At 43.0% G+C, this 57,671-nt stretch carries 50 protein-coding genes, 2 tRNA genes and 1 pseudogene (1 of these 53 running past the window's edge); 30 read left to right on the top strand and 23 right to left on the bottom strand.

The window, feature by feature from the left end:
• Positions 1-744 carry the 3' portion of a tRNA 5-hydroxyuridine modification protein YegQ gene (yegQ, locus tag GYX26_RS07785; RefSeq protein ID WP_174828785.1) on the top strand. 624 nt of this gene lie to the left of the window's left edge, so only the last 744 of its 1,368 coding nucleotides appear in the window; its start codon lies beyond the left edge, outside the window; the stop codon is at positions 742-744.
• Between the two features lie 73 nt (positions 745-817).
• Here yegQ and hemH read toward each other — a convergent pair whose 3' ends face one another.
• A complete protein-coding gene (hemH, locus tag GYX26_RS07780; protein ID WP_174828784.1) occupies positions 818-1,822 on the bottom strand; it encodes a ferrochelatase in 1,005 nt (334 codons plus the stop codon).
• 211 nt (positions 1,823-2,033) lie between these two features.
• The gene (gene thiE, locus GYX26_RS07775; protein WP_100090628.1) at positions 2,034-2,660 is read right to left on the bottom strand and encodes a thiamine phosphate synthase; all 627 of its coding nucleotides are present in this window, start codon (positions 2,658-2,660) and stop codon (positions 2,034-2,036) included.
• Positions 2,661-2,775: 115 nt separating this feature from the next.
• Between thiE and GYX26_RS07770 the strand changes: the two genes are divergently transcribed.
• The 5 genes from GYX26_RS07770 (at position 2,776) to GYX26_RS07750 (ending at position 10,521) form a co-directional block, all read left to right on the top strand.
• A complete protein-coding gene (locus GYX26_RS07770; protein ID WP_100090627.1) occupies positions 2,776-4,371 on the top strand; it encodes an inorganic phosphate transporter in 1,596 nt (531 codons plus the stop codon).
• A gap of 371 nt (positions 4,372-4,742) precedes the next feature.
• Positions 4,743-6,068 (top strand): DUF6531 domain-containing protein, encoded by a 1,326-nt coding sequence (locus tag GYX26_RS07765; protein WP_174828783.1) that lies wholly within the window; start codon positions 4,743-4,745, stop codon positions 6,066-6,068.
• Between the two features lie 149 nt (positions 6,069-6,217).
• Positions 6,218-7,759: a fused MFS/spermidine synthase gene (locus GYX26_RS07760; RefSeq protein ID WP_174828782.1), complete on the top strand. Its 1,542-nt coding sequence runs from the start codon at positions 6,218-6,220 to the stop codon at positions 7,757-7,759.
• A 35-nt stretch (positions 7,760-7,794) separates the two neighbouring features.
• Positions 7,795-8,427 (top strand): fused MFS/spermidine synthase, encoded by a 633-nt coding sequence (locus GYX26_RS07755; protein WP_174828781.1) that lies wholly within the window; start codon positions 7,795-7,797, stop codon positions 8,425-8,427.
• Between the two features lie 1,113 nt (positions 8,428-9,540).
• A complete protein-coding gene (locus GYX26_RS07750) occupies positions 9,541-10,521 on the top strand; it encodes a bile acid:sodium symporter family protein (RefSeq protein ID WP_174828780.1) in 981 nt (326 codons plus the stop codon).
• A gap of 259 nt (positions 10,522-10,780) precedes the next feature.
• Here the strand turns inward: GYX26_RS07750 and GYX26_RS07745 are convergent.
• Together GYX26_RS07745 and GYX26_RS07740 are read right to left on the bottom strand one after the other, a co-directional pair.
• Positions 10,781-10,856: transfer RNA gene (locus GYX26_RS07745), tRNA-Thr, on the bottom strand.
• A gap of 366 nt (positions 10,857-11,222) precedes the next feature.
• Positions 11,223-12,167, bottom strand: coding sequence for a hypothetical protein (locus GYX26_RS07740; protein WP_174828779.1), 945 nt, complete (start codon positions 12,165-12,167; stop codon positions 11,223-11,225).
• Positions 12,168-12,311: 144 nt separating this feature from the next.
• Here GYX26_RS07740 and GYX26_RS07735 point away from each other — a divergent pair, with 144 nt between their 5' ends.
• On the top strand, positions 12,312-12,563 hold the full coding sequence (locus GYX26_RS07735) for a hypothetical protein (RefSeq protein WP_100113811.1): 252 nt from the start codon (positions 12,312-12,314) through the stop codon (positions 12,561-12,563).
• A gap of 77 nt (positions 12,564-12,640) precedes the next feature.
• On the opposite strand, the gene GYX26_RS07730 is transcribed toward GYX26_RS07735, so the two are convergent.
• A complete protein-coding gene (locus tag GYX26_RS07730; protein WP_174828778.1) occupies positions 12,641-14,296 on the bottom strand; it encodes an electron transfer flavoprotein-ubiquinone oxidoreductase in 1,656 nt (551 codons plus the stop codon).
• Between the two features lie 1,032 nt (positions 14,297-15,328).
• On the opposite strand from GYX26_RS07730, the gene GYX26_RS07725 reads away from it, so the two are divergent.
• A complete protein-coding gene (locus GYX26_RS07725; protein WP_174828777.1) occupies positions 15,329-15,556 on the top strand; it encodes a hypothetical protein in 228 nt (75 codons plus the stop codon).
• A 102-nt stretch (positions 15,557-15,658) separates the two neighbouring features.
• Here the strand turns inward: GYX26_RS07725 and GYX26_RS07720 are convergent, their stop codons facing one another.
• The 8 genes from GYX26_RS07720 to gshA all read right to left on the bottom strand — a co-directional run bounded on the left by GYX26_RS07720 (position 15,659) and on the right by gshA (position 23,625).
• Complete coding sequence (locus GYX26_RS07720; protein ID WP_100089612.1) at positions 15,659-16,213, bottom strand: hypothetical protein; 555 nt, start codon at positions 16,211-16,213, stop codon at positions 15,659-15,661.
• Entirely contained in the window at positions 16,213-16,866 is a 654-nt protein-coding gene (locus GYX26_RS07715) for a DUF484 family protein (RefSeq protein ID WP_174828776.1), read from the bottom strand. Before GYX26_RS07715 ends, GYX26_RS07720 begins: the two co-directional genes overlap by 1 nt.
• A complete protein-coding gene (dapF, locus tag GYX26_RS07710) occupies positions 16,863-17,723 on the bottom strand; it encodes a diaminopimelate epimerase (RefSeq protein WP_174828775.1) in 861 nt (286 codons plus the stop codon). The genes GYX26_RS07715 and dapF overlap by 4 nt, the downstream gene beginning before the upstream one ends.
• An 884-nt stretch (positions 17,724-18,607) precedes the next feature.
• A complete protein-coding gene (locus tag GYX26_RS07705; protein WP_174828774.1) occupies positions 18,608-19,534 on the bottom strand; it encodes an AEC family transporter in 927 nt (308 codons plus the stop codon).
• Between the two features lie 119 nt (positions 19,535-19,653).
• Entirely contained in the window at positions 19,654-20,061 is a 408-nt protein-coding gene (locus GYX26_RS07700) for a diacylglycerol kinase (protein ID WP_174828773.1), read from the bottom strand.
• 51 nt (positions 20,062-20,112) lie between these two features.
• Complete coding sequence (gshB, locus tag GYX26_RS07695; protein ID WP_174828772.1) at positions 20,113-21,084, bottom strand: glutathione synthase; 972 nt, start codon at positions 21,082-21,084, stop codon at positions 20,113-20,115.
• 67 nt (positions 21,085-21,151) lie between these two features.
• A complete protein-coding gene (trpS, locus tag GYX26_RS07690) occupies positions 21,152-22,162 on the bottom strand; it encodes a tryptophan--tRNA ligase (RefSeq protein WP_174828771.1) in 1,011 nt (336 codons plus the stop codon).
• Between the two features lie 101 nt (positions 22,163-22,263).
• On the bottom strand, positions 22,264-23,625 hold the full coding sequence (gshA, locus tag GYX26_RS07685) for a glutamate--cysteine ligase (RefSeq protein ID WP_174828770.1): 1,362 nt from the start codon (positions 23,623-23,625) through the stop codon (positions 22,264-22,266).
• A 282-nt stretch (positions 23,626-23,907) separates the two neighbouring features.
• On the opposite strand from gshA, the gene leuC reads away from it, so the two are divergent.
• The 14 genes and pseudogenes from leuC to GYX26_RS07615 all read left to right on the top strand — a co-directional run bounded on the left by leuC (position 23,908) and on the right by GYX26_RS07615 (position 35,761).
• Positions 23,908-25,314 (top strand): 3-isopropylmalate dehydratase large subunit, encoded by a 1,407-nt coding sequence (leuC, locus tag GYX26_RS07680; protein WP_174828769.1) that lies wholly within the window; start codon positions 23,908-23,910, stop codon positions 25,312-25,314.
• A gap of 95 nt (positions 25,315-25,409) precedes the next feature.
• A complete protein-coding gene (locus tag GYX26_RS07675) occupies positions 25,410-25,535 on the top strand; it encodes an entericidin A/B family lipoprotein (RefSeq protein ID WP_080701765.1) in 126 nt (41 codons plus the stop codon).
• Between the two features lie 18 nt (positions 25,536-25,553).
• Entirely contained in the window at positions 25,554-25,694 is a 141-nt protein-coding gene (locus GYX26_RS07670; RefSeq protein ID WP_100089603.1) for an entericidin A/B family lipoprotein, read from the top strand.
• A gap of 66 nt (positions 25,695-25,760) precedes the next feature.
• Positions 25,761-26,402: a 3-isopropylmalate dehydratase small subunit gene (leuD, locus tag GYX26_RS07665; RefSeq protein ID WP_174828768.1), complete on the top strand. Its 642-nt coding sequence runs from the start codon at positions 25,761-25,763 to the stop codon at positions 26,400-26,402.
• Positions 26,403-26,498: 96 nt separating this feature from the next.
• Entirely contained in the window at positions 26,499-27,569 is a 1,071-nt protein-coding gene (gene leuB, locus GYX26_RS07660; RefSeq protein WP_174828767.1) for a 3-isopropylmalate dehydrogenase, read from the top strand.
• Between the two features lie 109 nt (positions 27,570-27,678).
• Complete coding sequence (locus GYX26_RS07655) at positions 27,679-28,992, top strand: paraquat-inducible protein A (RefSeq protein WP_174828766.1); 1,314 nt, start codon at positions 27,679-27,681, stop codon at positions 28,990-28,992.
• Complete coding sequence (pqiB, locus tag GYX26_RS07650) at positions 28,989-30,626, top strand: intermembrane transport protein PqiB (RefSeq protein ID WP_174828765.1); 1,638 nt, start codon at positions 28,989-28,991, stop codon at positions 30,624-30,626. Before GYX26_RS07655 ends, pqiB begins: the two co-directional genes overlap by 4 nt.
• Complete coding sequence (locus tag GYX26_RS07645) at positions 30,626-31,162, top strand: membrane integrity-associated transporter subunit PqiC (protein WP_174828764.1); 537 nt, start codon at positions 30,626-30,628, stop codon at positions 31,160-31,162. The genes pqiB and GYX26_RS07645 overlap by 1 nt, the downstream gene beginning before the upstream one ends.
• A gap of 213 nt (positions 31,163-31,375) precedes the next feature.
• Positions 31,376-31,843, top strand: coding sequence for a hypothetical protein (locus GYX26_RS07640; protein WP_174828763.1), 468 nt, complete (start codon positions 31,376-31,378; stop codon positions 31,841-31,843).
• Between the two features lie 6 nt (positions 31,844-31,849).
• Entirely contained in the window at positions 31,850-32,254 is a 405-nt protein-coding gene (locus GYX26_RS07635; RefSeq protein WP_174828762.1) for a GNAT family N-acetyltransferase, read from the top strand.
• 492 nt (positions 32,255-32,746) lie between these two features.
• Positions 32,747-32,992: a hypothetical protein gene (locus tag GYX26_RS07630; RefSeq protein ID WP_174828761.1), complete on the top strand. Its 246-nt coding sequence runs from the start codon at positions 32,747-32,749 to the stop codon at positions 32,990-32,992.
• A gap of 301 nt (positions 32,993-33,293) precedes the next feature.
• On the top strand, positions 33,294-34,409 hold the full coding sequence (gene aroC / locus GYX26_RS07625; RefSeq protein WP_100113802.1) for a chorismate synthase: 1,116 nt from the start codon (positions 33,294-33,296) through the stop codon (positions 34,407-34,409).
• 104 nt (positions 34,410-34,513) lie between these two features.
• Positions 34,514-34,853: pseudogene (locus GYX26_RS07620) on the top strand (ProQ/FINO family protein); the annotation flags it as partial.
• A 125-nt stretch (positions 34,854-34,978) separates the two neighbouring features.
• Positions 34,979-35,761, top strand: a complete 783-nt coding sequence (locus GYX26_RS07615) for a TatD family hydrolase (RefSeq protein ID WP_174828759.1) — start codon at positions 34,979-34,981, stop codon at positions 35,759-35,761.
• A 257-nt stretch (positions 35,762-36,018) separates the two neighbouring features.
• Here the strand turns inward: GYX26_RS07615 and GYX26_RS07610 are convergent, their stop codons facing one another.
• Positions 36,019-37,998 carry a ligand-gated channel protein gene (locus tag GYX26_RS07610; protein WP_174828758.1) on the bottom strand — a complete coding sequence of 660 codons (1,980 nt, stop codon included), beginning with the start codon at positions 37,996-37,998 and terminating at the stop codon, positions 36,019-36,021.
• A gap of 318 nt (positions 37,999-38,316) precedes the next feature.
• Positions 38,317-38,409, bottom strand: a tRNA-Ser gene (locus GYX26_RS07605).
• 473 nt (positions 38,410-38,882) lie between these two features.
• Between GYX26_RS07605 and eno the strand changes: the two genes are divergently transcribed.
• From eno to GYX26_RS07590, 3 genes are all read left to right on the top strand, one after another.
• Positions 38,883-40,166, top strand: coding sequence for a phosphopyruvate hydratase (gene eno / locus GYX26_RS07600; protein WP_174828757.1), 1,284 nt, complete (start codon positions 38,883-38,885; stop codon positions 40,164-40,166).
• A 35-nt stretch (positions 40,167-40,201) separates the two neighbouring features.
• The gene (gene ftsB, locus GYX26_RS07595; RefSeq protein ID WP_100090982.1) at positions 40,202-40,522 is read left to right on the top strand and encodes a cell division protein FtsB; all 321 of its coding nucleotides are present in this window, start codon (positions 40,202-40,204) and stop codon (positions 40,520-40,522) included.
• A 291-nt stretch (positions 40,523-40,813) separates the two neighbouring features.
• Positions 40,814-41,194, top strand: coding sequence for an STAS/SEC14 domain-containing protein (locus tag GYX26_RS07590; RefSeq protein WP_100113796.1), 381 nt, complete (start codon positions 40,814-40,816; stop codon positions 41,192-41,194).
• 93 nt (positions 41,195-41,287) lie between these two features.
• Here GYX26_RS07590 and GYX26_RS07585 read toward each other — a convergent pair whose 3' ends face one another.
• A complete protein-coding gene (locus GYX26_RS07585) occupies positions 41,288-41,986 on the bottom strand; it encodes an alpha/beta fold hydrolase (protein ID WP_174828756.1) in 699 nt (232 codons plus the stop codon).
• Between the two features lie 759 nt (positions 41,987-42,745).
• On the opposite strand from GYX26_RS07585, the gene GYX26_RS07580 reads away from it, so the two are divergent.
• Positions 42,746-43,231: a YbhB/YbcL family Raf kinase inhibitor-like protein gene (locus GYX26_RS07580; protein WP_100090985.1), complete on the top strand. Its 486-nt coding sequence runs from the start codon at positions 42,746-42,748 to the stop codon at positions 43,229-43,231.
• Between the two features lie 84 nt (positions 43,232-43,315).
• Here GYX26_RS07580 and rbfA read toward each other — a convergent pair whose 3' ends face one another.
• From rbfA to rimP, 4 genes are all read right to left on the bottom strand, one after another.
• The gene (rbfA, locus tag GYX26_RS07575; RefSeq protein ID WP_100113794.1) at positions 43,316-43,687 is read right to left on the bottom strand and encodes a 30S ribosome-binding factor RbfA; all 372 of its coding nucleotides are present in this window, start codon (positions 43,685-43,687) and stop codon (positions 43,316-43,318) included.
• A gap of 81 nt (positions 43,688-43,768) precedes the next feature.
• Entirely contained in the window at positions 43,769-46,699 is a 2,931-nt protein-coding gene (infB, locus tag GYX26_RS07570; RefSeq protein WP_174828755.1) for a translation initiation factor IF-2, read from the bottom strand.
• 10 nt (positions 46,700-46,709) lie between these two features.
• Positions 46,710-48,197: a transcription termination factor NusA gene (nusA, locus tag GYX26_RS07565; RefSeq protein ID WP_100090988.1), complete on the bottom strand. Its 1,488-nt coding sequence runs from the start codon at positions 48,195-48,197 to the stop codon at positions 46,710-46,712.
• A gap of 47 nt (positions 48,198-48,244) precedes the next feature.
• A complete protein-coding gene (gene rimP / locus GYX26_RS07560) occupies positions 48,245-48,727 on the bottom strand; it encodes a ribosome maturation factor RimP (protein WP_100090989.1) in 483 nt (160 codons plus the stop codon).
• Between the two features lie 463 nt (positions 48,728-49,190).
• Here rimP and GYX26_RS07555 point away from each other — a divergent pair, with 463 nt between their 5' ends.
• The 4 genes from GYX26_RS07555 (at position 49,191) to GYX26_RS07540 (ending at position 54,360) form a co-directional block, all read left to right on the top strand.
• A complete protein-coding gene (locus GYX26_RS07555) occupies positions 49,191-51,062 on the top strand; it encodes a potassium transporter Kup (RefSeq protein WP_238791252.1) in 1,872 nt (623 codons plus the stop codon).
• A gap of 38 nt (positions 51,063-51,100) precedes the next feature.
• Positions 51,101-52,141: an N-acetyl-gamma-glutamyl-phosphate reductase gene (argC, locus tag GYX26_RS07550; protein WP_174828754.1), complete on the top strand. Its 1,041-nt coding sequence runs from the start codon at positions 51,101-51,103 to the stop codon at positions 52,139-52,141.
• A 55-nt stretch (positions 52,142-52,196) separates the two neighbouring features.
• Entirely contained in the window at positions 52,197-52,544 is a 348-nt protein-coding gene (erpA, locus tag GYX26_RS07545) for an iron-sulfur cluster insertion protein ErpA (RefSeq protein ID WP_100090991.1), read from the top strand.
• 295 nt (positions 52,545-52,839) lie between these two features.
• Positions 52,840-54,360 (top strand): catalase, encoded by a 1,521-nt coding sequence (locus GYX26_RS07540; RefSeq protein ID WP_174828753.1) that lies wholly within the window; start codon positions 52,840-52,842, stop codon positions 54,358-54,360.
• 105 nt (positions 54,361-54,465) lie between these two features.
• On the opposite strand, the gene GYX26_RS11595 is transcribed toward GYX26_RS07540, so the two are convergent.
• The 3 genes from GYX26_RS11595 to GYX26_RS07525 all read right to left on the bottom strand — a co-directional run.
• Positions 54,466-56,823, bottom strand: a complete 2,358-nt coding sequence (locus GYX26_RS11595) for a calcium-binding protein (protein WP_174828752.1) — start codon at positions 56,821-56,823, stop codon at positions 54,466-54,468.
• Positions 56,824-56,947: 124 nt separating this feature from the next.
• Positions 56,948-57,190: a hypothetical protein gene (locus GYX26_RS07530; RefSeq protein WP_174828751.1), complete on the bottom strand. Its 243-nt coding sequence runs from the start codon at positions 57,188-57,190 to the stop codon at positions 56,948-56,950.
• Between the two features lie 137 nt (positions 57,191-57,327).
• Positions 57,328-57,671, bottom strand: a 344-nt coding sequence (locus tag GYX26_RS07525; protein WP_174828750.1) for an integrase core domain-containing protein, incomplete at its 5' end; no start/stop codon positions are given.

Here is a 57,671-nt window from a genome sequence, read left to right as displayed (position 1 = left end):
GATAGTGACAGTGGTGATGCACAATTATTGCGCGATTTCGATTTTAAACAGGCGCAAAGTCTGGCTGAGGATACCTTGCTCGGCCTGAATGAGCAGCAACGGCATCCGCTGGCAAATAAAGTGTATTTAATTGAGGAAGCAAACCGCCCTGGTGACATGATGCCCATTATGGAAGATGAGCACGGGACCTATATCATGAATTCCAAAGATTTACGTGCGGTAGAACAGGTAGCGAAACTGGCGGAAATCGGTGTGGATTCACTGAAAGTGGAAGGTCGCACCAAGTCGGTATACTACGTTGCCCGTGCAGCACAGGTATACCGGCATGCTATTGATGATGCGGTTGCAGGTAAACCTTTTGATTATGCGCTGCTGGCTGAACTTGAAGGTTTGGCCAATCGTGGTTACACCACTGGTTTTCTGGAACGTCATCAGACTCAGGAATACCAGAATTATCTGTCTGGCCATTCTTTATCGAAACAAAGCCAGTATGTTGGCAAGGTTACCGCTATAAATGCTGATGGCTGGGCAACAATTGAGGTAAAAAATAAATTCAGTGTTGGTGACCAGCTGGAAATTATTCACCCCAGCGGTAATCAGATTATTCAGCTTGAAGCAATGACACGTAAGGGCTATCCGGTGGAGGTGGCTGCCGGTAACGGAATAGAAGTACAGATTCCACAGATGCATGGTAAAGACAATGCTTTGATTGCTCGCATTATCAGTCAGACTGAGGCGGCTTAAACTGCTAACTTAAACACGCCATAGATACAATACTATGGCGTGTTTATTATCTAATACAGATATCGATATGTAATTATAGCCAACCCTGTAAATGCTGCCTGACTAATGGTGCCAATATTTCCACCCATTCCTGTTCACTATTCATACATGGAATATACTGAAATTGCTTTCCGCCATGCGCCAGAAAATCTGCTTTGCCACGAATATTAATTTCTTCCAGTGTTTCCAGACAATCGGTAACAAAGCCCGGGCAAACTATATCAAGGCTGCTTATTCCAGTCTGAGGTAACTGGATAAGTAAATCCTGTGTACTTGGGCCTACCCATGGCGCGTAACCAAAACGGCTCTGAAATGCCAATCGATATTCACTTTCTTGCAGTCCAAGCTCAGCCACCAGCAAACGGGTTGTAGTGGTGCAATGCTCAACATACTCGTCTCCGGCCTGATGCTGCGCCTGTGGAATCCCATGGTAACTCAGTAATAAACACTGCCCTCGCCCATGTTGCTGCCAGTATGCCTGAATATGTCTGGCCAGTGTTTTTATATAATTGCTGTCAGCATAAAAGCTGGTGATACTGCGCACCGCCATTTGCACACGCTGCTTAAGCATCACCCGCCATACCTGATCAAGTGCAGCACCACTACTGGAGCCTGCATATTGCGGATATAACGGTAATACCAGCAAACGTTGCACACCCTGCTGTTTCATTTCCTGCAAAACATTAACCACGCTAGGCTGCCCATAAGTCATGGCAAAACGGGTAATAACGTTGGGCATGATTTTGGCTAACGCTGTGGTAAGAGACTGGGTACCGGTCAATAACGGCGAGCCGCTATCCTGCCAGATAGTGCTGTAAGCATGGGCACTTTTACGTCCACGAACAGGCAGAACAATCCCGCGCAAAATTAGCTGCCATAGACAACGCGGCAATTCAACGACGCGCTGATCAGATAAAAATTCACGTAAATAGGGGCGCACTGCCTGAGGTGTAGGCGCTGTGGGCGTGCCCAGATTGAGTAGTAAAACACCTATAGCTGTTTTCGATGTTTCTGGTTCGGAAAGAAATAATTTTGACATAACAATTGGCAGCAGCAGATTATCAGGAAATCAGGAAAATCCTGCTACCAGTATAGCTGATATATTTTGCTTTATAGCGATTATTACGGTTTTATATCCATTTTGCCCTAAATAATGTACCTGTAAATATCAATATTCCCAAAGGCGGCCTGAATCCCGGTAAATTATGCTTATAATCTTAGATTCACAAGGATTTACTGGCCTGCTGCCTTTATTCCTGCCAAAGCGCCTGAAAAGCCTTAACTGTTTTTTCTGGTTCAGCCGCTTCAGTGACAGCCCGTACCACTGCTAGCGAACTTACGCCAGTAGCCAATACTTCGCGAGCATTACTCAAGTCAATACCGCCAATGGCAACTGTTGGCGTACTACCAGCCTGAACAACGTATTGTCTGAGCTTGTCCAAACCCTGCGGTTGACTGGGCATAGTTTTGGTTTTAGTGGGAAAAACTGCGCCACAAGCAACATAACTTGGTTTTACTGCCAACGCTTTTGTCAACTCATCAGTAGAATGTGTGCTCACACCCAATCGTAAACCTGCACTTTGAATCATAACCAGATCAGCACTTTCCAAATCTTCCTGCCCCAGATGTACCCCATAGGCACCGCAGTCTACAGCCTCCCACCAGAAGTCATTGATAAATAATTGCGTAGGCGAATCTTTTGCATAGGCTACACTACGCTCAATTTCACGGTACAATGTAGAGCCAATCGCGGTCTTATTGCGTAGCTGTACAGTATTGGCACCTGCATCCACCATTCGAGCTACCCAATCCGCAGAGGGAACAACAGCATAAAACTTCAGGGGAGCAGCTATAGGTAAAAACGAATTTGAAAACATAATTTACTCCTTTTGAAATAAAAATCTTTATAATGACAGTTTTTCACACAGCACTGCCTCCGTTCTGTAACGGTAGCATATATTTATTCTGAATTTTTCACTTTATAAATACATTATGGCCTCAGACACATCCTCTGTACGCTCACCCCTGATTATGCGGGTTAATTACACTTTTGCAGCGCTGTTACTTGGCACAATTGCCTACTTTATCTATTGGGGACTGGGTTACACCAATCATCACTCTCCGCTGTTATTCATCATTGCTACCCTGTTTGGCGCCTTCATGGCATTCAATATCGGCGGTAATGATGTTGCCAACTCCTTTGGCACCAGCGTAGGTGCAGGAACCCTTACAATACCACAGGCACTGGGTATCGCCGCAGTTTTTGAAGTATCAGGTGCAGTAATTGCTGGCGGTGAAGTTACCAAAACCATTCGTCACGGTATTATAGACCTTGGTGCCATGCATTTGGCACCATCACAATGCATTAACGTCATGCTGGCTGCATTGCTAGCTGCGGCTATCTGGCTGCTGATTGCTTCGAAAAAAGGCCTGCCGGTCTCAACCACACATTCCCTGATTGGTGGATTGGTTGGAGGAGGGTTGTGTCTGGGCTATCTGGTAACTGGTAACAGCAGCGCTTTAGATCTAATCCAGTGGAATAAAATGGGTGAAATTGGCCTATCGTGGGTGATTTCTCCGGTTTTAGGCGGAGCTTTGTCATTTATCCTCTTTAGCCAGATAAAAAAACATGTACTCGATTATAACGACCGCATGAGCATTGCCCTGAAACAAATCAAACAGGAAAAAAAAGCGTATAAAGAAAAACACAAAGCCTGGTTTGAACACTTAAGCGAAACAGAAAAAATCAGGATTTCTTCAGCAATTGCCCGAGACGCCGAAAATTATAGCGACCCTGATTACAGCACAGAAGAGCTGGAATCAGATTATTATAAAGGGCTGGCTGATATCGAAAGCCGTAAAAACAGTATTGATGCTTTCAAAGCACTACATAGCTGGGTACCTTTAATTTCAGCCTGTGGCGGCATGATGATTACCGCCATGCTGTTATTTAAAGGGTTAACCAATCTGCATCTTGGCTTGTCTGTGGTTACCAATTTTCTTTTAATCATCATGATAGGCGCACTTATCTGGATGGCCACATTCATTTACGCCAAAACACTGAAGCGTAAGGATCTGAGCAAATCCACCTTTCTGATGTTCAGCTGGATGCAGGTATTTACGGCCGCCGGTTTCGCGTTCAGTCATGGTGCCAATGATATTTCCAATGCAGTAGGCCCTTTCGCAGCCATTATGGATATTATCCGTACCGGTGATATCGGCATGGATACCAATACCCCGATTCCAGCACCAGTAATGATAACTTTTGGTGTTGCCCTGATTGTCGGCTTGTGGTTTATCGGCAAAGAAGTTATTCAGACAGTGGGTACCAATCTGGCCAAAATGCACCCAGCATCTGGTTTCACCGCAGAGCTGTCTTCAGCTGCAATTGTGATGCTGGCTACACTAATGGGATTGCCAGTATCCAGTACACACATTCTGGTTGGTGCCGTATTGGGTATTGGTTTGGTTAATCACAATGCCAACTGGAAGCTAATGAAACCCATAGCACTGGCCTGGATAATTACCCTGCCATCTGCTGCCCTACTTTCTGTGCTGATTTTTCTCGGACTCAATTCGTTTTTCTGAAATCACACACCGAACAGACAACGCCTGTCCGGTTTTTTATGCCGTGCAGTAACAAAAACGCTGGCCAGATATCCGTTTCCATGAAACACGAGAATTAACTGCCCAGATTAACCAATAAGCACACCAATTCAAACCACACCAAAGCAGCTAACCCCTTACCGGAAAGCTGCTTTTATTATTTCCAGCACTCAATCATCTACACCGTTGATAAAATACAACATAAAAATTGCCTAAAAATAAATACAAATTAATATAAATCAACAAATAAACTAATTTAGTAATTTTAATTTAACAAAATTAAACCAAACCATGAAATACTAAAGCAATAAACTGGTAACAAACTATGTTTATCAACCAAAGGAGACATAAGCATGGGAGAAGCCTACTGGGCTGCCCGCGAGGGAGACATCCTTTTACACACCTCCATGCTCGCAGACATCGTTGGCGCTGCCGTAGAAATCGCCACCTATGCTGCCATTACCGCAGCCGCAGGCTTCCTCGTTTTCGGCTCCATAACCACCGGTGGACTGGCATTCAGCCTTGTCGTAGGCATCGTCATGACCATGACTGGCGGCGATAATGTCGTATCTAATCTCGCCGACTGGGTCAGTAGCATCTTTCCCCTCAACGAAGATGGCAAAATCACCACCGGTTCACACAATACCCGTACCAACAGCAAACCGGCAGCCCGTGCCGCAGGCACCATAGACCCAGGCATCGAACTGGCCGATGACAGCGAACAACCACAACAACCCACAGAATTCCTCGACATAGCCGCAGGCATACTCAGTGGCTTGTGGGAATGGGCCAAAGAAATTTTCAGACCTACCGTAGCTACAGCCGATCCACGGGCAGTACCCAGAGATAACGACAAAATCACCTGTGCCAAGCATCCACATCTACCCGGTACATATGAATACATGGCCGAAGGTTCCAGCAAAGTCTACATCAACAGCCAGCCTGCCGTACGCAGCAACGACCGCAGCACCTGTGAAGCCAAAGTCACCGACAACTGCGAGGGTGGTGTCAGAGTTTCCAACAACGTGCGCATCGGTGGTGAACCCATCGTCGTGCGCCCGATACGCAGTGGCAAACACCCCATATCCTTAGGCATTGGTATATTAGCCTCCCTTAAGCGCCCTAATAAAAGATGTGTCCAAATTGGCTGTTTGCTGGTCAACCTCGCCATTAATGGCGCCACCAGCTATGTCATCGCCAGCGCGACCAAAGCCGTAACCCGCGGTAACCCCGTTCACCTGCCCACCGGTGCCAAACTCCTTGCCGGTGCCGAAGAGCTCGATTTCACCATACCCGCCCATTTCCCCATCGAATGGCAGCGTTTTTACAGCAGCATCGATACCCGCACCCATAACATGTTTGGTGCCGGCTGGAGCGTCCCTTATGAAGTAGAAATGGAAATCAATCCGCAGTCAGACGGCTCCTGCACCGCCTTCTACATCAACGAACAGGGACGGCGCCTTGAGATCGAAGCCTTGCAGCCGGGTGAAGGTATCCGCATTGTCAGTGAAAATATCAGCATCCGCCGTGGCGAACAGAATCGCTGGGTGATCGAAGACGACGATGGCACCTACCGCCTGTTTATCTACCGTGGTCAGCACAGCCACATCAGCGACCACATTTTTATTCCTCTTTTTCCTAATAACAATCTCAATGAATTTTTTAATTCTGAACAATAAAGCCGCTCCGTAATGCTCAATTAAAAAATATTTAGGCAGAACCCTTGCCAAAATAGTTAATTAATTGTTAAATTGTTGAATTATTCAAAAAAATCATTGTAGAAAAAGTTTAAATCTTAAAACAACAACAAATTTTAGGAAAATTCACTATGAAATATTTTGCTTGGTGCATTTCACTTTTAGTTGGATTTATGAGCTTAGGACAAGAAATGCTATGGTTTAGAATAGTAAGTTTTATTTGGGGTGGAGCACCACATGCTTTTGCGCTGGTGTTGTTTTTCTTTCTATTAGGTATCGCCTTTGGTGCAAGTAGAGGTAAGACAATTTGCACTCGTTGTTCTAATTTATTATGGGCCGGCGGGAATATTTTAATATTTGCAGGGATAATTGATATATTGATTCCATTTATATTTCAATATACTTGTCAAATAACTACTGATGATATTTTAATAACATCTTTATGTTGTCTTTTAATATTTATCGTTGCAGCCCTAAAAGCAATATTATTTCCAATTGTACATCATTTAGGTACGAGGATTGCCAATGACAAAGTCGGTTCATCTGTTTCTAAAGTCTATTTTTTTAATATTATTGGATCAACCCTTGGCAGTTTGTTAATTGGTGGTATTTTTCTTGACTATATCTCTGTTTCATCAATGTTCATTTTAATAGGTATAGTTTGTATCTTATTGGGAGGATTGATGATAATTAAAAAATCACTGGTTTCTGTTATTGCTATTGTTATACTCAGTAGCTATTGTTTTTATTTAGTTGATAAACATACAGATTATATTTTTAAAAATATGTTACCAACGCATTTACATATTAATTCTTATATAGAAAATCGTTATGGTGTTATTCATGTCGTTAATGATAATAGAGATGGAAGAAAAAATATTGTGTTAGGTAATAATATGTATGATGGTGTTTTAAATATAAATCCAGAGATAGATATAAATGGCCTAAATCGACTTTACTTATTAGCCGCAATCCATCCAAACCCTAAAAAAGCACTCGTTATTGGCGTTAGTGGCGGAGCATGGACTCGTGCATTATCCAGTTTTCCCACATTAGAAACAATTGATGCCGTTGAAATTAATAAAGGTTACCTAGATATTATTAAACAATACCCTATCGTTTCACCAATATTAAAAAATCATAAAATTAATATCCACATTGATGACGGTAGACGTTGGCTTAAACGAAATAGTGATAAAAAATATGATTTAATCATTATGAACACCACCTACCATTGGCGTTCAGGTGTAACTAATCTATTATCGCAAGAGATGATGAAAATAGTACAGAATTCATTAAATCCTAATGGTATTTTTGCATTTAATAGTACTCGTTCACCTGATACACTGAAAACAGCGCAATCTATATTTAAATATGCCTATTGGGAGGGAAGGCTTGGATTTATCTATGCCTCTGATTCACCAATTATACTTGATGAAGATATGGGCAAAAATCGCCTTGATAAATTAGTCTTAGATGGTAAACCAATGTTTACTGAAAAGTCAAAACAAAAGGGAGCTTATAACAGAACATTAAATACAAAATTATTAAGTCTTGAAGAAGTTGAAAAGCTTTATAATTTGGAGCGAGAAACAGAAATTATTACTGATAAAAATATGATAACAGAATATAAATATGGTCTTCATAAAAACAAATACGACAATAAAATATAAATCCTGTCTTTTTAAAATTAAATAAGGAGCTTTTTATGCTAAACAAAAAACAATTACTACTATTAAGTACTCTATTTTTTATTTCTGGAATGAGTGGGTTAACTTATCAAGTGGCTTGGCAACGAGCACTTTATTCTGCTTTTGGCTCTGATGTTGATTCTGTTGCAATTATCGTATCTGCATTTATGTTAGGGCTTGGTTTAGGCGCCCTAGGTGGTGGAAAAATTGTCGATAATTACCCTAATAAAGCACTACAACTTTTCTGTTTTAGTGAGTTGGGTATCGGTCTATTTGGGTTAATTAGCTATCAACTTATTTTATTTGTTGGGGATATTTTTATTACTTACAATTTAATAGTTATTGCAATTGTTAATTTTGTATTGGTTCTTATTCCTACTCTTTTAATGGGCGCAACCCTTCCAATTTTAATCACCTATATTGCACAGTTTTGGAAAAATATCGGGCAAACTACTGGACATCTTTATGCAATAAATACTTTAGGTGCAACAATTGGTGCAGGTTTAACAGGATTTATTTTATTTAACTATTTTGAACTTAATGTTGTAACGATATTTGCAGCTTTAGGTAATTTCATTGTAGCCACACTTGCATACCTATTTTTTAATAAAACACAGGTAAACAAGAAAGTTAGAAATTTAGAAATTTAGAAAGATGTTAAAAAAATAAATCAGCGACAACTGTCGCTGATTATAAATAGTGGTAGGCTACATTAATTCATAAAATATTTTAGGGAGGACAGATAAACTTAAAACTGATTACCTTATAAATAAAACTTAAGCAGCTGTTGATGGAAAACAGCATCCTAAAGCAAAGTGTACTGATAATGGAATAAAAATTAAAATCCTAAAAGCAAGCCACTATCGTTGTACTAGAACAGCAATTATATTGGAACCTAGGAGTTTCCAGTCATTATTTTGATAAAACATTGACTGTTTTTAATCGCAGCTATCAATTTTATAGAATCAGGTGAATTGTTTAGCGTTGCAATAAGCAGACATCAGCGTTTTTCGTCGTTATATTGCTTAGGTAATGAGGTCGCTATCATTGACATCAAAAAAGTATACGATTAAACGTTATCATGGACTTTAGAGTACAAGTAATATTTGCTGCAATAGCTAACCAATTACAACGCCAGTTTCATGGCAGGTACTTAAGGCAGATTATTAACCTATATCCGTGTTACCCACGCTCGAACTATTTATATGTGTTACTAAATTTATCAAATCACCAGATAGCTAGTTATAGTGTTGGTCAACATACAACAGCAGATTTAGTGATGTCTGCATTAAACCAGACTAAGTAACTGCTATCGTCATTAAATCTATTTCCTCCTGATAGAGGAAAGGAATTTGATAATCAGTTACCAGATTAATGTTTCAAAGCATTAAACATTCAATGCTCATTGAACAAAAAAGGATACCTGTATGATAATGCAATGGAGGAAGCAACATTTGAAATCATTAAAGCTAAGTTTATTTAAATCTATTAAAGAAGAAAATTCATGACAAAAAAAATACTTCTGACACACTTTTGTTGTTTATGTTTTTTGGTATAGTCATAAACAGTTACATTCATCGGCAAGTTGTTTTCGTCTCGCTAAATTTAACAAACAACGACCACTTAATTTTATTGTTTGAATATATGTAGCCATTTTAGGCCAGATTAATCCTTTTTAACTCACTTACCTGCTATTTTTCATTAAGTCTTTTACGCTAAAATAATGCCTTTGGTGACAATACGCCTGCATAACGGTTACTGCCATGAATAATCTGCTCAAAAAATTTTATATTGATCCGTTTTTACTGGCGATGCTAACTGTTATAGGCACTGCTACTGTTCTGCCCTGTCAGGGCAGCGCAAAAACATTTTTCAGCTATCTGACCACCATTGCCATTGCTCTGCTGTTTTTTATGCATGGTGCCAAACTGTCCCGTCAGGCTATTACAGAAGGCATCAGGCATTGGCGGCTACATCTGGTGGTATTTTGCAGTACGTTTATATTGTTTCCGCTAATCGGGTTAGGTTTGCGGATTTTGGTACCGCACTGGCTTTCTCCTGAGCTTTATCTGGGTTTTCTGTATTTGTGTGCACTACCGGCTACGGTGCAATCTGCAATTGCTTTCACTTCTGTCGCCGGTGGAAATGTGGCCGCAGCAGTGTGCAGTGCTTCAGCCTCAAGCATTCTCGGCGTTTTTCTGTCACCAGTACTGATTGGTCTGATGATGCCTACCAGCGGCAACAGCGTTGATACTACAGCCGCAATTGAATCGATTCTGTTGCAACTGATGTTGCCTTTTGTTGTAGGCCATTTGGCGCGGCCACTGATTGCCAACTGGATTCATAAACACAAAGTATGGATAAACCGTACTGACCGTGGCTCAATTCTGCTGGTGGTTTATGTTGCTTTCAGTGATGCGGTAGTTGAAGGTTTATGGCATAAGGTTAACTTAGGTTCAATCGGTATGATTGTTATGCTGAGCCTGCTGATACTATTTTTGGTTATATGTATCAATACACTGGTTGCGCGCTCGCTAGGCTTCAATCGCGCTGATGAAATTACTATTGTTTTTTGCGGTTCCAAGAAAAGTCTGGCCAATGGTGTTCCTATGGCCAATGTCCTGTTCCCTGCCAGCATAGTAGGGATTATGCTGTTACCACTGATGATTTTTCATCAGTTGCAACTGATGATCTGTGCGGTACTGGCACAACGTTACGCACGTTTAAACGAAACTGCACAGTAACAGGATGGAGTAGCTGATACGGGGTTGGCAAAATTTTTGTCAGCATTAGAATCAGCTATTTTTCCTGAACTTATAGAAGCAGTAATGATAACAGGCTGGCAAAGTATTCTGCTCCGGCCTGTATAACAATCAATAATTTATTAAATATATATTCAGAAACCTGCCAAAACGATCTGGCCAGTTGAGCACGGTGGCATTTTTCTATCGAAAACAGATGAATTTATTTTTATAAAATATTTGGATAATCAATGCATTAAACTGGTGCCAGTAGCAGGAATCGAACCTGTGACCTTCGCGTTACGAGTGCGCTGCTCTACCAACTGAGCTATACTGGCATTGCATTGATTTTAATCAGAATGGCGCGCAGTATAGCATAATTGCCTGTTGTTCTCCATTATTCACTGAATGCATTTAAACTTTTCCCGCAGTAGTAAATCAATACAAATTTAGGGTTAGCTCTAAAAATAAATAGTTTTGCCAGTTTGCGATAAAACGGGCGATAACAATATTATCGATTACTCAAAACCGCTATCCTGTAAAGCAAAATGAATATTATCCAAGCTGATATTTGGCTACCTTAATTTTTAATCTTTTGGTTAGGTGACAAAACTGATGAAACTGCAATTATTTTTGTATCACTACAGAACTACAGATAAAAATTTTTAGTCCACTGTGCATAACCGGCAAAATAAAATCAGCTTTTAGCGTTGTTTTTTCTTAAAATTACTCATTACTTGCGCCAGATTATGCTGCAATACATCTTCTACCGCCGCAGGCACTTCTGCCAGTAATTCACGCTGCAAGGTACTTACCAGTCCCGCAGTATGTTTTTGTACGGCAACACGCACCATACCTGACAATACATCGGCCAGATGAGGACGTAATTTCTCGCTTAACTGCTGCAATAACGCCTGCTCGGAAATACAGGCTACTGCCCTGTTGGCCGTCCCGCGTGGTTCGATCACATGCATGTGTACATGAATAATCGGTTGGCCGTTTTCTGTTGTAGCAGGCAACTCACCATCAGCATTATTCTGGTTGGTTTCTGTTTGTAAGACAGTAGACTGATTACCCTTTAGTTGAATAGTACAGTTTGAAGGCAAATTTTCATCGATGGGTGCTCTTTGTAAACAGTTCTGTGCGGCCAGCCAGTCTTCCTGAATCAGTAAGGCTGTATCATTTAAAGCAGATTCCTGCTGTTGAGCTTCCAGAGTACTTTGCTGCTGCCATTGCTTCAGGTAAGCACGATAAACCCGCTCCCGCTGTACTGGATCAAGTAAAACTTCATTATTAGGCTGAGGCAGGTTATTGTTTCTGGGATTAGGCCTTGTATATGCGCTACGGCCTGCTACAGTACCCGTTACCGCCGGTGGTAAATTGAAACCATGTTCCTCCGGCCTTCTGGTTTTGCGTGCGGCCACTGACGGTTTAGTGATTTTTGTATCCTCATGGTGAACAGACCCGCCATCCTGCTTTTTTTTATGTTGTCGCAACTGTTCAAGACGGCGCTCCCACTCGGGCATCACGTCTGTCGTCATTGTTGCTGCACTGGTAGTCGTACTGGCCACAGCTTGCTGTTTAGGTGGATTATCTTCACTCAGAGTAAAAACAAATTGATTTTGTTGTTCATACTGGTTTTTCACCATGCCCCCTCTTCTCGCTATCCCGATATATTTTAAACGGGCTGCACATGATTTTTTAGTGCGCCATATCTTAGTAATTATAACAACTTTTATAGTTTAAAATGCTAAAATAATGTATATTTTTCCCAATTAAATTAGGATTGAATGATGAATACAATCGAACAGCGTATTGAGTTTCTTGAAGAAAGTAATGAAGCTTTAATCATGCAAAACCGGGTTCTGGCTACAGCACTGAAAGGCTTATTACGAGCACTGCCGGCAGATATAGCAGAACTGGCCACAGAATCCATTCGTGCAGCTTTTGATAACGAAGTTGCACAGTTGCAGTATGAAGAAAATCCGCAAGTGGAACTATTTCATGACGCAACATACGCATTCTTTCATGAACGCGAACACTGATATAAAACAGGCTGGTAATAGTACTATTACCAGCCTGTTTTATATCAGGACTTGCTAATTTAAGCTTATTTTAACATTTACATTTCCGCATAATTGGGGCCACTGCCACCTTCTGGACAAACCCAGTTAATATTCTGGGCGGGATCCTTAATATCACAGGTTTTGCAGTGTACACAATTCTGTGCATTAATCTGCAAGTGTGGGTTTCCTGCTTTTTCAACAATTTCATACACACCAGCAGGACAATAACGGATTTCTGGGCTGGCATAATCACGATAATTGACACTGATGGCCAGTTCCGGGTTATGCAGTTGTAAATGTACCGGCTGGCTTTCATTGTGGCTGATTCCTGCCAGAAAAACGCTGCTCATGCGATCAAAGGTTAATTTACCATCTGCCTTAGGATAATCAATAGGCTGGCAGTCCTGCGCTTTACGCAAAGATGCATAATCTGCACAGTGATGGCGAAGTGTCCATGGGGTTTTGCCTCTGAACAGATATTCTTCAAGTGCACAATAAGCCAGACCGCCAAACAGCCCCCATTTGAACGCTGGCCGCATATTGCGAACTTTATGCAATTCAGTATGTAACCAACTGTTTCGGAACAATTCAGTATACCTTACAGCTTCACTATTACTACTCTCATCGATGCCTTCTGCATTCAATACGTCAATCACGGCTTCTGCTGCCAACATTCCCGATTTCATGGCGGCGTGGATCCCTTTGATACGCGGCACATTCAGAAAGCCAGCTGTATCACCAACCAGTACACCACCGGGGAAAGTGAGCTTGGGCAGACTTTGCAGCCCTCCTTCGCTTAACGCGCGTGCACCATAAGCAATACACTTACCACCTTCAAGCACTTCCCGAATGGCCGGATGGGTTTTATAGCGTTGCATTTCAGCAAAAGGCGACAAATAGGGATTCTGGTAATCCAGACCGATTACAAATCCCACAGCCACTTTATTATCATTCAAGTGATACAGGAATGAGCCGCCATATGTCTGCTGATCCAGTGGCCAGCCAATTGAATGTATTACCGTGCCTGGTCTGGATTTTTCTGGCGCGATTTCCCATAACTCTTTAATCCCGAGTCCGTATGTCTGATGCTGACAATCCCTGTTTAATCCAAACTGCTGAATCAAGGTTTTGGTAAGCGAACCACGACAGCCCTCCGCAAAGATGGTTTGCTGCGCCAATAGCTCCATACCCTGCTGATAATTGTCTCCGGGCTTACCATCACGGTTTAGCCCCATATCTCCGGTAGCTATGCCACGCACGGAACCATCAGAATGATACAGTACTTCCGCAGCAGCAAAACCCGGATAGATTTCTACACCCAGCTCTTCTGCCTGCTGCGCCAGCCAGCGACAAAATACCCCCAGACTGATAATATAATTACCATGATTGTTAAAGCTTGGCGGAGTGGGCAATCGATAGGCTTTCTTCTGGGTTAGAAACAACAGCCGGTCTTCCTTAACAGGACAGGATAATGGCGCATCCTTCTCCTGCCAGTTTTCAATTAGCTCAGATAAAGAACGAGGGTCAATAACTGCACCAGACAGAATATGTGCCCCCACCTCAGAACCTTTATCGACTATGCACACACTGATGTCACGTTGCTGCCGTGCTGCCAGTTGCTTCAGACGGATGGCAGCAGATAAACCTGACGGACCAGCACCAACAATCACAACATCATACTGCATGCTTTCGCGTTCAACGGTTTCTGTCATGGTAAGCTTCCTGAATTGAAACAATGATAACTAAAACAGCTAGCATGCCTAGTATACACATGCCGGATATTCAAAACTTGTCATTATAACGAACAATGGCAATTAAACGGTCTTTGACTAGCTGTATAGACAGATTAATAAATGATGCAAACAAATTAAGATGTAAAAAAAGAATGATAAACCAGCCAGATACAGATAAATTTGTTATAGCCAGCAATACTTGCCCATTAACTAAATTTAATTTGAAATCATGAAAATTGCTGCTATCTTAAATTTTGTATTTTAATAGCAGATGCATTCAGTAATAGATTAACTATTTTCAACTGTTTGCTATACCAAGTCAAAATGTTAAATCCAACATGAAGACTGTAGAGTTTAAAATGGCAAATAAGCTGTCGCTGGTTATTGAGGTATTGAACGGTTGTATTATTAATAATACTAATCTGAATACATAAGATAATTGAATTGCAGATTTGAGGTTAATTACGACCACATGATGAGTATTCAAAAAAAATCATTTATAAAACGCCTTTTTTATACAGCCACAGTCAGCAAAAATGAGGTACTTCGTTCCTATATATGAAATAAGCACTCCGTTTAGTAACAGTTGAAAGGTTTATATGAGGCAATAAAGCCACAAACATGCAAACATGTTGTAAAAAAGCAACTGATGTTTATTTTAACAATTTGGATATGTAATCACCTAACTGTAAAATTATTGTCGAACATTATTTACTTTTACTAAATTTTATCAATATCTTATATTTTTAATTTTACCAATCGCCTGTAATTGCATACAGAAGCCTGTATATCATCAAACAGCATTTTCAATTAGGCAACAGACTTTACCAACCGCCTTATTTAACAAAAATACACGCATGGCTGATTGCATTAGTTTGCAAGGCGGGGCATAATTCGATTTGCACAAGTTATGCGCACTATAGCTATTTGTTGATGAAACGATATGGTGTGCAAAAACTGGACTTCCATCATTAAAGTAATACTTTTTGATACAGATTAAGGTACATAATCATGAAAAAATCTTTGTTAGCTGCTGCTGCCCTGATGTCTTTGTTCTTGGCTGCTTGTACTAAAGACGAAGCAGCTCCTGCTGCTTCTGCTGCTTCTGAAGTTGCGGCTCCTGCTTCTGAAGCAGTTGCTCCTGCTTCTGAACCAGCAGCTGCCGCTTCTGAAGTTTCTGCTCCTGTTGTTGCTTCTGAAGCTGAAGCCGAAGCTTCAGCAGCTGCTGCTTCTAAATAAGCACACACAAATCAAAAAAGCCAGACTGTTTAGTCTGGCTTTTTTGTTATGTGATTTTTTAAAACAATAGAAATTATCTTAGGTGTTCATTACCAATCCTAATTACAATTTTCCTCTAAAACTTAACGTCATATATACCAGCTGTGTAAATAAACTGAAAAGCAGCAAAGTCTGCCAACGCCATATTGGTTTTTCGTTATCAGCGCCACGCAAAAACAGCATCATCATCAATATCCATTGACTACCAATCCAGAAAATCGGTTGCCAGGCAAACATCTGGAGCAAACTTACCAGAAAAGGGATAATCAGAGCAGCTTTTGTTATCAGGCATAGAACTAAAGCCAGACAAATAGCCAATGATCCAAGCTGTAACCAGCAACTGTAGAACAACATAGTTAAATAAGGGCTATTCCTGAGTTTGCGGCCTTGGTGCATAGCGAAACATGACCCTAGCAATACGTACACAGGCACCAGAAACGAATTTACCGGCTTAAAAGGACCAGCAATACCCGGCAAAATCTCACTACTGATGTTGGTCAAAACCAACCAGACAGTTACTGATGCCGCCAACCAGCCATCAAGCTGATATTTGCAGCATTGCCAGACAAACAGTACAGCATATATCAGTACAACAGCATTACTTATTAGTGTACCCATTAGCGTACCAATTTCAGCAAACGCGCCAGAACAATAGCCATATTATCAGCCATGGCTGTTACCCATTCAGTGGCCATATCGGGAGCAAAATGCGCTTCATTTTCATGGCCAATAACCAGTATGGCAAGCACTTGATCTTTCCAGAGCAGTGGTAACTGTAAAAAACTTTCCAGACGTGGCTGCGCAGGTAATAACTCTAATAAAGCCGCTGCCGGCAAGGCACCACAAACAGGAGCAGTTAATTTTTCACTAATGGCTTTAATTCTGTTTTCAGCCAGTAAAGTTACAGGCACACGCACATTTTTTGGTATATCGGCAACAATTTTCAGCGCATAGTAAGATAAAGCAAATTCATTCTTCAACCCATCCCTGATTGCACGCTGCCACTGTGTCACTGTATTTACAGTAAGCAGGCGCTGATCAAATGCCATAAATTTAGCCATCAGTGTATGATTTGCATCAGCATCACCCAGCATCTGAATCAGTTGTGAGGCCATTTTTTCGGTTTTACGCTGCATCACTTGCATCTTGCCCTGCTGAAATGACAATATCTTGCTTTCGATCGGGCGCAAATTAAACTCGGCAGCATGTTCGTACAGCCACTGTGGTTGTGCATGTAAAAAAGCACGCACTTTTGCTTCATCAATACTCATAAGTAATTAATCTCCCCCTCAAATACAGTCTGCACCGGGCCAGTCATCCAGACATGAGCATCTTCTAGCTGTTGCTGCCAGCTAATCGATAGCAGCCCACCGGGTAAATTAACTTGTACCGGTTCATCATCGCCTAGTAAACCCAGACTGATTCCGGCCACTACCGCTGCACATGCACCGGTACCGCAAGCCTGTGTTTCGCCAACACCACGCTCAAAGACACGCAAGCGAATCTGTTGTGGTGACAGTATTTGCATAAATCCCACATTAACCCGCTGTGGAAACTGTTTATGGTTTTCAATTGCAGCACCCAGCCGATGTACTGGTGCCTGATCGATGTCGTCCACAACCATTACGGCGTGCGGATTACCCATATTGATACAGGTCACATCAACCATATCAGTGCCAACAATCAGCTGATGGCTGATGCGCTGAGCATCATCTTCATCGATAGCAGCAAACGGAATCTGTTCGGGCACAAATAATGGCACGCCCATATCTACTGTTACTGTACCATCATCATTTAAATGCGGCACAATCAACCCACCGGCTGTTTCTACCACAATCTGTTGCTTGCTGGTTAGACCTTTATCGTAGACAAAGCGGGCAAAACAGCGTGCACCATTGCCACACTGTTCCACTTCTGAACCATCGGCATTAAAGATACGATACCGAAAATCAGCTTTTGCTGTCTGCGGCGCTTCAATCAAAAGAAGCTGATCGAATCCTACACCTGTATGCCGTTGTGCCCATGCAGCAATAGGTGCTGTTGTCGGGTCAAATTTCTGGTTGATACCATCAATAACCATGAAATCATTACCCAAACCATGCATTTTGGTAAATTTTAATCTAGTCATGTGCCATTCAATTTGTTATCACAACAGGTTTAAGCGGCTATGATACCGGTTTATAGTGATAACGATAAGTTTTGGGAAGCAGTAATCAGCCAATATCTTGATAGAGCGATGGTTCTAAAACGCTAAAGATAACCGTGTTATCTTTATTTAGTAGCCTTTTGATTGCTACGATAACAAAACAGTTTTTTGCTTCAATTATATACAACAGTTGCAAAAGCAAACTTCCTGTTATTATAGCAATAAATATTAAAACAAATATAAATAGCTTATGGTTTATTCTATTTGGGAGAGTTGGTAATAACACTGATTTGGGCAATCAAAAACAATATTTTGATGAATCAACCTGAATAGGCTGAATGTTTTTACCAATCAGAATATTCATGCCACACAAGATAAGCAAAAAGTTATTCTATTCTTTTATTGAAATAATCGATAAAAACCCTAAGCTTTGCCAAATTTTATTAGTCTCAGATAGAGAAAACAAAATTGCCATGTAATTAATACTAGTTTAAACAGTATGGCACCCAGTACATAATGGATAAAGGTAAGATAATTGTCATCTATAATACTAGATACGGCATATTTTGATACGAAGTACATAATTTCTCAGCCTACTACTGTAATCGGTAAATACAATGCACTTCTACATTTTTACGGTATGCATACTTTCGTACTATTGAGCCTGATTTAATTTAAAACTAATTATTATTGCTGTTCTCGGACTAAAAAGCATTGAGGAAATGGTAATAATTATAGCTATATCAGGTAACAGCTAGTATTGGGTGTATCGTTATCAAATTATGTGCAAACATTGAAACCTATCTGCCTGCCGCTCTCAAGTTCATTTATTACCTGATATCCTAATTAAACTATATTTATACTGCTTACAAATGTATTACCGGTGGCTGCACCAGCATCAGAACAACAGGCAAAGTAATCAGACTTAATCCTGTGCTGATAAATGTTGCCGTAGATACCAGCTGTGGTCTGGTGTTGAACTGTACAGACAGTAAGGTAGTATTGGCGGCTGTAGGCATTGCCGCCAGCACAATGAGTACTTTTTTGGACATCAGGTCTATCGGCATAAAATACACCAGCAGTACTGCCCAGAGGGGTGAAATCAGTAATCTGATAACCAGTGCAAAGCTTATTTTGACAACTTCAATTTGCCTGATATGTAATGTAGCCAATTGCATACCCAGAATCAGCATGATTACTGGAATAGATGAATCCCCTATCATGCCCACGGCCAGCATAATTTCTTTACTCAAGGGAATATGCAGCAATTGAAATATCAGCCCGAGCAGAGCACCATAGACAATCGGCATCCGTAAAACTTTTTTCAGTATCGTCCGCTGGCTGACACCTTCGACATCACTGCTGCCTTTAGCTGCATAATAGGTACCGAGAGTACTCATGATAAACTGCTGTAATACCATCAGGATAACAGCCACATCAAAACCGGCAGAACCGAAAAATACCAGAATAACCGGCGTACCGTAGTTACCGTTATTCATAAAGCATGACGCCAGAATCAGGGCGCAATTATCCTGATTCTGGTAATGACACACTTTCGACCAGAGATAAACCAGTATAATCAGCCCGACACATAAAGCCAGTACATAAAAGGCATAATAAGCATAGGCAGCAGTTAACTGATGGCTATAGAACGTTTTAAAGGCTAAAAATGGCGAAAGAATATACAACGACATTTTTGATAAACTGGCAATATCAAATTTTAATACTTTCTGCGCAATAAAACCTGTGACAAAAATACCGAATACAGGTAATAGAATTATCAAAAAATGCATTGTTTACTTTCTATTTTTCAGACAGCAGTCCAGATTTATATTCAGTCAGCAATTTTTGTAAAAAGTTAACAATACCCGCATCAGCAATTCTACCGTCTATAGTAGAAATACAGTATTGTTTAAAACCAGTTAACCAGATAATCACGCCATAATGCCAATAACCACAAGATAGCCAGAAGTAGCATAGTTAACAACTGAGCGGCCGAAGCTGTATCTTTGGCACGTTTGGCCAAAGGATGTTTAGCCAACGAAGTATGATCTACGGCAGCCTCAATAGCGGTATTAAACAGCTCAACAATCCAGCTTAAAAATGAGGCCATAATCAATACCATCCGTGTCAGCACACCAAAATCCAGCACAAATACCAGTACAATCAATACGCTGTTTAATAATAACAACTGACGAAAACCTGACTCGCTACAGGCGGCTTTCAAACCGGCCAGAGAATAACCATAAGCATTGAATATACGGCGTAAACCTTTTTTACCTTTAATATTTGTGGCGTACTGATTGTTATTTTCCGACATGACAATAATTTTTCCCTTTTATCATCTGATTTTTATAAAATATATGAAAAGCTACACAGGTGAACCATGCAAGCGCGCAGCTTCTTCCACTGCATCGGCAAACAGTGCGGCTACATCACAATCGGTTTGTTTGGTAATTTCCTGAAAACCAGTTGGGCTGGTAACATTGATTTCAGTGAGGTAATCACCAATAACATCCAGACCGGCCAGTAAAATACCTCTGCGTACCAGTTCTGGAGCCAGTGTTTCTGCAATCTGCAGATCACGTTCACTTAATGGCTGGGCTACACCTCTGCCACCAGCAGCCAGATTGCCACGCGTTTCACCCTGCTGCGGGATACGTGCCAGCGCATACGGCACTATTTTACCGCCTATAATCAGTATACGTTTATCGCCATGAACAATTTCGGGAATATAACGTTGTGCCATGATGGTGCGGCTATCCAGACGCATCAGCATTTCCAGAATACTGCCAATATTTGGGTCGTTCTGTTTTAAGCGAAATATGCCCATACCGCCCATTCCATCTAGCGGCTTGATAATAATGTCTTGATGTTCATTTAGAAACGCCCGCACATCAGCTGCGTGTGTAGTAACCAGTGTTGGGGCGGTAAACTCAGGGAAATCCAGAATGGCCAGTTTTTCATTAAAATCACGCATTGCCTGACCACTGTTATACACATAGGCACCCTGTTTGGCGGCCAGTGTCAACAATTGAGTAGCATACAGATACTGCATATCAAAAGGCGGATCGGTACGCATGATAACTGCATCAAAACGATTCAGTGGGTATTGCTGCGGTGGCAAAGAGTTAAACCAATCATGATCATGCTCATCTCTGGCATCAGTAAAGCTGAACTCGCTCGCACTGGCCACAACACATTCCTGTTGCACACTCAGCTGGCTGGCTAATGTATGAAACAGTTTCCAGCCGCGTCTGGCCATCTCCCGCATCATGGCATACGTGGTGTCTTTATAGGTTTTAAAACCTGCCATCGGGTCGGCAATAAATAGGATTTTCATTGAGTTTACCTGTCGGATTGTTTATCCGGCAGGGAGAGTCATTTTCCCTTCCGGATAAAAATGTACTCTATTTTAATGAACGGATACCCACTGCTTCGCGTACTGCCTCCAGCAGCGGCTGTGCCTGCTGGCGCGCTTTTACAGCACCAGCCTGCAAAATATCTTCAATCAGGGCAGGCTGTGCGTTCAGTTGCGCAAAGCGTTCACGCTTCTCAGCCAGTTCCTCATTGATTTTTGCCGCCAGAATTTTCTTGGCTTCACCCCAGGCCAGTCCATCTGCGAGCATCTGTGTGAACTGGTCGGTTTCTGCTGGTGTGGCAAATGCCTTGTAAATATCAAACAAAGGACTTTCATCCGGCTGTTTCGCTTCGCCGGGTTCTTTCAGATTAGTGACAATCTTATTAACTGCTTTCTGCAATTTCTTTTCAGACTCAAACAGCGGAATGGTATTGCCATAACTTTTGCTCATTTTACGGCCATCCAATCCCACAAGTGTTTCAACATTGTCATCGATTTGCGCTTCCGGCAAGGTAAACAACGGTTTGAAACGATGATTGAAACGGCCGGCAATATCGCGAGCCATTTCCAGATGCTGAATCTGGTCACGCCCCACGGGTACTTTATCTGCATTAAACATCAGAATATCCGCACTCATCAGCATCGGATAACAGAACAGCCCCATTTCAATACCATGATCCGGGTCTTCCTGCCCTTTTTCAGCATTATCCTGCATGGCTGCCTTATATGCATGTGCGCGGTTCATCAGCCCTTTAGCGGTATTGCAGGTAAGAATCCAGTTTAATTCCATTATTTCGGGAATATCTGTCTGACGATAGAAAGTGGTACGCTCTGGGTCGAGACCGCAGGCAAGCCAGGTTGCCGCCACCGCTTTTGTGGATTCGTACACTTTTTCAGGTTCATGACATTTAATCAAGGCATGATAATCTGATAAAAACAGAAATGATTCCACGTCAGGGTTCAGGCTGGCCTGAATCGCCGGGCGAATTGCCCCAACATAATTGCCCAGATGTGGTATCCCACTGGGGGTAACGCCGGTTAATACTCGAGTTTTTTTCATTAGGTATAATACTTTATCAATTAGCGATTTACTAAAACTGAAGCTGGTTTGCTGAGTTCTGAAAATCAGCGCAACAATACAATCAAGGCAGTTCAGGTAAATTAAACAGTCGGTTCAGGCATATTTTCCAGTTCAATTGCTGCGGCCAGTAAAGATAATCTGGCCAGTACGCCATACACATACAAGCGAGTACTTTCGCAATCATTAGCCTGAGTAATAGCATTTGTCTGCGGTATGCTCAGCTTTTCCCACGGCTTAAACTCGCGTTTGCTTACAGCTTCTTCTTCAGCATTTTGCGTTTCCGGTGAAGCGATATTACATTTCAATGGGACAAAATGCATGCCTACAGCATTAAGATTCTCATCAGGCCCGCGATCCTGATGCACGCGATAAAAGCCACCGATAACGAATCTATCCATCATGTATACCACTGGTTCGGCTGTTGCGCCTTGCAGTGTTTCATAAGTATAGATACCTTCCTGCACGATGACTTCGCTAACTTCCAGGCCTTCTTTGATTTTGGCCATTTTATTGCGTTTTTTGCGATTGAGTCCACGCACTTCATCAGCAGAATGCACGCTCATCACGCCCATACCATAAGTGCCGGCATCAGCCTTAACAATAACAAAGGGCTTATCCTTAATCCCCAGCTCATCATATTTGTGCTGAATACGCTGTAACAGCCGTTCTACGGCTTCGGCCAAACGATTTTCTCCTTCATGGCTAGTGAAATCGAGACCGCTGCATACTTCAAAATAGGGATTGATTGTCCATTCATCTATACCTACCAGCTGGGCAAATTCTGCCGCCACTTGGTTGTAGGCCTGAAAATGGGTACTTTTACGCCTTGTGGTCCAGCCAGCTTTCACTGGGGGTAACAATGTCTGCGCCAGACCCTGTAAGATGTCTGGCACACCACCGGACAAATCGTTGTTTAGCAGAATCATACATGGCGTAAACCCATCAGCGAGCTGCAAATGGTTTCCCTGTCGTTGTACCGGTTCCAGTGTGATGTGGTCACCAAGTGCGGTTTCAAGCGTGGTCACCTGAGTAATTTCAGGATTTAATGTACCAATACGAACATCTAAACCAACATGCCGCAGAATTGAATACAATGCATAAACATTTTGCAGATAAAAAGTATTCCGCGTATGGTTTTCGGGGATTAATAATACCGACTTCGCTTCAGCACAGGCACGTTCCACCGCATCCTGCGCCGCTACCGACGCCAGAGGCAGAAAAGCAGGATTCAGATTATTAAAACCGCCGGGAAACAGATTCATGTCTATACTGGCCAATTTATATCCGCTGTTGCGAATGTCCACCGATCCGTAAAAAGGAGCGTGGTGATGTCGCCATTGAGAACGAAACCATGATTCAATTTGGGTTTGTTTGGCTAAAATTGCACGTTCAAAATTCTGCAACTCTATACGATGCGCTGCGGCCACATCCGGTAAACTCATATTTCATTCCTTTCTACATTCACACACAGCATTTTTTGCTTCATATGGCAGTCATCATTATAACAATAAACGACAATTCAGCAGAAAATAGCAAATATAATCATTATCAGAAAATTATTTAGATATGTCAGCTTAGTTACTTTAGACATTTAGTCTAAAATTATCTGAATTTTTTGCTTATATTTGCTGATTATATTATTTTTAGACAAAAATACTTGTAAATCTGTCTTAACAGTATTAAGATTCCTCACACAGAAATCATAACAAAACAAAGCTACTACAATGAACGCACAAACCCTGTATGAAAAACTGTGGAATAGCCATATTGTCCAAGAACAGGCAGATGGCACAGTATTACTTTATATCGACCGCCATCTGGTGCATGAAGTAACCAGCCCGCAAGCATTTGAAGGCCTGAAACTGGCGCACCGTCCGCTCTGGCGCGAGCAAAGCATTGTGGCCACAGCTGATCACAACACCCCTACTGATCATTGGGATGAAGGTATTACTGATCCCATATCCAAACTTCAGGTCAATACGCTGGATAAAAATATTCAGGATTTCGGCGTACAGAAATATTATCCATTTAAAAATATCAATCAGGGAATTGTCCATGTTGTTGGCCCAGAACAGGGTGCGACTCTACCGGGCATGACTGTAGTATGCGGCGATTCACATACGTCCACACATGGCGCATTTGGTGCACTTGCTCATGGCATCGGCACATCAGAAGTAGAACATGTCATGGCAACACAGTGTATTACCGCCAAAAAATCACAAACCATGCTGATTGAAATTAATGGCAATCTCAAACCCGGCATTACCGCCAAAGATATTGCCTTATATATTATCGGCCAGATTGGTACGGCTGGCGGAACCGGCTATGCAATTGAATTTGGTGGCGAAGCCATACGCAATCTATCAATGGAAGGGCGCATGACACTTTGCAATATGGCAATTGAAGCCGGTGCCCGCTCTGGTCTGGTGGCCGTAGACCAGACAACCATTGATTACATCAAAGACCGTCATTTTGCACCCAAAGGGGCATTATGGGAACAGGCTGTCAGCTACTGGCAGACTCTGGTGTCGGATGATGGCGCACATTTTGATAAAACCTATCATTTTAACGCAGCAGATATAGAGCCTCAGGTAACTTGGGGCACATCACCGGAAATGGTTATCGCAATAAACAAACAGATACCCGACCCGGCTGCAGAAGCTGATCCGGTTAAGCGCGAAGGCATGCAGCGCGCCTTACAATATATGGGATTAACTGCCGGCACACCAATAAATGAAATTCCTGTTGATGTGGTATTTATCGGTTCATGCACCAACGGGCGCATTGAGGACCTGCGTATGGCCGCCAAAGTCGCAGAAGGGCAACACAAGGCAGATAATGTTAAAAGAGTATTGATTGTGCCCGGCTCTGGTGTAGTTAAACAACAAGCGGAAGAAGAAGGTCTGGACAAAATCTTTACTGCGGCTGGCTTTGAATGGCGTGAACCGGGCTGCTCAATGTGTCTGGCCATGAATGCAGACCGCTTACAGCCACAGGAACGCTGTGCTTCTACTTCCAACCGCAATTTTGAAGGCCGGCAGGGCAATGGCGGGCGTACTCATCTGGTTAGTCCGGCCATGGCAGCCGCAGCAGCAATTACCGGATATTTTACCGATGTGCGACAGATATAAAGTGAATAACTTGCAGTTTTAGGCCAGCAAGTGCATGATAAGCATGTAGTTCTGATTGAATTTGTTTACTTTTATCTTTGTTTAAGGAGTAAGGCATGAAAAAAATGTTGTTAATTGCTGCAATGGTTATGGCTGTACTCTCTGGTTGTCACACAATTCATGGAATGGGACAGGATGTAAGAGCCGGTGGCCAGCACTTGTCCAATGCTGCCGATAAATAATCATACAAGGATAAAATCATGAAAAAACTGATGCTTTTGAGTATTGCCATTGTTGGTTTTCTGGCAGGTTGTCATACTGTTTCTGGTGTGGGTCGTGATATTTCCTCCGGTGGCCAAGCAGTAAGTAATGCTTCTGACCACGTACGCTCAGAAATGTAACTGTACGCAAGCCCGTCAGGGCTTGCTCAAAATTCAATCATTAACTACACAATACTGAAATCCAGCATGAAATCTTTTACTACCCTTACTGCTCTGGTGGCACCTCTGGATCGCGCCAATGTAGACACAGATGCCATTATTCCAAAGCAATTTTTAAAATCAATCAAACGCAGTGGCTTTGGTCCCAATGCTTTCGACGAATGGCGTTATCTGGATCACGGTGAACCCGGTATGGATAACAGCAAGCGCCCCTTAAATCCGGATTTTGTGCTCAACCAGCCACGTTATCAGGGTGCACATATTCTGCTCACACGTAAAAATTTTGGTTGTGGCTCCAGCCGAGAACACGCACCATGGGCATTGGATGATTATGGCTTCCGAGCTATCATTGCCCCCTCTTTTGCAGATATCTTTTTTAATAACTGTTATAAAAATGGTTTATTACCGATTATTCTGCCAGAGGAAGTCGTTGACCAGCTATTCCAGGAAGTTGTTGCTCAGGAAGGCTACCAGCTCAGCATCAATCTGCCAGAACAAACCGTCAGCACATCCAATGGTAATCATTACCATTTTGAGATTACCGAGCATCGCAAGCATTGTTTGCTCAATGGTCTGGATGAAATTGGCCTGACTTTACAACACGCAGATGCCATCAAGGCATATGAAACCAAACACCAGCAACAGCAACCCTGGCTGTATCAGCCTTAATTGAATCGGGCAAATTTTTATTTTTCTTTTATTCAGAATAAACAAACTGATGACCGCAAGGCCATTGGCAATTAATTAACATGCAGAAAGAATAAAATGAGCAAACACATTGCCATTCTTCCCGGTGACGGCATAGGGCCGGAAATCATTGCACAGGCAGTACGCATTTTAGATAAACTTATTGCAGATGGGCTGAATGCAGATTATCAGTATGCACCGTTAGGGGGAGCTGCCTATGATGAATATGGCCATCCCTACCCCGAATTTACCCAAAAGATCTGTCGTCAGGCAGATGCAGTATTACTGGGTGCAGTTGGTGGCCCACAATATGACAAGCTGGAACGCCCATTGCGTCCCGAACGTGGTTTGCTCGCCATACGCAAAGACCTTAATCTGTTTGGCAATCTGCGCCCGGCAATTCTCTATCCTGAGCTGGCCAATGCTTCAACCCTGAAACCGGAAGTTGTTTCTGGCCTGAATATACTGATTGTGCGCGAATTAACCGGTGATATCTACTTTGGCGAACCCCGCGGTATTCACACTTTGCCCAATGGTGAACGTGAAGGCATCAATACCATGCGTTATAGTGAAAGTGAAATCCGCCGCATTGGTAAAATTGCCTTTGAAGCTGCGCAGAAACGCAATAAAAAACTGTGTTCCGTTGATAAAGCCAATGTACTGGAAACTACCGAATTGTGGCGTGAAATCATCACGGATATGAGTAAGGATTATCCAGATGTCAGCGTCAGCCATATGTATGTAGACAATGCAGCCATGCAGCTAGTAAAAGCGCCCAAGCAGTTTGATGTGATTGTTACCGGCAATATCTTTGGCGATATTCTCTCTGATCAGGCATCCATGCTATCTGGTTCCATTGGCATGCTACCTTCTGCTTCTCTCAACGAAACAGGAAAAGGCATGTATGAACCTTCACATGGTTCCGCCCCTGATATAGCTGGCCAGAATCTGGCCAATCCACTAGCAACCATACTTTCTCTGGCCATGCTATTGCGTTACAGCCTGAATAATGAGCATGCAGCACAAAGCATTGAGCAGGCCGTGGGTAAAGTACTGGCACAAGGGTTGCGTACCAGTGATATTTTTGAAGAAGGCTGCCAGCGCGTTTCCTGTAGTCAGATGGGTGATGCGGTACTTGCTGCGTTATAAGCCAATTGCACATTGGCCTTAAATTACGTATATTAAACTTAACAGAGCAATTGCTACTCTGTTAAGTTATTTTTTTATATAGCTGCTTTCCCAACTGAAACCTGATATCTTGAGCTATCGTTCCGTACAATCAGCGCAACAGCCCTCAACCAACTTGCCTGTTGGCAGCCTGCCTGCCCATCAAGTTGGCTGCCCCTGCTGTGGTCTGTCATTATTCATTCCTGCCCTGACTCCGGGTGAATCTGCTCTGTGTCCGCGCTGCCATCAGCATCTTGTACGGGTCGAAACACATCCGCTTGATACGCCGACAGCTTATGCCATAGCCTCACTGATTATCATGACCATTGTATACACCCAGTTATACATGAGCATAGATTTGTTTGGCATGCATATAGAGTTAACTATTCCCTATATGGTAGCGTCACTGGCACAGCAGGACTATTCCCTGCTGGCAGAAATCATGTTTTTTCTCACCTTTGGTTCACCGGTACTGTTTCTGCTCTTGTGCCTGTACGTTTATACCGGCCTGCGCTATCAGCAAGTGCTACCGGGCATGTTATACGCTACCCGTACACTGGTACGTCTGCGCCACTGGATCATGGTAGATGTATTTTACATTGCTACGCTGGTGTCTTACATCAAAATCAGCGGTATGGCACAAATACACTTCGGGCTGGCTTTCTGGCTTATGATGGTACTGGCCATTCTGCTCATCCGCACCTCTCAGGGCGTGCCCGAACACTGGATTTTTTATCAGATTCAGCGCCTTACTGGCCATGACCCAACATTACAAATCCATAACGCTGACACCATCAATTGTCATTACTGCCTGTTTGAACAACCGGATACCCAGAATGTCTGTGACGTTTGTGGTTCCTATTTAAGCCGGCGCAAACCTCTAAGCCTGAGTATCAGCATGGCATTTTTACTGGCAGCCATTATTTTCTACATTCCAGCCAATTTACTGCCCATGATGATAACCCGTTCCCCAGGTACCAATCTGGCCAGTACCATTCTTGATGGTATTGAATACATGTGGAATGATGGCGATGTACTCATAGCCGTAGTTATTTTCAGTGCCAGCATGGCCATTCCCGTGCTGAAAATCATATTCATGCTGGTATTACTTTACTCGGCTGCTTACCGGCCACTAATGTCTGCACGTAAATTAACCATGTTGTACCGCATTACCGAATCAATCGGACGCTGGTCAATGATTGATATTTTCGTCGTTATCATACTTATGTCAGCATTTTCCACACCACTGGCACATGTGACACCGGGAGCTGCCACCATATACTTTTGCGCAGTAGTCATTTTAACCATGATATCAGCACTCAGTTTCGACCCCCGCTTAATCTGGGATGAGGTAAAACAACATCCATCTCATCATAAAAGTAGCACTAAAAGGCATTCATCATGAGCCAAACAGAAAATGAATCTACGCAAACAACGGCTACAGTAAAGCATACCCCACCATTTAATGTTCTGGTGTGGACTATCCCGGTATTGGCGTTATTAACAGGAGCTTGGCTATTTATCCAGCACCTGCGCCATACAGGACCGGAAATTACCCTGTACATTAACGATGCAGATGGAATTGAAATTAACACAACGGCAATCAAAGTACTGAATGTTACCGTGGGTAAAGTTACCTCCATCAGCATCAGTCCGGATGAAAAAGGAGTGCAGATCAAAGCGCAGATGAGCGCAGATGTCAAAGATATGCTGCGTAAAGATACCCAGTTCTGGATTGTCAAACCACGCATAGACCAAAGTGGCATTACCGGCCTTAATACCTTGGTATCCGGCTCCTACATTGCCTTTACCCCCGGCCATAGCAAAGAAAAGGCCGAGACTTTTACTGTAGGAGATTTACCGCCAGTCAGCGCCATTTCCCAAAGTGGCATCCGTCTACGCCTGAAAGGTCACAGTGATAAGCTGCTAACGCCGGGCAGCCCCGTACTTTACGGCGACATCAGTGCAGGACGAATTGAAAAAGCCGATTTTGATCCCAAAGACAACAGCGTCCATTATCAGGTTTATATAAACAGTCCGTACGACAGTCTGATTGGCGACAAAGTTAAATTCTGGTTGCAGACCGGTATTCAGGTTACTGCATCAGGCGGTGGTGTGCACATCGATTCCGCTCCCCTGCCTGCCCTGCTCTCCGGAGCCATTGTTTTCAAAACCATGTTTGAAGGCAAAGGCAAGCCTGTTACCAACAATACCGAATTTACTCTGTATAACAGTGAACGCGAACTGGATAACCTGCCCACCAAACGTGCACAATACTACGTGGTATTTTTTCAGCAATCAGTGCGAGGCCTGAGCGTCGGCGCCCCAGTAGAGTATCAGGGAATCAACATCGGTTCCGTTGCCGACGTACCCTACTTCGCCCTGAATGACAGCCATAAACTATTCCAGCATGGCTGGGTACCGGTACGCCTGCGCATCGAACCGGGACGTATGGAAATCAATGCCAGCCAACAGGATGACAAAATCTGGCAGCAACAAATCCAGCAGGCACTCAATAAAGGACTGTCTGCATCACTGGAAAAAGACAATCTGCTTACAGGTAATCAGTATGTCAGCCTAACACAGGCTCAACCCGGCAAGTCGCTACTCAAACCAGTAGCATACTACCAGGGATATACCGTAATCGGCACTAGCAATACCGGATTCGATATGATTCAGAATCAAGTATCGACGTTATTAACCAAACTGAACAACCTGCCAATTGAGCACTCCATGCATCAGCTAGACAGCACACTGGCACAACTGAAAACTACTTTAGCCAGCGCTGACCGGCTTCTGGCACAAAACAAAACTCAACAGCTACCGGCCGAGCTGGCTGCTACCCTGAAGGAGTTGCGTACCACCCTGCAAGGCGTATCCAGCACCTCTCCGCTATATAGCGATATTCAGCAGACCCTGAAAAGCATTGATAGCACACTGAAAGAGGCCCAGCCGACACTGAAAACCCTGAAACAGCAACCCAATGCCCTGATTTTCAACCGCCGCGGGCATGACCCAGAGCCAAAAGGAGCCAGATAATGAAAATCCTGCTACCACTTGTCTGCGCCGCCACTCTGGCACTCAGTGCCTGTGCCAGCAATTCGGTAACCTATTACCAGTTACCCGGCAGTAATTATCAGTTGCCTGCCACCAGCCAGCGAACCCCTGTTCAGCTTAAAGTCGTACTGGCCGAACGTCTCAATCAAGGAAATCTGGTCTATCAGGACAGCCCAACCACCCTGCATTTTGCCCAGCAACATTTATGGGCAGATGATTTGGGCAATGAAATCAGTTTGGCATTAGCCAATGAACTGAACAAACAGAGCACTCACTATCTGTTTACCCCTGAGAGCAAACCCAAAGCCGCCACACTAACTGTTTATATCCAATCCTTTCAGGGCAGCTACGATGGTTATATCTACATCAATGGCTATAGTAGCTGGCTGGGTACCGATGAAACAGGACAAAATTTTAACGTCCGCATTGCTCAGCAAGGTAATGGCTACAGTAATATGGTTAAAGCTCTGGCACAGGGATTAACCAGTGTAGCCCAAAGCATTGCTCCATATAATTAAGCATTAATCTGCACCACAGCAAACACAAAACCCGGCCTGTTAAAATAAACTATTAACTGGCCGGGTAATACATAACTAATTGCAAGACGCATAGCCTATTAAATCGAAAACACATCGCGACCTTTAAAAGCTCATCTGATTACCAAAGCGACAGCTTGAATTCAACACAGATATTACCTAATTAAGTGGTTGAAATCTCGATAAAGCCTAAAAATGGCAATTGGAGATAAAATGAAAATATTTAAGTACGCTATTTTATCTTTTTTATTATTTTCATTTGGTTACACCAACGCCAATCAAAATAAAACCTCTACTAATTTAAATTTTGCTGATTTCTCTGTTGAAACTAAAGCAAAAATAAAAAATGCAAACTTTGCTTATGAATATTTAGTTAAGGTTTATGGGTGTGGTGGTGGTGCAATTTGTGGAGAAATCAGAAATTTACTTTCTAACACAGTTATTGCTTTACCTAATGCTTATTTAATAGAAGATGAAAATGGAGAGCACGGGTTTTCAATAGAGTACTATTTAGATAGTAGTTTGATTATTATTTCTGGAATATTAGCCGATCCTGATGTAAGCGAAAGTAAAGAAGGTTACAAAAGAAGATATTATAATCTTATCAATAATAAGCTAAAATTAATTCAAGTAGAAAATTTACATTATATGATGGGGGATTAGATTAATATGAGTCGCATTATTTATCGTTCTGATGTCAAACCAACACTCGAACAAGCCATTACACTTTATCGTCACTGCTCATTAGGCGAGCGTCGTCCACTTATGGATACCATACGCTTTCAAGCTATGTTAGATAATGCCAATTTGCTGATAACCGCTTGGCATGATAATAAACTGATTGGTATTGCGCGTTGCTTAACGGATTTTGTTTATATTACTTATTTGGCAGATCTCGCGGTGGATGAAGATTATCAACAACAAGGCATAGGTAAACAATTAATTAAAGAGGTGAAAAACAATACTGACAAAGCATGTTCAATCACCCTACTGGCTGCACCACAGGCAGTTGATTATTATGGTCATATCGGTTTTAATGCGCACCCTTCAGCTTGGATTTTAAAAGAAAATTAATTATCCATTCCTTTTAAATATGTGCTTGCGCTTGCTGATGAATGCGCCAAACAATTGTTTATGCGGTTAGCAAACCTAAAAGCACAATCATTAGTGACAAACTACCCAATAAGTGAACTTCGCTAAACTAATAGACAGTGCATATATGTAACATGCGCTGGTGATAATAGATTATTTTAAAATTAAAACAACACAATAACACCACCCATTAGACAGCGCTCACCAAATTTCATGAGTCTGTGATAATACAGCCCCGCCCTAATCAGCCCAGCAATCATTATACAAATTTATTTTCAAAATCATTCTGTTAAAAAATCACAACAGACAACATTTCCCACCAAAAAAAAGACATTACATAAGAAATTCAAATAACCGATAAACTGTTAACATTTTCTGCTACCAGCAAAACATTACCAGCAGGCAAAACAATTTTATTCGCCAAACAGCCAGAAAGTTTTATAATAAAGACGTCAAATTTTTCCTGAAAAATCCATGAAATTCATACCCATTTCTCTCTTTGCCTTAACCCTGCTTAGCGCCTGTAGCATTGGTATGCCCTCCAACGTAGCGGTGGGTATTGGTGGTGGTAATCACAACTTTGGCTTGGGCACTTCAATTTATTTCCCGATTAAAACCAAACCCCAGCCGTCAGAGCCCCCTGCTATTGCTGGCACAGAGCAGCCCGGCCAGCCTGCGCCAAAATCATCCACACAGCAGAAAAAGCCACGCCCCAATTGAAATAATTCCGTAAATACAGCCTACTACTGAATAGCATATATTCCAGCCCAAACCTCATGCTGATGATGATAACTTCCATATAATCAGAACAAAAGCATAAAAATTGACGACAATCCTAATAACATCAATAATAAAAATATCAGTAACAGGCAAAAAACGCTGGTAAAACTGGTAAATTTTTAGCCATATCAATGCATCTGCTACAAAAATAAATCAGCAATCAGACAAATTATGCCTAAACCGTATAAACCGTGCTAAACTCAACAGCAAAATCTGTACTCAAAACGTAAGAGTAAAACCTATGGCTGGCAACACTTTCGGACAAATCCTTACTGTTACCACCTTTGGCGAAAGCCACGGTGCTGCACTCGGTTGCGTCATAGATGGATGTCCACCCGGATTGTCTCTTAGTGAAGCCGATATTCAACATGATCTGGACAGACGTAAGCCTGGAACCAGTCGCCATGTTACCCAACGTCGCGAAGCAGATTGCGTTGAGATACTTTCCGGCATATTTGAAGGCAAAACCACAGGGACACCAATCGGACTATTAATCAGAAATACCGATCAGCGTAGTAAAGATTATAGTGATATTGCCCAAAGCTTTCGCCCGGGGCATGCCGACTATACATACTGGCATAAATACGGTATACGGGATTATCGCGGTGGTGGCCGAAGCTCAGCACGTGAAACAGCAGCGCGTGTAGCAGCAGGTGCAATCGCCAAAAAATGGCTACGTGAGCATTTCAATACTGAAATTATTGCTCATGTCACCCAGATTGGCGAAAAAAGCATACGTTTTGAAAACTATGCCTACATAAATGATAATCCGTTTTTTGTCGCTAACCACAGCCAGATTAAAGAACTGGAACAATACATGGACAGCATACGCAAAGCATGCGACTCCATCGGAGCCAAATTGCATGTTACTGCCCGCCATGTTCCGGTAGGATTAGGTGAACCTGTATTTGATCGCCTTGATGCCGATATAGCTCATGCCATGATGGGTATCAATGCAGTTAAAGGTGTTGAAATCGGTGCAGGGTTTGATAGTATCTGCCAAAAAGGCAGTGAGCATGGAGATGAATTAACACCAGAAGGCTTTATATCCAATAATGCAGGCGGTATACTGGGCGGCATCAGTAGCGGTCAGGATATACATATTAATCTGGCCATTAAACCAACCAGCAGCATTGCCACACCGCGCCACTCTATCGACATTCATGGCAAGCCAGTTATACTGGCTACTCATGGTCGCCATGATCCCTGCGTCGGCCTGCGTGCCGCACCCATTGCCGAAGCCATGCTCGCACTGGTATTAATGGATCATGCACTGCGCCAGCGTGCCCAGAATGCTGATATTCGCGTTGAGACACCAGACATTGCCCACCATTCTCCAATTGACACCAATACATAGATATTATTTTTTATAGCCATAACTGCACAGTTATCACCAAAAATCAGTTAATTAGATTATTTTTAATTTGCTGAAATGGCCATAAACCACAAGGAAGTAACCTTATGAGTCAAGAAACCGCTTTGGGTGCAGCACTGAAATCTGCTGTACAAACCATGAGCAAGAAAAAACAAACCTACATGATTGCCGAGCATATCTATCGTAAATACGATGTATTTAAACATTTCAAACCTTTGGCAATTGGCATTGATCAGGACTTAGTTACTGCCCTGCCCCAGTATGACCCTACCCTGATTGCCCGTGTTCTGGCCAACCACTGCCGCCGGCCACGGTATATTAAATCTTTGGCGCGCGGAGGCAAACGCTTTGACCTGAATAATCGCTTCAAGGGTGAAGTGTCACCAGAAGAACAGACTATCGCCAAACAGCATCCTTCCATGCAGACCACCAAACCGGTGCCAGCAAATGATGCACTAGCTCCTGCAGCAGATTCTGAAAACAGTCACAACAGTGACGGCGAACAGCCGCAAAACTAATACCTGTTAACTACCGACACGAGCCTCAGGCTCGTGTTTTTTAATATCATGCTCTCAGACAGTCATTGCCATCTCAATCATAGCCCACTTGTCGACAATCTGGCACAAGTATTACAACAGACTGGCGAAAAAGGCATTAACCACTTCCTTGTCCCTGCAACCTGTCCTGATGACTGGTCAATCACCCTTCAGCTAGCACAATCATATTCTCAGATATACGCCGCCATTGGTATACATCCCTGGTTTGTAGCCAGTTATAACGAGTTAGCACTCAGCCAGCTCGAACAACTGTTACATCATCACCCACAGGCACTAATCGGTGAAATCGGACTGGATTTTGCACGTGCACATAGTTTAGTTGATAAAAACCTACAGATTAACTGTTTTGAAGCCCAGTTACAGCTGGCAAAATCGGCACAGCGGCCTGTCATCATTCATCATGTCCATGCCACCGATGCCTGCTTACACAGTATCAAACGCTGTCGTTTTACCTATGGCGGTATTGCACACGCCTTTTCTGGCAGCATGGAAGAAGCTCAGGCATGGATTAAGCATGGCTTTCTGATTGGTGTCGGCTCCCTGCTACTGCGCCCACAAGCAAAAAAAATTCGCCTCATCGCCGAAAAACTGCCTTTACAGCACATGGTTATTGAAACCGATGCCCCATATATGTCACCACTACCACATCAGAACAATAGACCGGAGAACTTACGCCAGATTGCAGAAACCATAGCCAGCTTGCGAAATGGACACTGGCAGGATATTGCCAACATCACCAGTGAAAATGTACTCAAAATTATTCCAGCACAAAGCTGAATATTAAGAAATCAATATTATTCTGGGCATTCTAGTAATAAGCCTGCAACCAGCTTAAATACAAAAATCTGATTGATTGCCCCATGCATATAGTTATTTTTAGCAGGCAGCAATTAAGTAACATCACTCAAACCCACACAGGCCATTTACCTCTTTTTCCTCACAACAACTGAAATCTGACCAATTCCAACTCCACTACATTATAGAAATAAAAACAGGGGGATATTTCCCCCTGATATGTACAATAATCCAGTAGCCTAGAAATTAACTTGTGCGCTGACATTATAGCGGCGGCCATCCAGAGTACGACCATAATCCTTCTGATCAACCCTCTTATCAAAGATGTTATAGATACCACCACTGATAATCACATCTTTCTTCGGTTTGAATACCAAACCTGTATCTACAAAACTATATGATGGCTTACCAATCGCCATTGAAGTACGGGACAGATAATCTGAAGTTCTGCTACGGAAATTCCATCTCGCCCAGCTGGAGAATTTTTCATTCGCATTCCAGTTTAGCGTCGTATTAAACATATTCTTCGGCATCTCATTCAGCGGTTTGCCACTAAACTGGCCACTCTTCTGCTCACTATGCGTATAGGTATAGTTGGCAGACCAATCAATTTTAGGGGTGATTTTCCAGCCAAACGTTGCTTCTACACCGCGCAATACCGCCTTGTCCACATTCTCACGCTGGCTGATAAAATCAAAATACTCATTACGCCATGAGCAGGCATTCGAACCGGCTTTACCCTGGCAGGTACGAACTTCCGTTATCTTGTTTTTAAACTTCGTATAATAAGTGGTCACCCCAGCAGATAAATTACGGTTATTATCCCAGTTAAAGCTGATTTCAACATTATCCGATTTTTCCGGCTTCAGATTGGAATTACCCACAATGATACCATTAGAGTAACCACCACCGGTTACCTGCCCCCAGCCATCTGAAGCTGCCCGTAAAGCAGGTGCTTTGTAACCACGTGAATATCCACCCTTGACTGTCCATTCTTTAGTGGGCGTCCACACACCATATAGTTTGGGCGTTACCTCAGAGCCATAATTCTCATCATGATCCAGTCGCGCTGCGGCAGTCAGAGCAAAAGTTGGCACAATACGCCATTCGTCCTGCCCAAAAATTGCCCACGAATCACGTTCCAGATGATTTAAACGTCGTCCATTAATGGTAAGCTGATTACCTGAATCATTCAGCTCTTCACGCTGCCATCTTCCGCCGACACTCAGCGTATGCTTGTTTAAACGAAACTGAGTCTGGGTATTAAAAATCGTATTTTTCTCATGCATATCACGTGAAGGATTATCGTTTTCCTCACGCTGTACATATGACTGCGTATCAATATTATTGTAATAGCCACGATGAGTAACACTGTACTGATTGCGATCATACAGAGTGTAATCGTCAGTCGGCTTTTTCCCTCTGCGTGGTGCCGTGTCAATAGTTTTGCCTACCTTACCATTGCGATTCTGCAGACTGCGGCTTACTTCCAAATCAACCGTGTTTCTATCGTCCGGGGTCCATGACAGCACAAAATCCCCATCACGCATCCGCTGTTCCTTATATCCACCGATAAATTTATCTTCATCCCGGTGAGAATATCCCCCACTGGCGCGAATACCTAAGCGGTCTTCAATTAATGGACCAGAGACATAAACACTGCTTTGCAATGTATTACCACTATTACTGTGCTGCTGTATTGTTGCATCCGTTTTAATTGAGCCAGTCCAGTCGGCAGCCGTTTTCTTGGTAATAATATTAATTACCCCACCCATGGCATCTGAACCATATAAAGCCGAAGCTGGACCACGAATCACCTCAATACGCTGTATAGCAGAAATTGGTGGCATCCAGCCCTGCTCAATACCTGGACCATCGGAATTAGGACGAACAGCACGCGAATTCACCCGTTTACCATCAATCAGCAACATCGTATACGCACCAGACATACCACGGATACTGATATCCTTGGTACTGCCACCACCAGTCACTACTACCCCAGGAACATCCTGCAAGGCATCAGTAACATCGTGATACTCTTTTGTTTCCAGTTCCTTGGCATTTATCACAGTAATCGATGCAGCTGCATTTTTGGCCTGCTGTTTAAACCCGGAAGCAGTCACCACTACATCTTCCAATTCTGCATCTGCAGCATATAACGGGGAAATTAAAGTAGAAAGTAACGCCAGCGAAAAAGAATGATGAACCAGTTTACGCATACGAAGATAGACTCCTGATAATTATTGTTCCAGCAAAAAAATCAAATAAATTATTAAGTTAAAATCAAATTAAATGATAATAGTAATCATTCATTAATTTAACATAAACATACAGAAAAAGCATTAAATTTATTGACAAAACACAGAACAGGATTGCAAATGAAACAGGCAGGAAGGCCCACTACTCAAACAATTATAAAATAACTGATAAACCGATTAACCAATCAAACTCACCAATAGATATATATACCGTTATTTCTGCCATAAACGGCAAACAAATAAAAAATCCCTGAAATTAATTCAGGGATTTTTTGAATATGGCGGAGAGTAAGGGATTCGAACCCTTGATACAGGTTTTGCCCGTATACTCCCTTAGCAGGGGAGCGCCTTCGACCACTCGGCCAACTCTCCGTTGAGAAGAGCGAACTATACTTAATCGACGCTTAACTGTCAAACAAAATTTAAAACCCAAAAGCATAAAACAGACTATTAATTTCTAATATACTAACAGTAAAAGATATTTTCTTTACACCAGCAACATGTATCAGACACGACACAGAATTCATTAAAGCTTCAGCGGCAAATACCTCAGGTACCAAACCAAATGGCACGATAGATTTAGTACCTATAGGCCAACTACTTAATAAATAAACCTTAGTTATGTAACCCAGCCACACTATTTACCGTTTTAATTTATCAGCACAGCACATGACTGTTCTTTCCCACTCTACAGCCAAAACCAAGTGTAAATTACCCTGTTCACATACTCAGCCTTCGGTATAATACAAAGTTTAACTACCTGACCAAGCTGCTGACTGGCAGGCTTATTGTTTGTACCATTTACCACACAACAATATAAAAACCTAAAAAATCTGGAGACTTGCATGAGTGCAATCATTGACATCTTTGCGCGTGAAATACTTGATTCACGTGGTAATCCTACGGTTGAATGTGATGTTTTACTTGAATCTGGCGTAATGGGCAGAGCTGCTGTGCCTTCCGGCGCTTCTACCGGTGAAAAAGAAGCACTGGAACTGCGTGATGGTGATAAACAACGGTATCTGGGCAAAGGCGTATTACAGGCCGTAGAAAATGTTAATAATGAAATTGCACAGGCACTTATCGGTATAGATGCCAGCGAACAAAGTTACATCGATCAGATTATGATTGATCTGGATGGTACTGATAACAAAGGCCGTCTTGGAGCCAATGCCACTCTGGCTGTATCACTGGCCGTTGCGCGTGCGGCAGCTGAAGACGCCGGCTTACCCTTATACCGTTATATCGGTGGTGCCGGCCCGATGTCCATGCCAGTACCCATGATGAATGTGATTAATGGTGGCGCACACGCCAATAACAGCCTAGACATTCAGGAATTCATGATTATGCCTGTAGGCGCTGAATCTTTCCGTCAGGCCTTGCGTTGCGGTGCTGAAGTCTTCCATCACCTGAAAAAATTATGCAATGACAAAGGCATGTCAACCAGTGTCGGCGACGAAGGGGGCTTTGCACCGGATTTGGCCAGCCATGAAGAAGCAATCAAGCTGATTCTGTCTGCGGTGGAAGCAGCTGGTTATACTCCCGGCAAAGACATTGTATTGGCACTAGACTGCGCATCCAGCGAATTCTACAAAGACGGATATTACGCATTAACCGCAGAAGGACTCAACCTGACCAGCGCCGAGTTTGTTGATTATTTAACCGAACTGGTTAACAAATATCCAATCGTGTCTATTGAAGATGGTATGAGTGAGCACGACTGGGACGGCTGGAAGCTATTAACCGAACGTCTGGGCAAAAAAGTCCAGCTGGTAGGTGACGACCTGTTTGTAACCAATCCGGCTATTCTGAATGAAGGCATTGCCCAAGGACTGGCCAATTCACTACTGGTTAAAGTAAACCAGATTGGCACTCTGTCTGAAACACTTAAAGCCGTAGACTTAGCCAAACGTTCAGGCTATACCAGCGTAATGAGCCATCGCTCTGGCGAAACAGAAGACAGTACCATAGCTGATCTGGCTGTTGGTACCAACTGTATGCAAATCAAAACCGGTTCACTCTCACGTTCTGACCGCATTGCCAAATACAACCAATTGCTACGAATTGAAGAAGAACTGGGTACTGCTGCCTGCTATCCGGGTAAAAAAGCGCTCTATCAGCTCAGCTAATCCGGTTACAGGTAATATACTAATAGGCAAATGAAATGAAGTGGGTAACCTGGGTACTGCTATTCGCACTGGCGGGTTTACAATACAATTTGTGGATGGGGCATGGTGGCTGGCATGACATGTTGAAACTGGAACGCGGCGTCATTGCTCAAAACGCCAGTAATGAAGCCCTGATACAGCGCAATCGTGCCCTCACTGCTGAAGTCAAAGACCTTGCCAACGGGAAAGATGCAATAAACGAAATGGCACGCGACAAATTAGGCTATATACAGAATGGCGAAGTATTTTACCGTTTTGTACCCTCCGGCACTCTGGCAGCAATAACAGATAATTCGGAATCCGCGTCCAACAGATAATCGACTCTGACACTTCATAAAACCAACAGCTTTTATTACTGAAAGCTGTTGGTTTTATTTTATATCGAAAAACTCCAGTATTATTTATTCCAGATATACAATTGAGACAGACTAATAATATTCAACTTTCCATAGCATGGTTGTATCTATGCCACAGATATTAGCATTTTTATCTTAATATCAGCATATAATCAAAATAATCATAGCTAATATAGTTATCCATTAGTATGATATTGCTGAGTATAATCAAGCGAACGCAGTGGTAGTGCACCTATCATCAAAGGTAAATATATGATTTCTATCCATGAACAGAGTTACGGTTTGAGTGTTGTACTGCACAACGAATTTACACTCGGAGACTTTCGTCAACTGGAAGAAGCATTATTAAAAGCCATTGAGCAGGTGCAATTTCCCAATCTGTTGCTTGATATGAGCCAAATGAAAGACTTTACCGTTGACATGGCTTTAGAACACCTCAGATTTTTACGCCAGCATGCGCATGATTTTGGCCGTACCGCCATTATCGTAGACGATATCTGGATTCGGCTTGGTGCACGATTTGCCAATCTATTAACGTTGCAAAGACCCAAATATTTTAATGACAAACACACAGCACAGAAATGGCTGGAGCAAAATGTACAAAATTCAGGCGTAATCGGCAGCAATAACTAATCAATCATCATTATTAATATACCAGATATAAACAATACTGAAAGCAAACCAAGTCTGGAATAATACGATTAATTACTGAAGAATTCAGATAAATTAAAGCTGCTGTACCCAGCTAGAAATGGTTTCTGCCAGTAATTCTGGCTGCTCTAATGGCAACATATGCCCACTATTTTCAATTATCTTCAGAGTAGCCTGTGGTATAAATTCCTGCAATTCCTGCGCCTCATCCAAAGAACGCATCTGATCCTGTGCAGCTGCAATAATCAGGGTTGGACATGAAATCTTTTGGTCAACTGGTGTTGCCCGGTTTAATAGCGACTGCCTGCTTAATACATCAAACCCCAAACGTTCACTCATGCGCCTAATTCGGGTTATCAGTACCTGATTATTTTGATTATCCGGCCGTAAAGTCTGAACAATGGCCTTATGGCCCAGACCACGAAAATGCAGATGTTGCTGAATCTGTAAAGTATTGAGCTTGGCTGTACGTTGCTCGGGTGTATCCTCGCGTAACGAAGTAGCAATTAATACCAGCGCGGCTACACGCTGCGGATATTTGGCAGCCAGAGCCCGCGCGACATACCCCCCAAGCGAGAATCCAACTAATACAAAACGTTCTGGAGCACTGGCCGCAATATCATCTGCCATAGCGTCAATACTGCCTCCATTTGCCAGTGAAACACACTTTACAGACTGGGGCACAGCCAGAGCGGCCAGCACATCATCCCATAGTGTTGCATCCAGCATAAAGCCAGAAATACATACCCAAGGTAATAACTCTTTAGTCACCATAATCGCAATACAACCATTCAACAATTAATACTATTTTATATTTCAGTAGAGCAGTACAGTTTGGACAAAACTTACCTTCCTATCTGTAAACTGATAAAATCTGGCAAACAGATACTATTAAAAATATTGCAAAGCCAAACTGGCTATCACTGTATCTTAGCATCCAATCTGGCACATAAAGTTATGTCCGTATAAACTTTTCACATACTTTATATTTTACATAGACTTCAGTCTATTTAGATCGATTTACTGATGAATTTCTGCCAATACTTCTTGTATATACATGAAATTAAATATTTTTTCCCCAGAATACCCATACACTTCGTCTTTAAAATTACACGAACCTTACTGTAATTTTTCATCCTCTGTTAGAAGCAGTTCCAACCGCACTATCAGTTTTCAGCCCAATCTTAAATAAAACAAATTGTCATGCAGATTCACCAAATCTATCCTGCCGAACAATAACCATAAACTTCACTCTCACCAAATCCCAATAAAAGCTATATACATAAAAGTATTTAGAGATACCAAAAGAGATCACCCAATCAAAGCCAGACAACTACCTTTTTTACATAGCCAAATGAATGAATATTTTGGACATAAGAATTTTTTGCCTAATATCGATACCGGCCTGCCTGAATATACCGTATTAGTGTTTATTATTTTCATAAAACACTAACATAGTAACATTGACTTAATACATTTGATATTGCAAAATTAAACTGCTATTTATAAATATCAATTGATTTTGAGGAAACAATGACAGATAAATTTACCTTAACCAGTCCAGAATTTAAACATGGTGATACCGTTGATTCCTCCTATCAAAGTGACCGTGATAATCAGTCCCCTGCCCTGATATGGAAAAATGCACCGGCACAAACCAAAAGTTTTGCGATTCAGTGCCATGACCCTGATGCCCCTACTGGTGGCGCTGGCTGGTGGCATTGGATGGCCATCAACCTGCCCAAAGATTTAACTGAGCTGAAGCGCGATGCTGGTGCTGAAAATGGGCAGCATTTACCTGCCGGTTCACGTCAGCTACGCAATGACAGTGGAACTTTAGGTTATTCAGGCTTTTATCCGCCTGAAGGCACCCCACCACACCGGTATATTTTTACCATCTATGCCTTAGACACCGATAAAATTGAGCTACCTGCTGATGTAACTACCAGCTGCACAGGATTCGTAGTCAATAGTCATGTTATTGCCACAGCTTCGATTACGGTTTACTATGGCCGCTAACATGGCATTTTAATGTACCAAACCAGTAACATAACAAAAAAAGAGATTGATCAATTATGATCAATCTCTTTTTTTGTTACAACCTCAATCCTCAATCGGTTTTTCTTTAGCTACCTTGTCAATCAGGTGCGAAATACTCATGCCCCGTTCAAGCGAATCATCATAAACAAATGTCAGCTCAGGTGTGCGGAATAAAGTGATTCGCCGTGCCAGCTCACTACGTAAATAGCCTCTGGCCTGTTCCAATGCCTCTTCAGTAACAGCACGGGTGCTATCATCCAATACTGTATAATAAACAGTAGCATGGCTGTAATCACGAGTTACTTCAACTTCATTAATCGTAATAAAACCAGCCCGGGGGTCTTTCAGGCCAACACGTACCAGTTCGGCCAGTTCACGCATAATCTGCTCTTTGACACGATCCTGACGTGCATAACCACGTTGGGGTTTACGCATAATCATTCCTTTCTGTGATCAGGCCAATAATTCAGGCAGCCCGAAAAAACATCCAGACTGCCTTGTAACACTTAAATATGCTTAAAGCTTACGGGCAACCTCAACCACTTCAAAAGCCTCTAGCTGATCGCCTTCGACAATTTCATTGAAGTTTTTCAGCATCAAACCACATTCAAAGCCCTGACGTACTTCCTTAACATCATCTTTAAAGCGTTTTAATGAAGAGAGCTCACCAGTATGGATAACCACATTATTACGGATTAACCGAACATGCGAATCACGTTTAATTAAACCATCCGTAACCATACAACCAGCAATATTGCCAACCTTGGATACCGTAATTACCTGGCGGATTTCCACCGTACCAATCACATTTTCTTTCTGCTCCGGTGCCAGCATGCCACTTAAAGCTGCTTTCACATCATCGATAGCATCATAGATAATGTTGTAATAACGAATTTCAATTCCTTCATGTTCAGCCAGCTTACGCGCAGTTGCATCAGCACGAACATTAAAGCCAATGATGACAGCACCAGAAGCAATCGCCAGATTAACATCAGACTCACTCACACCACCTACACCACTGTGCAGTACATCAACACGTACTTCATCAGTAGACAGTTTTCGCAAGCTACCAGCCAATGCTTCATAAGAACCCTGAACATCCGCCTTGATGATAATCGGCAGGCTTTGTGCCTGATTTTCACCCATGTTGTTAAACATGTTTTCCAGTTTGGCTGCCTGCTGTTTCGCCAACCGCACATCACGATATTTACCCTGACGGAACAAGGCAATCTCACGGGCTTTTTTCTCATCTGCCAGTACAATGAAGTCTTCACCAGCATTAGGCACATCAGACAGACCCAGAATTTCTACCGGAATAGACGGACCAGCGGTAGTAATGGTTTTACCATTTTCATCCACCATAGCGCGTACACGACCAAAAGTCGTACCCGCAAGCACGATGTCACCCTTACGCAGAGTACCACTTTGCACCAGCAAGGTAGCTACCGCACCGCGTCCCTTATCCAAACGTGATTCCACCACAATACCTTTAGCAGCCGCATCTACAGGTGCTTTCAGCTCCAGCACATCTGCTTCCAGCAGTACTGCTTCCAGTAAGGCATCAATATTCGTACCCTGTTTAGCGGAAACATCAATAAACTGCACGTCACCACCCCAAGAATCAGGCACTACTTCGTGCGCAGTTAATTCCTGACGAATACGTTCCGGATTGGCACCGTCTTTATCAATTTTATTGACGGCCACCACCAACGGCACCTTAGCCGCTTTGGCATGAGCTATTGCTTCGATAGTCTGCGGCATTACCCCATCATCAGCAGCAACCACCAGGATAACGATATCAGTAGCCTGAGCACCGCGGGCACGCATAGCAGTAAACGCTTCATGTCCCGGCGTATCCAGGAAAGTAATCACACCGCGCGGCGTTTCAACATGGTAAGCACCAATATGCTGAGTAATACCACCAGCTTCACCCTGTACTACACGGGCACGGCGAATATAATCCAGCAAAGAAGTTTTACCATGATCCACATGCCCCATTACTGTAACTACTGGTGGACGTGGCAAGGCTTCTGCCTCAGTAACCGTGGTGTCTTCGTCCAGAAATGCCTCAGGGTCATCAGCTGCTGCCGCTTTACCAATATGTCCCATCTCCTCCACAACAATCAGGGCTGTTTCCTGATCCAGTGACTGGTTAATGGTAACCATCATACCCATCTTCATCAGCGTTTTGATAACTTCCGCAGCCTTAACTGCCATTTTGTGTGCCAGTTCAGCAGCAGTAATTGTCTCCGGCACCAGCACTTCGTGTACCACAGGTTCAGTAGGAGCCTGGAAAGCATGCTGATTCGGTTCCAGCTTGAGCTGCTTCTTGCCACCTTTTTTACCACCACGTCTGCGGCTGTCTTCTGCATTGCCTACATCAGTTGAACGACGGTTTTTACCACCACGTGCAGATTTTCCTTTCGGCATTTCATCTTCACGCTGACGACGCTGCTCATCTTTCTTGCGCCGTCCGGCTGCTTCAGCACCGGACTCTGCAGCTTTAGGTGTGCTAGTACTGGTTACCGGCTTCTTCTCACTCGGCTTAGCTGAACGTACTTCGGCAGTTTTCTGCTCACTGGCAACCTTACTTTCGTCCTTGGCCTGCTGCTTGGCTGCTTCGCGCCGTGCCTGACGTTCCTGCTTCTGTTTCAGCAACATTTCACGATGCGCGCGCATGGCTTCGGCACGTCGAGCCTCTTCATCGCGCTGAGCCTGCTCTTCAGGGCTGATAATCGGCTTGGACGCTTCTGCTACCAAGGCAGCCAAATCAATTTTTTTCGCATTGCGGTTACGGTTGCGCTTAGATTTATGCTGCTCATTTTTGTCTGCTGCTTTTTTGTCAGCAGATACTTCGGCAGTTTGCGTAGCTGCTTCAGCCTGTTGCTGTTTTTCAGTTTGTTGCTGTTTCACTTCCTGTTTTACCACTTCTGTCTGCACAGACTCCACTTTCGTTTTCTGTTCGGTTTTACTGGCCACAGCCGCTGCTTTTAAACGTGCGGCCTCAGCTGCTGCTGCGGCAGCAGATTCTTCCCTGCGCCGCGCTTCAGCCTGCTCTGCAGCAGCTTTTTTCGCCTGTTCCTCAGCTTCAGTATCTGCCTTTACCGGCTCTGATTCTGGTTGAGAAGGTGCCATTTTTTCTTCTGCCGGTTTGGCTTCCAGTTCTTCAGGCGACACGGCAATACGCCGCCGCCGGCGGGTTTCAACTTCAACACCACCAACCGTACTTTTCTCAGCTGGCTTTTTACGATTCAGCGTGATGGGACCGGCAGACTGACTACCATTAGACTGCTTTAAATAAACCAGCAACTGTTTTTTGTCTGCAGCAGTCAGTTTATCTGATGCTGCCTGTTTATGTACCCCTGCTTCGGCCAACTGCTCCAGCAACCTTGTAGTTGATAAATGCAGTTCCAAGGCAAATTGTTCTACAGTTATTTGATTACTCATTCGCGTACCCTCATACTTCGTCAAACCAGTGGGCGCGTGCTGCCATCACCACTTTCTTGGCGGTTTCCTCATCAATGCCTGTAATCTCAATCAGCTCATCTACTGACAGCTCAGCCAGATCATCACGGGTTTTAATCCCCTCATTGGCCAAATCATGCAGCATTTCCTGATCCACACCTTCAAGATTTTTCAGCTCTTCGTCCATGTGCTCCAGTTTTTCCTCAGAAGCAATGGCAAGGGTCAAAATGGCATCACGGGCACGATTGCGCAACTCTTCCACCGTACTTTCATCAAAACCCTCAATTTCCAGCATCTCCTGAACAGGTACATAAGCCACTTCTTCTAAACTGGTAAATCCTTCCTGTACCAGTACCTCGGCCACATTTTCATCCACGCCGAGATTGTTTATAAAGAGCTCACGTACTGCTTTATCTTCTGCCTCGTGGCGTTCCTGCGCCTCTTCCACCGTCATGATATTCAGCTGCCAGCCAGTCAGTTCAGCTGCCAGACGTACATTCTGTCCGCCGCGCCCGATAGCCAGTGCCAGCTGATCTTCTGCCACAATCACGTCAACTGAATGATTGTCTTCATCAATCAGAATACGCGTTACTTCAGCCGGGCTCAGTGCATTAATCACAAACTGGGCAGTTTCCGGTGACCACAGCACCACATCAATGCGCTCACCCGCCAGCTCTTCCGTTACCGCATTCACACGTGACCCACGTACCCCGATACAAGTACCCTGCGGGTCAATACGGGCATCATTAGACTTCACCGCAATTTTGGCGCGTAAGCCCGGATCACGGGTTACTTCCTTGATTTCCAGCAAGCCATCTTCAATTTCCGGCACTTCCATTTCAAACAGTTTCAGCAGAAATTCGCGCGAAATACGGGTCAGAATCACCTGACTGCGGTTACCAATCTGGTCTACCCGTAAAAACAGAGCCCGCACCCGGTCACCATTACGGAAGTTTTCGCGCGGAATCATCTGATCGCGCGGCAGCAAAGCTTCCAGACGGCCAATTTCCACGATTGCACCATGTCGTTCAACGCGCTTAATCGTTCCCAGAACCAAACTATCCTTGCGTTGCAAAAACTCATTTAAAATCTGCTCACGTTCTGCATCACGAATACGCTGCAAAATTACCTGCTTGGCAGTCTGGGCTCCAATCCGGCCAAATTCCACATTTTCAATTGGTTCTTCATAATATTCACCAATCTGTAATGTCGTTCCCGGAATTTCTTCCTGAATCTCTTCAATGGTTTTCTGAATATCAGGATAGGTATAATCCTCGTCAGCCACAATCAGCCAGCGGCGAAAACTACTATAATCACCAGTATTACGGTCGATAATCACCCGCACATCCATATTTTCGCGCTCGGTTTTTTTCTTTGCCGCACTGGCCAGAGCAAATTCCAGTGCGCTAAATACCACTTCTGTATCTACGTTTTTCTCACTCGCCAAAGCTTCAGCCAGTAGCAAAATTTCACGACTCATTTAATTCTCCTTGCAAGCCTGTGCTTACAACAATATGAAAATTCAATTTAAAAATCAAATTCTGGCTTCAAACGTGCTTTATCTACATTTTGCCATTCAATTAAAACGGTTTTACCTGCCGCCACCGCAGCACGCTTGGCCCGACGTACTTCATTAGCCTCTTCCAGCGTGATACTGATCAAATCATTCTCATCCATACCATTAATCCGGCCGATAAAGTTTTTCTGCCCATCAATAGGCAAACGTGTTTTAATCTTGGCCAACTGTCCAGCAAAGCGCGTAAAATCAGCCGGTTTGGTTAGCGGACGATCCAAACCGGGGCTAGAAATTTCCAGACGCTGATAATCAACATCTTCTACTGCCAATACTCGGCTCAAGTGATTGCTTACCGCAACACAATCATCCAGAGAAATGCCACTTTCTGCCTTATCAATAAAGACACGCAAATCTCCCTGTGCAGTCAGCTCATAATTCACCAGCTCATAGCCCAGACCCGGCAAAGTTTTTTCCAAAATGCCCTGAATATCCATCTGTGCTCCGTAAAAACAAAAAAATGGCCTCAGGGCCATTTCTCAATAATTCGAAAAATTTCTTTATTTTAACCCATTGTTGAAAAAAAAGAAACTACCTGCCATTATCTATAGCAAACATTAATATTAATTAGCGCAAGCATATCAATCAATTGCATCAGCAGCTCTGTATAATTATTTCCACCAAGACCCGCCAAATCCCGTCATAACCATTTGTTAATCCATAAAATACTGAATAACACATTCTTAAAATAAAGTTAATCACACCCTGTTTGATTTATCTAAAGATTAAAATAGTATTCTTACCACCAATACATAAATGCAAAAAACAATCTGGATTAGCCACCATCAGCCCATGACTAATGATCAAAAAAATCTATAAAAACTTACGTATAAGGGATTGGCTAAACTTAATGTTAAGACTAAACTGCACTCCCTGATAACTATATAATGAGGTACATAAATGCGTATACAGTTTTCTGCCAATACCGCAATGACACTTGCTGCATTGGGTATTGTCTATGGCGACATTGGCACAAGCCCACTGTATGCCTTAAAAGAAAGCTTTCGCGCTTCAACAATAGCACCCACCGAGGCAAACGTATTAGGTTTTGTCTCACTAATCCTGTGGTCACTGCTACTGATTGTTACCCTCAAATATGTTTTATTTATCCTGCGGGCAGATAATAATGGTGAAGGCGGTGTTGTGGTACTGATGCAGCAGGCAATGCGGCATCTTAAAGGCAAACCTGCATGGATTGTCATGATGATGGGGCTCACCGGTACCGCACTCTTCTACGGTGATGCCATGATTACTCCAGCAGTATCCGTTCTCTCTGCCGCAGAAGGCTTAACTGTAATCAACGAAAGCTTCCGGCCATATGTCATGCCAATAGCACTGGTGATTCTGTTTGCACTATTTCTGATCCAGAAAAAAGGCACACATAAGATTGGTACACTGTTTGGCCCCATCATGCTGATATGGTTTAGTGCCATTGCACTGATAGGCCTGTATCAGATAGTACAGGCACCGACAATCATACTGGCTTTCAACCCCTATTACGGCATTAAATTTGCCATTAACCATGGCTGGGATGGCTTTATCGGACTGGGCTGTGTTGTACTGGCTGTAACAGGAGCCGAAGCCTTATACGCAGATATGGGACATTTTGGCCGCCAGCCCATTCAGACAGCTTGGGTAAAAGTGGTTTTACCCAGCCTCATCATCAACTATCTGGGACAAGGTGCCCTGATTCTGCACAATCCGACAGCAATTAACAATCCATTTTTCCTGAGTGCCCCGCACTGGCTACTCATTCCTTTAATCATACTGGCTACCTTTGCAACCATCATTGCCAGTCAAGCCGTGATTGCCGGCGCCTTCTCCCTTACACGTCAGGCAATTCAGCTTGGCTTTGCACCACGCATGAACATCATCCATACAAATAACGAAGAAATTGGCCAGATTTACCTGCCACTGGTTAACTGGCTGTTACTCGTAGCGGTCACTTTAGTAGTCTTGGTCTTTCACGACTCCGAACATCTGGCCTCTGCCTATGGAATTGCTGTTACCGGCACCATGGTCATTACCTCATGTCTGTTCTGTGTCGTCATGATTAAAAACTGGCGCTGGCCAATTCCACTAGCGTTACTGCTTACCTCAGTATTCCTGTGCTTCGATCTGGTTTTCTTTAGTAGCAACCTGCTCAAACTGATTCACGGCGGCTGGTTCCCGGTAATGGTAGCGTTGATTGTAGTCATGTTATTTTCTACCTGGCGTCACGGCCAGTTACAACTACACGAGGCGCAACAGAGCAAAGAATTCTCACTGGATAATTTTGTCGAAAATCTGCACGACTATCCGCCACAGATTGTCCCCGGCAACGCCGTATTCATGGTATCTGACCCATTCAGCATTCCGCGAGCACTACTGCATAACCTCAAACATAACAAAGTATTGCATAGCTATAACGTCCTGCTCAGCATCAAAACCAAAGAAGTACCTCACATTGCCGACAACGAACGCATTGCCATGAAACAGATTGGCCCGCGCTTTACCCGCGTTATTGCAAACTATGGCTTTCAGGAAACAGCCAATATCAGCCATATTCTGGCCTTAATGGCCGAACAGGGCATCACACTGGATACCATGGAGACATCATTTTTCCTTTCTCATGACAGCATCGTTGTAGCAGCCAAAACCAAACATGGCAATATGGGTCGCTTACGCGCCCGAATCTTTAAATGGTTATATAAAAACAGTGCCACCGCCAGTCACTACTATCATATTCCGGCCAATCGTGTAGTTGAACTGGGTGCACAAGTAGTCATTTAATCAGCCAAGCCGGCCATAAAAATCAGGAGAGAGAAGATATGAGTATTAAAATCGGTATTATTGGCGCCACAGGTTATACCGGTGTGGAATTATTACGCCTACTGGCACAACATCCGGCCGCTGAAATAATCGCAGTTACCAGCCGCAGTGCAGCAGGAACAGCATTAAGCGACTACTTTCCCAGTTTACGTGGTACTTATAACCATCTTATTTTTCAGCATCCTGAGCAGGCCAATCTGAATCAGTGTGACGTCGTATTTTTTGCCACACCAAACGGCATAGCCATGCAGGAAGCGCCATCCCTGCTGGCACAGGGTATAAAAATCATTGACCTGTCGGCTGACTACCGCATCAAAGATGTAGCACTCTGGCAGCAATGGTATCCATTTACCCATACCAGCCCAGAATGGATTGCAAAAGCCGTGTATGGTCTGAGTGAACTCAATCGTACCGCTATTGCTCAGGCCCAGCTCGTAGCCAACCCGGGTTGCTATCCCACCTGTGTTAGCTTGCCTTTACTGCCGTTACTACAACAACAATGCCTAGCCGATAATCAACCATTGATTGCCGATTGCAAATCAGGCGTGTCCGGTGCCGGCCGCAAAGCAGATACCGGCAACCTGTTTGCCGAATGCAGCGACAACTTCAAAGCTTATGGAATCAGTGGCCATCGACACTTACCCGAAATCAGACAAACACTTAACCTCTTACAGCCTCAGATGGGTGACAATCTCATTTTTGTTCCCCACCTTACCCCCTTGATTCGCGGCATGCATGCCACCATGTATATACAAATCAAAGATGGTCACAATCCGCATCAACTGATTGCTGACTATTATCGTACCAGCCCGTTTGTAGATGTAATGCCTACCGGCAGCATGCCAGAAACACGTACTGTGCGCGGAGCTAACCTCTGTCGCATCAGCGTACAGCCAGCTCCCCAGAACAATACATGGATTATTCTCTCTGTGATTGACAATCTGGTTAAAGGTGCTGCCGGACAGGCCGTACAGAATATGAATATCATGTTCGGACTGGATGAAACCAGCGGACTAAAACACATTCCCCTCTTGCCATAAACTACCGGCAGGATAGACAATCCGGTCTGCCCATATTTGCTAAAAGGATCAAGCCATGTCAGATACCGACATCGAAACACCAATTATCTTTACCGAAAGCTGCTGCACCAAAGTCAAAGACCTCATTGCAGAAGAAAACAACCCTGACCTGAAACTGCGGGTATTTGTAACAGGAGGTGGTTGCTCAGGTTTTCAATATGGCTTTACCTTTGATGAAATCGTTAACGATGATGATTTTGAAATCGAAAAAGATGGCTTAACTTTCCTGATTGATCCCATGAGTTACCAATATCTGGTTGGCGCAGAAATTGACTACTCTGAAAGCCTCCACGGCTCGCAATTTGTCATCCGCAATCCCAATGCCACCACCACCTGCGGCTGTGGTTCATCTTTCTCAGTTTAATAGCTAAATCTTCAAACTCAGATTATTGCCACACAAAGGTTCTGTCTAAATTCTCCCAGCCAGCCTGAACAGGCTGGTTAATTTATTTGTGCATACCCATAGCAAACAACTAAACCAAAAAAATAAACATTCAAATATAAAAAATTTCACAAATATTAAACATAATTGCCATATTCAAGAATAAGTAAAATAACAAGTTATTAACATTAAAAATTTTTTATAAAGTCTATAATCATTTGGGCAGCCAAAAGCAGTAAAGGCCTTTTTTAATAATAAATTAACAAGGAGCTTTACCATGAATCAGGATTTAAAAAAATGCCCGGTTACCCATCTCACTACAGATCAGGGCGCCCCAGTATCTGATAACCAGAATAGCCTCACCGCCGGACCCCGTGGCCCACTATTAGCGCAGGATTTATGGCTTAACGAAAGACTGGCTAATTTTGTCCGCGAAGTCATACCCGAACGCCGTATGCATGCCAAAGGTTCAGGTGCATTTGGCACATTCACCGTAACCCACGACATTACCCAATACACCTGTGCCAAACTGTTTAGTCAGATTGGCAAAAAAACCGAAATGTTCGTCCGCTTTTCCGAAGTGGCTGCCGAGCGCGGTGGTGGCGATGCAGAGCGTGACATTCGCGGCTTTGCCATGCGTTTCTACACCGAACAGGGCAACTGGGATTTAGTTGGCAACAACACCCCAGTATTTTTCCTGCGCGACCCGCGCAAATTTCCCGACTTAAACAAAGCAGTTAAACGTGATCCCCGCACCAACTTGCGCAGCCCTACCTACAACTGGGACTATTGGACACTACTCCCCGAAGCATTTCATCAAGTTACCATCACCATGTCTGATCGCGGCATCCCAGCCAGCTATCGTCACATGCATGGATTCGGTTCACACACCTTTAGCTTCATCAACGCCAACAAAGAACGCTTCTGGGTAAAATTTCATTTCCGTACCCAACAAGGCATCAAAAACCTCACCGACGAAGAAGCGGCCAACATCATGGGACAAGACCGTGACAGCCATCAGCGCGATCTATATAACGCTATTGAAAGCGGCGACTTCCCCAAATGGACCATGTATATCCAAATCATGCCTGAAGCAGATGCAGAAAAAGTCCCCTATCATCCATTTGACCTTACAAAAGTCTGGCCACATGGCGATTACCCGCTTATCGAAGTTGGAGAATTCGAACTAAACCGCAATCCAGACAACTACTATCTTGATGTCGAACAGGCAGCCTTTGCCCCAAGCAACCTCGTACCCGGAATCAGCGTATCACCAGACAAAGTATTACAGGCACGTTTGTATAACTACGCAGATGCAGCCCGCTACCGCGTTGGTGTTAACCATCATCAGATTCCAGTAAACAAAGCACGCTGCCCCGTATTCAGCAACCATCGCGATGGCACCACCCGCGTAGATGACAACTACGGCAGCCTGCCCCACTACGAACCCAATAGCTTTCACCAGTGGCAGGAACAGCCTGAATTCAGAGAGCCTCCTCTCAAAATTCATGGCGATGCCGATTTCTGGAACTTCCATGAAGACGATAACGACTACTTCAGCCAGCCACGTGCCCTTTTTAACCTCATGAGCGATGCACAAAAGCAGGTATTATATGAAAACACAGCACGGGCAATGGGCGATGCACCGGATTTCATCAAATATCGCCATATCCGCAACAGCAATGCCTGCCACCCAGATTATGGCGCAGGTGTAGCAAAAGCTTTAGGCATGACCGTAGAAGATGCCATAGCGGCGCGCAGCAGTGATCCGGCACAAGGCTGTGCGGTTTTAATATAAAACCGAACTACCAATCAAAAAATCCTTAAACAACCATGTTTAAGGATTTTTTGATTAAATACAGCTTAAAGTAAATCAATTCTTAAATAAAAACTTTAAAACTGATCAACTACCCCAATAAGCTGACACATTGGCCATCTGAGTCAGTTGCGGTATCTGTTCTGGCGAATTTAACCCACCTTCAATACCAGCAGTAAACCCTGCCATAGCTGATAACAGAGCCTGAACCTGAGCAGCAGTTCCATCCCAATCACCTGCAAAAGAACCACCTTGCTGCGCAGAACTACCTGCTACAGTATTGGCAACACCCTGTTCATAACCAGCATCAAAAACAGAAAAATTCCCATAACTCAAGCTATCAACATTCGAGTCACAATTAAAATTAACACTGTATTTTTGCTTTCCACTTTCAGCTAAAATAAAGGCGCGTTTCTTCTTCAGCTCTTCATAAGAAACACTCTGATCTTCAAATACAAAGTTAAATGCTCGGCTGTTTTTATTTTTATTATTGAAGTAATCCGGCAGCGTTACCGAATCTGCTGATCCATACGCCCGAATAATCAGATCATTGCCAGAACGGATAAACTTAGCATCGGCTAGATTAGCCCCCTTAAATACCAGATCATTACGCTGATTTTTATTTTTTTTATTCATATAGCCTAAATCATTAACCACATCCTGACCATGACCGGCTTCAAATTCATAACGGTCTTTTTCAAAGTTGCCGCCATTGAGAATATCATTACCGACACCACCAATAAGAATATCATAACCAGTACCACCGTTTAGAACATCATCGCCTGCACCTCCGATAAGAATATCCTTTCCTTGCCAGCCAGAAATAATATTATCTTTTTCATCTCCGCTCTGAGTGATGGCATAATCTTTTTTGATATCTTCCAAAGTAATGGTTTGATCATCAAATCCAAAGTTAAACGCCCTACTAAAGCGATTGTCACCATTAAAGTAGTCTGGCAGCGTTACAGAATCAGCTAATCCGTACGCTCGAATAACCAGATCGGTTCCAGAGCGAGTAAACTCTGCATCTGCTAGCTTAGCACCTTTAAATACAAGGTCATTACGTTTTTTCAGATTGGCTTCAGAATAATAGTCGTCACCTTTATCATTAACCACATCTTGACCATGCCCGGCCTCAAATTCATAACGGTCTTTATGCCAATCACCACCATTCAAAATATCGTTGCCTGCGCCCCCATTTAAAATATCATAGCCTGCGCCCCCATTCAGAATATCGTCACCTGCTCCTCCATTTAAAATATCATCGCCTGCTCCTCCGTTCAGAATATCATCTCCTACTCCTCCATTCAGGATATCGTTGCCGTTTTCTCCATTTAAAGTATCGTTGCCTTCGTCTCCATTTAAAATATCATCGCCACTTCCACCCCATAAAGTGTCATTACCCGCTCTACCGTTCAGAATATCTTTTCCATGCCAGCCAGAAATAACGTTATCTTTTGCATCTCCGCTCTGACTAATCGTAAAGTTCTCTCTGAAGTCTTGATAAGTGATGGTTTGATCATCAAATATAAAGTTAAATGCTCTACTATATCCGTTGTTCTCATTGAAGTAATCCGGCAATATTACTGAATCAGCAGATCTATACGCTCGAATAACCAAATTTGCGCCAGAGCGGGTAAATACTGCATCTGCCAGCTTAGCTCCCTTAAATACTATATCATTACATTTTTCCAAACATTCTTCAGTATAAGAATATTCGTAGTCTTTATCGTTAATCACATCTTGGCCATGCCCCGCCTCAAATTCATAACGATCTTTATGCCAATCACCGCCACTCAGACGATCGTTTCCAGTACCACCATTCAGAATATCGTAACCAGCTCCACCCGATAGAAGATCATTGCCCGCTCCTCCATTCAGAATATCGTTGCCTTCCCCCCCATTCAGAATATCGTAGCCGTCCCCCCCATTCAGAATATCGTCACCTGCTCCTCCATATAAAATGTCATCGCCTACGCCTCCATTCAGAATATCGTCACCTGCTCCTCCATATAAAATGTCATCGCCTGCGCCTCCGTTCAGAATGTCATTACCATCTCCTCCCCATAGAGTATCGTTGCCGTCTCCGCCATTCACAATCTCTTTTCCTTGCCCGTCAAAAATAACATTGTCTTTTCCGTCGCCACTTTCAGCGAAAATATAATCTTTTTTCATATCGTCATAAGTAAAAGTCTGATCATTAAATAGGAATTCATACGCTCTGTTATATCTTTTGTTATAGCTGCAGTAATCCGGCAACATTACCGAATCTGCTGATCCATGCGCTCGAATAACCAGACTGTCTCCAGAGCGAATAAATTTCATTATCCGTTTATCATCAATTAATTCAGAATTTGATGGTGCCGTTTCCTGATTCCATAAATATCTGGCCAGAATTTCATCCACACTTACTAAATCTTTTCCTGCATTCACATCATAAGGCATGTTAATACTCCTACTATGTAATATTTCAGACAAATGATTGAAATAAACAAACTTAAACTAATTAAAAATATATTATATTTACCATAATATCCTTTATTTTAGTAGACTTAAAAAAATATTTAATTCATTGCGTAAAATAAAATGGCTTGTATAAAATATCGCCGCAATTATTTAAATAAAAGGCATTGTTTGGCTTCTCGGATAATTCACGTTTATCTCCAGTTGTAAAATTGGTAACGCTTAAATAGAAATTACCACCCCCCCATGAATTAATATTTAGATTTTCAGGGATTTTCGACTCTTCTACAAATGTGCCCATATTATCTGCCATATAGTATAAAATATATTTTTTTCTATCTCTAGCCATACTAAATTATCTAGTACAGTACAACAATTCTTGCCATATATACTAGTTCCTTCAATGTTATCATATATTAGAATAAAATTTTTTAACTTAAACTCATTGTAAATACCCCATAGTTAGTACAAAACAGACGTAGAAAATCATGCTGCTTGTTTTAGTGTTTTATACTCAATCGGCGTCATATTATTTAGTGCTTCATGGGGTCTTTCGGTGTTATAAACTGTTAGCCATTCCTCAGTTACTTTCCTTGCCTGTTCCAGATTATTAAAAAGATATAAATCCAGTACCTCTGTACGGTACGAACGGTTAAATCGTTCAATAAAGCCATTTTGATATGGGCTGCCGGGGTTGATGTAATCTATAGTTATACCATGTGATTTTGCCCAATTAGTAAACGTGTTTCCGGTGAATTCCGGCCCATTATCTACTCGTATTTTTAGTGGATAACCATGATATTCGGCCAGTTTATCCAGATAACGGGTAA

Origin of the sequence: Snodgrassella sp. ESL0253, assembly GCF_013344965.1 — a bacterium.
Taxonomy (GTDB): domain Bacteria; phylum Pseudomonadota; class Gammaproteobacteria; order Burkholderiales; family Neisseriaceae; genus Snodgrassella; species Snodgrassella alvi_B.
Note: the sequence above shows the minus strand (reverse complement) of the source record. Positions and strands in the feature narration are given on the sequence as shown.

Coding starts and splice junctions, on each gene's coding strand:
- GYX26_RS07645 (WP_174828764.1), top strand. CDS start 30,626: ATGAAAATCCTGCTACCACTTGTCTGCGCCGCCACTCTGGCACTCAGT.
- GYX26_RS07670 (WP_100089603.1), top strand. CDS start 25,554: ATGAAAAAACTGATGCTTTTGAGTATTGCCATTGTTGGTTTTCTGGCA.
- GYX26_RS07585 (WP_174828756.1), bottom strand. CDS start 41,986: ATGGTGACTAAAGAGTTATTACCTTGGGTATGTATTTCTGGCTTTATG.
- gshB (WP_174828772.1), bottom strand. CDS start 21,084: ATGAAAATCCTATTTATTGCCGACCCGATGGCAGGTTTTAAAACCTAT.
- GYX26_RS07540 (WP_174828753.1), top strand. CDS start 52,840: ATGAATCAGGATTTAAAAAAATGCCCGGTTACCCATCTCACTACAGAT.
- GYX26_RS07640 (WP_174828763.1), top strand. CDS start 31,376: ATGGCAATTGGAGATAAAATGAAAATATTTAAGTACGCTATTTTATCT.
- GYX26_RS07635 (WP_174828762.1), top strand. CDS start 31,850: ATGAGTCGCATTATTTATCGTTCTGATGTCAAACCAACACTCGAACAA.
- dapF (WP_174828775.1), bottom strand. CDS start 17,723: ATGACTAGATTAAAATTTACCAAAATGCATGGTTTGGGTAATGATTTC.
- GYX26_RS07740 (WP_174828779.1), bottom strand. CDS start 12,167: ATGGTGAAAAACCAGTATGAACAACAAAATCAATTTGTTTTTACTCTG.
- leuC (WP_174828769.1), top strand. CDS start 23,908: ATGAACGCACAAACCCTGTATGAAAAACTGTGGAATAGCCATATTGTC.
- pqiB (WP_174828765.1), top strand. CDS start 28,989: ATGAGCCAAACAGAAAATGAATCTACGCAAACAACGGCTACAGTAAAG.
- GYX26_RS07725 (WP_174828777.1), top strand. CDS start 15,329: ATGAAAAAATCTTTGTTAGCTGCTGCTGCCCTGATGTCTTTGTTCTTG.
- trpS (WP_174828771.1), bottom strand. CDS start 22,162: ATGAAAAAAACTCGAGTATTAACCGGCGTTACCCCCAGTGGGATACCA.
- GYX26_RS07735 (WP_100113811.1), top strand. CDS start 12,312: ATGAATACAATCGAACAGCGTATTGAGTTTCTTGAAGAAAGTAATGAA.
- eno (WP_174828757.1), top strand. CDS start 38,883: ATGAGTGCAATCATTGACATCTTTGCGCGTGAAATACTTGATTCACGT.
- GYX26_RS07700 (WP_174828773.1), bottom strand. CDS start 20,061: ATGTCGGAAAATAACAATCAGTACGCCACAAATATTAAAGGTAAAAAA.
- rbfA (WP_100113794.1), bottom strand. CDS start 43,687: ATGCGTAAACCCCAACGTGGTTATGCACGTCAGGATCGTGTCAAAGAG.
- GYX26_RS07705 (WP_174828774.1), bottom strand. CDS start 19,534: ATGCATTTTTTGATAATTCTATTACCTGTATTCGGTATTTTTGTCACA.
- ftsB (WP_100090982.1), top strand. CDS start 40,202: ATGAAGTGGGTAACCTGGGTACTGCTATTCGCACTGGCGGGTTTACAA.
- aroC (WP_100113802.1), top strand. CDS start 33,294: ATGGCTGGCAACACTTTCGGACAAATCCTTACTGTTACCACCTTTGGC.
- argC (WP_174828754.1), top strand. CDS start 51,101: ATGAGTATTAAAATCGGTATTATTGGCGCCACAGGTTATACCGGTGTG.
- GYX26_RS07555 (WP_238791252.1), top strand. CDS start 49,191: ATGCGTATACAGTTTTCTGCCAATACCGCAATGACACTTGCTGCATTG.
- GYX26_RS07530 (WP_174828751.1), bottom strand. CDS start 57,190: ATGGCTAGAGATAGAAAAAAATATATTTTATACTATATGGCAGATAAT.
- GYX26_RS07610 (WP_174828758.1), bottom strand. CDS start 37,998: ATGCGTAAACTGGTTCATCATTCTTTTTCGCTGGCGTTACTTTCTACT.
- GYX26_RS07750 (WP_174828780.1), top strand. CDS start 9,541: ATGAATAATCTGCTCAAAAAATTTTATATTGATCCGTTTTTACTGGCG.
- GYX26_RS07760 (WP_174828782.1), top strand. CDS start 6,218: ATGAAATATTTTGCTTGGTGCATTTCACTTTTAGTTGGATTTATGAGC.
- GYX26_RS07720 (WP_100089612.1), bottom strand. CDS start 16,213: ATGGGTACACTAATAAGTAATGCTGTTGTACTGATATATGCTGTACTG.
- thiE (WP_100090628.1), bottom strand. CDS start 2,660: ATGTTTTCAAATTCGTTTTTACCTATAGCTGCTCCCCTGAAGTTTTAT.
- GYX26_RS11595 (WP_174828752.1), bottom strand. CDS start 56,823: ATGCCTTATGATGTGAATGCAGGAAAAGATTTAGTAAGTGTGGATGAA.
- GYX26_RS07630 (WP_174828761.1), top strand. CDS start 32,747: ATGAAATTCATACCCATTTCTCTCTTTGCCTTAACCCTGCTTAGCGCC.
- GYX26_RS07580 (WP_100090985.1), top strand. CDS start 42,746: ATGACAGATAAATTTACCTTAACCAGTCCAGAATTTAAACATGGTGAT.
- gshA (WP_174828770.1), bottom strand. CDS start 23,625: ATGAGTTTACCGGATGTGGCCGCAGCGCATCGTATAGAGTTGCAGAAT.
- GYX26_RS07590 (WP_100113796.1), top strand. CDS start 40,814: ATGATTTCTATCCATGAACAGAGTTACGGTTTGAGTGTTGTACTGCAC.
- erpA (WP_100090991.1), top strand. CDS start 52,197: ATGTCAGATACCGACATCGAAACACCAATTATCTTTACCGAAAGCTGC.
- hemH (WP_174828784.1), bottom strand. CDS start 1,822: ATGTCAAAATTATTTCTTTCCGAACCAGAAACATCGAAAACAGCTATA.
- GYX26_RS07770 (WP_100090627.1), top strand. CDS start 2,776: ATGGCCTCAGACACATCCTCTGTACGCTCACCCCTGATTATGCGGGTT.
- nusA (WP_100090988.1), bottom strand. CDS start 48,197: ATGAGTCGTGAAATTTTGCTACTGGCTGAAGCTTTGGCGAGTGAGAAA.
- GYX26_RS07675 (WP_080701765.1), top strand. CDS start 25,410: ATGAAAAAAATGTTGTTAATTGCTGCAATGGTTATGGCTGTACTCTCT.
- GYX26_RS07715 (WP_174828776.1), bottom strand. CDS start 16,866: ATGAGTATTGATGAAGCAAAAGTGCGTGCTTTTTTACATGCACAACCA.
- leuB (WP_174828767.1), top strand. CDS start 26,499: ATGAGCAAACACATTGCCATTCTTCCCGGTGACGGCATAGGGCCGGAA.
- leuD (WP_174828768.1), top strand. CDS start 25,761: ATGAAATCTTTTACTACCCTTACTGCTCTGGTGGCACCTCTGGATCGC.
- rimP (WP_100090989.1), bottom strand. CDS start 48,727: ATGGATATTCAGGGCATTTTGGAAAAAACTTTGCCGGGTCTGGGCTAT.
- GYX26_RS07755 (WP_174828781.1), top strand. CDS start 7,795: ATGCTAAACAAAAAACAATTACTACTATTAAGTACTCTATTTTTTATT.
- infB (WP_174828755.1), bottom strand. CDS start 46,699: ATGAGTAATCAAATAACTGTAGAACAATTTGCCTTGGAACTGCATTTA.
- GYX26_RS07765 (WP_174828783.1), top strand. CDS start 4,743: ATGGGAGAAGCCTACTGGGCTGCCCGCGAGGGAGACATCCTTTTACAC.
- GYX26_RS07730 (WP_174828778.1), bottom strand. CDS start 14,296: ATGACAGAAACCGTTGAACGCGAAAGCATGCAGTATGATGTTGTGATT.